This window comes from Cellulomonas uda (assembly GCF_006538705.1).
Lineage (GTDB): Bacteria > Actinomycetota > Actinomycetes > Actinomycetales > Cellulomonadaceae > Cellulomonas > Cellulomonas uda.
The window spans coordinates 1-53,255 of sequence record NZ_BJLP01000026.1 but is presented as its reverse complement, the minus strand read 5'-3'; the positions used below and the strand labels follow the sequence as shown (position 1 = coordinate 53,255).

General features: G+C 74.9%; 51 protein-coding genes and 4 tRNA genes. 36 read left to right on the top strand and 19 right to left on the bottom strand.

Annotated features, from left to right (window positions below):
• From CUD01_RS09035 to CUD01_RS09025, 3 genes are all read right to left on the bottom strand, one after another.
• Positions 1-768, bottom strand: a 768-nt coding sequence (locus CUD01_RS09035) for a glycosyltransferase family 1 protein (RefSeq protein ID WP_141320422.1), incomplete at its 3' end; no start/stop codon positions are given.
• On the bottom strand, positions 765-3,434 hold the full coding sequence (locus tag CUD01_RS09030) for a sodium-translocating pyrophosphatase (protein ID WP_280525813.1): 2,670 nt from the start codon (positions 3,432-3,434) through the stop codon (positions 765-767). The genes CUD01_RS09030 and CUD01_RS09035, both read right to left, overlap by 4 nt.
• A gap of 199 nt (positions 3,435-3,633) precedes the next feature.
• Positions 3,634-3,864 (bottom strand): hypothetical protein, encoded by a 231-nt coding sequence (locus tag CUD01_RS09025; protein WP_094179610.1) that lies wholly within the window; start codon positions 3,862-3,864, stop codon positions 3,634-3,636.
• Positions 3,865-3,953: 89 nt separating this feature from the next.
• Here CUD01_RS09025 and CUD01_RS09020 point away from each other — a divergent pair, with 89 nt between their 5' ends.
• Positions 3,954-4,832: a DUF72 domain-containing protein gene (locus CUD01_RS09020; RefSeq protein WP_218023849.1), complete on the top strand. Its 879-nt coding sequence runs from the start codon at positions 3,954-3,956 to the stop codon at positions 4,830-4,832.
• A gap of 24 nt (positions 4,833-4,856) precedes the next feature.
• On the opposite strand, the gene CUD01_RS09015 is transcribed toward CUD01_RS09020, so the two are convergent.
• Entirely contained in the window at positions 4,857-5,231 is a 375-nt protein-coding gene (locus CUD01_RS09015; RefSeq protein ID WP_174773859.1) for an RNA-binding S4 domain-containing protein, read from the bottom strand.
• 73 nt (positions 5,232-5,304) lie between these two features.
• Between CUD01_RS09015 and CUD01_RS09010 the strand changes: the two genes are divergently transcribed.
• Positions 5,305-5,757: a GyrI-like domain-containing protein gene (locus tag CUD01_RS09010; protein WP_141320420.1), complete on the top strand. Its 453-nt coding sequence runs from the start codon at positions 5,305-5,307 to the stop codon at positions 5,755-5,757.
• Positions 5,758-5,763: 6 nt separating this feature from the next.
• On the opposite strand, the gene CUD01_RS09005 is transcribed toward CUD01_RS09010, so the two are convergent.
• Together CUD01_RS09005 and CUD01_RS09000 are read right to left on the bottom strand one after the other, a co-directional pair.
• Entirely contained in the window at positions 5,764-6,072 is a 309-nt protein-coding gene (locus tag CUD01_RS09005) for a DUF2249 domain-containing protein (RefSeq protein WP_094179613.1), read from the bottom strand.
• Positions 6,073-6,181: 109 nt separating this feature from the next.
• Positions 6,182-6,955, bottom strand: coding sequence for a helix-turn-helix transcriptional regulator (locus tag CUD01_RS09000; protein WP_141320418.1), 774 nt, complete (start codon positions 6,953-6,955; stop codon positions 6,182-6,184).
• 87 nt (positions 6,956-7,042) lie between these two features.
• On the opposite strand from CUD01_RS09000, the gene CUD01_RS08995 reads away from it, so the two are divergent.
• Entirely contained in the window at positions 7,043-8,227 is a 1,185-nt protein-coding gene (locus CUD01_RS08995) for a DUF8744 domain-containing protein (RefSeq protein WP_244937726.1), read from the top strand.
• Positions 8,224-10,962 carry a multicopper oxidase domain-containing protein gene (locus tag CUD01_RS08990; protein WP_141320416.1) on the top strand — a complete coding sequence of 913 codons (2,739 nt, stop codon included), beginning with the start codon at positions 8,224-8,226 and terminating at the stop codon, positions 10,960-10,962. The genes CUD01_RS08995 and CUD01_RS08990 overlap by 4 nt, the downstream gene beginning before the upstream one ends.
• 67 nt (positions 10,963-11,029) lie before the next feature.
• Here the strand turns inward: CUD01_RS08990 and pgi are convergent, their stop codons facing one another.
• Complete coding sequence (gene pgi / locus CUD01_RS08985) at positions 11,030-12,709, bottom strand: glucose-6-phosphate isomerase (protein WP_141320414.1); 1,680 nt, start codon at positions 12,707-12,709, stop codon at positions 11,030-11,032.
• A gap of 106 nt (positions 12,710-12,815) precedes the next feature.
• Between pgi and CUD01_RS08980 the strand changes: the two genes are divergently transcribed.
• From CUD01_RS08980 to CUD01_RS16525, 9 genes are all read left to right on the top strand, one after another.
• Entirely contained in the window at positions 12,816-13,130 is a 315-nt protein-coding gene (locus CUD01_RS08980; RefSeq protein ID WP_141320412.1) for a hypothetical protein, read from the top strand.
• 142 nt (positions 13,131-13,272) lie between these two features.
• Positions 13,273-15,867, top strand: a complete 2,595-nt coding sequence (locus CUD01_RS17300) for an ROK family protein (RefSeq protein WP_307722674.1) — start codon at positions 13,273-13,275, stop codon at positions 15,865-15,867.
• 107 nt (positions 15,868-15,974) lie between these two features.
• Positions 15,975-16,955 (top strand): carbohydrate ABC transporter permease, encoded by a 981-nt coding sequence (locus tag CUD01_RS08965; protein WP_141320410.1) that lies wholly within the window; start codon positions 15,975-15,977, stop codon positions 16,953-16,955.
• The gene (locus tag CUD01_RS08960) at positions 16,952-17,875 is read left to right on the top strand and encodes a carbohydrate ABC transporter permease (RefSeq protein WP_141320408.1); all 924 of its coding nucleotides are present in this window, start codon (positions 16,952-16,954) and stop codon (positions 17,873-17,875) included. The genes CUD01_RS08965 and CUD01_RS08960 overlap by 4 nt, the downstream gene beginning before the upstream one ends.
• 3 nt (positions 17,876-17,878) lie before the next feature.
• Positions 17,879-18,919 carry an ROK family protein gene (locus tag CUD01_RS08955; RefSeq protein WP_094179621.1) on the top strand — a complete coding sequence of 347 codons (1,041 nt, stop codon included), beginning with the start codon at positions 17,879-17,881 and terminating at the stop codon, positions 18,917-18,919.
• Complete coding sequence (nagB, locus tag CUD01_RS08950; protein ID WP_141320406.1) at positions 18,919-19,701, top strand: glucosamine-6-phosphate deaminase; 783 nt, start codon at positions 18,919-18,921, stop codon at positions 19,699-19,701. The genes CUD01_RS08955 and nagB overlap by 1 nt, the downstream gene beginning before the upstream one ends.
• A 74-nt stretch (positions 19,702-19,775) precedes the next feature.
• Positions 19,776-20,150, top strand: a complete 375-nt coding sequence (locus tag CUD01_RS08945) for a DUF3039 domain-containing protein (RefSeq protein ID WP_094179623.1) — start codon at positions 19,776-19,778, stop codon at positions 20,148-20,150.
• A complete protein-coding gene (locus tag CUD01_RS08940; RefSeq protein WP_141320404.1) occupies positions 20,147-21,958 on the top strand; it encodes a DEAD/DEAH box helicase in 1,812 nt (603 codons plus the stop codon). Before CUD01_RS08945 ends, CUD01_RS08940 begins: the two co-directional genes overlap by 4 nt.
• Before the next feature lie 358 nt (positions 21,959-22,316).
• Positions 22,317-22,463 carry a hypothetical protein gene (locus CUD01_RS16525; protein ID WP_166772103.1) on the top strand — a complete coding sequence of 49 codons (147 nt, stop codon included), beginning with the start codon at positions 22,317-22,319 and terminating at the stop codon, positions 22,461-22,463.
• A 144-nt stretch (positions 22,464-22,607) separates the two neighbouring features.
• Here the strand turns inward: CUD01_RS16525 and CUD01_RS08935 are convergent, their stop codons facing one another.
• Positions 22,608-23,978, bottom strand: a complete 1,371-nt coding sequence (locus tag CUD01_RS08935) for a nicotinate phosphoribosyltransferase (RefSeq protein ID WP_141320402.1) — start codon at positions 23,976-23,978, stop codon at positions 22,608-22,610.
• Between the two features lie 51 nt (positions 23,979-24,029).
• Here CUD01_RS08935 and clpS point away from each other — a divergent pair, with 51 nt between their 5' ends.
• From clpS to CUD01_RS08900, 7 genes are all read left to right on the top strand, one after another.
• Entirely contained in the window at positions 24,030-24,323 is a 294-nt protein-coding gene (clpS, locus tag CUD01_RS08930; protein ID WP_094182069.1) for an ATP-dependent Clp protease adapter ClpS, read from the top strand.
• Complete coding sequence (locus tag CUD01_RS08925; protein ID WP_141320432.1) at positions 24,323-25,090, top strand: DUF2017 family protein; 768 nt, start codon at positions 24,323-24,325, stop codon at positions 25,088-25,090. Before clpS ends, CUD01_RS08925 begins: the two co-directional genes overlap by 1 nt.
• A 10-nt stretch (positions 25,091-25,100) precedes the next feature.
• A complete protein-coding gene (murI, locus tag CUD01_RS08920; protein WP_094179626.1) occupies positions 25,101-25,916 on the top strand; it encodes a glutamate racemase in 816 nt (271 codons plus the stop codon).
• 100 nt (positions 25,917-26,016) lie between these two features.
• On the top strand, positions 26,017-26,802 hold the full coding sequence (locus CUD01_RS08915; protein ID WP_141320400.1) for an MBL fold metallo-hydrolase: 786 nt from the start codon (positions 26,017-26,019) through the stop codon (positions 26,800-26,802).
• Between the two features lie 73 nt (positions 26,803-26,875).
• The gene (gene rph, locus CUD01_RS08910) at positions 26,876-27,664 is read left to right on the top strand and encodes a ribonuclease PH (protein WP_094179628.1); all 789 of its coding nucleotides are present in this window, start codon (positions 26,876-26,878) and stop codon (positions 27,662-27,664) included.
• Positions 27,661-28,308 carry an RdgB/HAM1 family non-canonical purine NTP pyrophosphatase gene (gene rdgB, locus CUD01_RS08905; protein ID WP_141320398.1) on the top strand — a complete coding sequence of 216 codons (648 nt, stop codon included), beginning with the start codon at positions 27,661-27,663 and terminating at the stop codon, positions 28,306-28,308. The genes rph and rdgB overlap by 4 nt, the downstream gene beginning before the upstream one ends.
• A complete protein-coding gene (locus CUD01_RS08900) occupies positions 28,308-30,059 on the top strand; it encodes an ABC-F family ATP-binding cassette domain-containing protein (RefSeq protein ID WP_141320396.1) in 1,752 nt (583 codons plus the stop codon). The genes rdgB and CUD01_RS08900 overlap by 1 nt, the downstream gene beginning before the upstream one ends.
• Positions 30,060-30,099: 40 nt before the next feature.
• Here CUD01_RS08900 and CUD01_RS08895 read toward each other — a convergent pair whose 3' ends face one another.
• Positions 30,100-30,654: an NUDIX hydrolase family protein gene (locus CUD01_RS08895; protein WP_141320394.1), complete on the bottom strand. Its 555-nt coding sequence runs from the start codon at positions 30,652-30,654 to the stop codon at positions 30,100-30,102.
• Between the two features lie 139 nt (positions 30,655-30,793).
• Between CUD01_RS08895 and trxA the strand changes: the two genes are divergently transcribed.
• A complete protein-coding gene (gene trxA / locus CUD01_RS08890) occupies positions 30,794-31,165 on the top strand; it encodes a thioredoxin (protein ID WP_141320392.1) in 372 nt (123 codons plus the stop codon).
• 101 nt (positions 31,166-31,266) lie between these two features.
• Here trxA and CUD01_RS08885 read toward each other — a convergent pair whose 3' ends face one another.
• From CUD01_RS08885 to CUD01_RS08870, 4 genes are all read right to left on the bottom strand, one after another.
• The gene (locus CUD01_RS08885) at positions 31,267-32,544 is read right to left on the bottom strand and encodes a cellulose binding domain-containing protein (RefSeq protein WP_094179633.1); all 1,278 of its coding nucleotides are present in this window, start codon (positions 32,542-32,544) and stop codon (positions 31,267-31,269) included.
• Between the two features lie 148 nt (positions 32,545-32,692).
• Positions 32,693-33,694, bottom strand: coding sequence for a substrate-binding domain-containing protein (locus CUD01_RS08880; protein ID WP_141320390.1), 1,002 nt, complete (start codon positions 33,692-33,694; stop codon positions 32,693-32,695).
• Positions 33,695-34,040: 346 nt separating this feature from the next.
• Positions 34,041-34,123 (bottom strand) — tRNA-Leu (locus tag CUD01_RS08875).
• 51 nt (positions 34,124-34,174) lie between these two features.
• A complete protein-coding gene (locus CUD01_RS08870) occupies positions 34,175-34,642 on the bottom strand; it encodes a peroxiredoxin (protein WP_094179635.1) in 468 nt (155 codons plus the stop codon).
• 206 nt (positions 34,643-34,848) lie between these two features.
• Between CUD01_RS08870 and CUD01_RS08865 the strand changes: the two genes are divergently transcribed.
• The 5 genes from CUD01_RS08865 to CUD01_RS08845 all read left to right on the top strand — a co-directional run bounded on the left by CUD01_RS08865 (position 34,849) and on the right by CUD01_RS08845 (position 36,914).
• Positions 34,849-35,145, top strand: a complete 297-nt coding sequence (locus CUD01_RS08865) for a co-chaperone GroES (RefSeq protein WP_141320430.1) — start codon at positions 34,849-34,851, stop codon at positions 35,143-35,145.
• 125 nt (positions 35,146-35,270) lie between these two features.
• A complete protein-coding gene (locus tag CUD01_RS08860) occupies positions 35,271-35,471 on the top strand; it encodes a hypothetical protein (protein ID WP_141320388.1) in 201 nt (66 codons plus the stop codon).
• A gap of 105 nt (positions 35,472-35,576) precedes the next feature.
• A tRNA-Lys gene (locus CUD01_RS08855) sits at positions 35,577-35,652 on the top strand.
• A 143-nt stretch (positions 35,653-35,795) separates the two neighbouring features.
• The gene (locus CUD01_RS08850; RefSeq protein ID WP_141320386.1) at positions 35,796-36,746 is read left to right on the top strand and encodes an ATP-grasp domain-containing protein; all 951 of its coding nucleotides are present in this window, start codon (positions 35,796-35,798) and stop codon (positions 36,744-36,746) included.
• Between the two features lie 92 nt (positions 36,747-36,838).
• Positions 36,839-36,914: transfer RNA gene (locus CUD01_RS08845), tRNA-His, on the top strand.
• Positions 36,915-36,977: 63 nt separating this feature from the next.
• On the opposite strand, the gene orn is transcribed toward CUD01_RS08845, so the two are convergent.
• The 3 genes from orn to CUD01_RS16520 all read right to left on the bottom strand — a co-directional run bounded on the left by orn (position 36,978) and on the right by CUD01_RS16520 (position 38,331).
• Positions 36,978-37,634, bottom strand: coding sequence for an oligoribonuclease (gene orn / locus CUD01_RS08840; protein ID WP_268531352.1), 657 nt, complete (start codon positions 37,632-37,634; stop codon positions 36,978-36,980).
• A 36-nt stretch (positions 37,635-37,670) separates the two neighbouring features.
• Positions 37,671-37,952: a hypothetical protein gene (locus CUD01_RS08835; RefSeq protein WP_141320384.1), complete on the bottom strand. Its 282-nt coding sequence runs from the start codon at positions 37,950-37,952 to the stop codon at positions 37,671-37,673.
• A gap of 205 nt (positions 37,953-38,157) precedes the next feature.
• Positions 38,158-38,331, bottom strand: a complete 174-nt coding sequence (locus CUD01_RS16520) for a hypothetical protein (protein ID WP_157732472.1) — start codon at positions 38,329-38,331, stop codon at positions 38,158-38,160.
• A 196-nt stretch (positions 38,332-38,527) separates the two neighbouring features.
• Between CUD01_RS16520 and CUD01_RS08830 the strand changes: the two genes are divergently transcribed.
• A tRNA-Arg gene (locus CUD01_RS08830) sits at positions 38,528-38,603 on the top strand.
• Positions 38,604-38,627: 24 nt separating this feature from the next.
• Here CUD01_RS08830 and CUD01_RS08825 read toward each other — a convergent pair.
• Positions 38,628-39,386 (bottom strand): endonuclease/exonuclease/phosphatase family protein, encoded by a 759-nt coding sequence (locus CUD01_RS08825; protein ID WP_094179642.1) that lies wholly within the window; start codon positions 39,384-39,386, stop codon positions 38,628-38,630.
• A 73-nt stretch (positions 39,387-39,459) separates the two neighbouring features.
• On the opposite strand from CUD01_RS08825, the gene CUD01_RS08820 reads away from it, so the two are divergent.
• From CUD01_RS08820 to CUD01_RS08780, 9 genes are all read left to right on the top strand, one after another.
• Positions 39,460-40,146 carry a hypothetical protein gene (locus CUD01_RS08820; protein ID WP_208405415.1) on the top strand — a complete coding sequence of 229 codons (687 nt, stop codon included), beginning with the start codon at positions 39,460-39,462 and terminating at the stop codon, positions 40,144-40,146.
• A gap of 139 nt (positions 40,147-40,285) precedes the next feature.
• Positions 40,286-42,127 carry a GTPase domain-containing protein gene (locus CUD01_RS08815; RefSeq protein ID WP_141320382.1) on the top strand — a complete coding sequence of 614 codons (1,842 nt, stop codon included), beginning with the start codon at positions 40,286-40,288 and terminating at the stop codon, positions 42,125-42,127.
• A complete protein-coding gene (locus tag CUD01_RS08810) occupies positions 42,124-43,731 on the top strand; it encodes a GTPase (protein WP_166772104.1) in 1,608 nt (535 codons plus the stop codon). The genes CUD01_RS08815 and CUD01_RS08810 overlap by 4 nt, the downstream gene beginning before the upstream one ends.
• Before the next feature lie 135 nt (positions 43,732-43,866).
• Complete coding sequence (locus CUD01_RS08805; protein WP_094179643.1) at positions 43,867-44,421, top strand: single-stranded DNA-binding protein; 555 nt, start codon at positions 43,867-43,869, stop codon at positions 44,419-44,421.
• A gap of 134 nt (positions 44,422-44,555) precedes the next feature.
• Positions 44,556-46,238 (top strand): energy-dependent translational throttle protein EttA, encoded by a 1,683-nt coding sequence (gene ettA / locus CUD01_RS08800; protein ID WP_141320380.1) that lies wholly within the window; start codon positions 44,556-44,558, stop codon positions 46,236-46,238.
• 77 nt (positions 46,239-46,315) lie between these two features.
• A complete protein-coding gene (locus CUD01_RS08795) occupies positions 46,316-48,223 on the top strand; it encodes a P-loop NTPase family protein (protein WP_166772105.1) in 1,908 nt (635 codons plus the stop codon).
• Positions 48,220-49,836 carry a GTPase gene (locus CUD01_RS08790; protein WP_141320378.1) on the top strand — a complete coding sequence of 539 codons (1,617 nt, stop codon included), beginning with the start codon at positions 48,220-48,222 and terminating at the stop codon, positions 49,834-49,836. The genes CUD01_RS08795 and CUD01_RS08790 overlap by 4 nt, the downstream gene beginning before the upstream one ends.
• A gap of 110 nt (positions 49,837-49,946) precedes the next feature.
• Entirely contained in the window at positions 49,947-50,444 is a 498-nt protein-coding gene (locus tag CUD01_RS08785) for an acyl-CoA thioesterase (protein WP_141320376.1), read from the top strand.
• A complete protein-coding gene (locus CUD01_RS08780) occupies positions 50,441-50,902 on the top strand; it encodes a hypothetical protein (protein ID WP_141320374.1) in 462 nt (153 codons plus the stop codon). The genes CUD01_RS08785 and CUD01_RS08780 overlap by 4 nt, the downstream gene beginning before the upstream one ends.
• Here the strand turns inward: CUD01_RS08780 and CUD01_RS08775 are convergent.
• The gene (locus tag CUD01_RS08775) at positions 50,850-52,508 is read right to left on the bottom strand and encodes an SDR family oxidoreductase (protein ID WP_141320372.1); all 1,659 of its coding nucleotides are present in this window, start codon (positions 52,506-52,508) and stop codon (positions 50,850-50,852) included. The genes CUD01_RS08780 and CUD01_RS08775 overlap by 53 nt on opposite strands.
• A 56-nt stretch (positions 52,509-52,564) precedes the next feature.
• On the bottom strand, positions 52,565-53,255 hold a 691-nt coding region (locus CUD01_RS08770), incomplete at its 5' end, for a site-specific integrase (RefSeq protein ID WP_141320370.1).

Here is a 53,255-nt window from a genome sequence, read left to right as displayed (position 1 = left end):
CGCGAGGAACGCGGTGGTGTGCGACAGGGCTTCCCAGTAGTCGTCGCGGCTCGCGGTGAGCGGGCCGAGCCACACCCAGTCGTGCCGGGACAGGCGCATGGCGTCCTCGGAGACCAGGTGCGACTCGACCAGGCGGGCCTCGACGCGCAGCGGGACGCGCTTGTGCACGCGTTCGACGACGTCGACGAACACCTGCGGCTGCTTGCGCTCCGACAGCCAGATCGCGGGGTAGAGGACCACGGGGACGTCGGGCTCGTGGCGGGGGTGCACGTGCTCGAGCCGGATGCCGAGGTTGACCCACCCGATGCGGGCCTGCTCGGCGAGCTGCTGGACGGTCCACTGCCCGACGATCTCGCGGACCTCGGTCGCGGTGCGCTCGGAGTTGGCGAACGTGGGGAACAGCGCGCACGACAGGCCGAGGCACGCGCGGTCGACGGGGTGCGTGAACTGCGACGTGGTCCACCACACGAAGTTCATGACGCGCGGCTCGGTGCCGGGCCGGGCGGTGCCGGAGCGGGCGAGCGTGCGCCAGACGGCGGCGGAGTCGACGACGTCCATGTTGATGACGACGGTGTCGCTCGCGTCGAGGAACTCGAGCGGCAGGACGTCGAACCCGTCGCAGCGGCGGGGGCCGTCGCCCACGAGGACGGAGCCGGGGAACACGCGCAGCAGGCGGCGCACGAGCGTCGCGCCGGCGTCGTGCCCGGCGACCTGGCCGTCGGGGTCGACGAGCACGTCCCGGTAGCGGACCGCGATGCGGGTGCTCATGACACGCTCGCCTCCTTCACGACGAGCTCGTCGTCGACGGGCCGCGCCGGCACGGGCAAGGCGGGCTCGGCGGACGCGGACTTCTCGGACGCGTGCTCGTCGGCCGGCGGCTCGTCGGCGGGTGCGAGGGGCGCACCCTCGTCGTCGTCCTCGAGCGACGTACGGATCCGCATGCCGTAGAACGAGCGGTGCACGAAGAACGCGGAGATGACGAAGAACACCGCGGCGAGGGACACGACGAGCGTGTGCAGGCCGTCGTCGGTCAACGAGACCGCGAGGTCGACGGCCAGGAGGCCGAACAGGGTCGTGAACTTGATGACGGGGTTGAGGGCGACCGACGAGGTGTCCTTGTACGGGTCGCCGACGGTGTCGCCGACGATCGTCGCGTCGTGCAGCGAGGTGCCCTTGGCGTGCAGGTCCGTCTCGACGATCTTCTTCGCGTTGTCCCACGCGCCGCCGGCGTTCGCCATGAAGATCGCCTGGTAGAGGCCGAACGTCGCGATGGACACCAGGTAGCCGATGAAGAAGTACGGCTCGACGAACGCGAACGCGAGCGTCGCGAAGAACACGCCGAGGAACATCGTGAGCATGCCCTGCTGCGCGTACTGCGTGCAGATCTCGACGACGCGGCGCGAGTCCTCCTCGGACGCCTTGGTGACGCCGTCGAGCTTGATGGTGGTCTTGATGAACTCGACCGCGCGGTGCGCACCCGTGGTGACGGCCTGGATCGAGGCGCCGGTGAACCAGAAGATCACGGCGCCACCGGTGATGAGGCCCAGCAGGAACGGCGGGTGCAGCAGCGAGAGGTTCTCGATGCCCTCGGTGAGACCGCCGGTCAGGCCCATGATGATCGAGAAGATCATGGTCGTCGCACCGACCACGGCGGTGCCGATGAGCACGGGCTTGGCGGTCGCCTTGAACGTGTTCCCGGCGCCGTCGTTCTCCTCGAGCATGAGCTTGCCGCGCTCCCACTGGGGCTGGAAGCCGTAGTCGCGCTCGAGCTCGGCGTCGATGTCCTCGATGTCCTCGATGACGGACAGCTCGTACACGCTCTGCGCGTTGTCCGTGACGGGCCCGTAGGAGTCCACGGCGATCGTGACGGGCCCCATGCCCAGGAACCCGAACGCGACGAGCCCGAACGAGAACACCGCGGGCGCGACCATGAGGTCGCCGAGGCCCTGTTCGCTGATGAGGTAGGACCCGCCCATGAGCCCGACGATCGCGATACCCAGCCAGTAGGCCGAGAAGTTGCCGGCGACGAGCCCGGACAGGATGTTGAGCGACGGCCCACCCTGGCGCGAGGACTTCACGACCTCGCGGACGTGCCGCGAGGAGGTCGACGTGAACGCCTTGACGAGCTCGGGGATGAGCGCGCCCGCGAGCGTGCCGCACGAGACGATCGTCGCGAGCTTCCACCACTGGTCCGCGGCCGCGGTGTCCGCGAGGACGAACCACGTCGTCAGGAACGTCGCGACGATGCACGCGGCGGACGTCAGCCACACGAGGTTCGACAGGGGGCGCTCGAAGTCCATCCGTTCCGCGTCGCGGTAGCGGCGCGCGGTCCACAGGTCGTTGAGCTGGTAGGACACGGCGGACGCGACGATCATCACGGCCCGCACGACGAAGATCCAGATGAGCAGGCTTGCCTGCACCGCCGGGTCGTGGACGCCGAGCAGCACGAACGTCACGAGCGCGACGCCGGTGACGCCGTACGTCTCGAAGCCGTCCGCGGACGGGCCGACGGAGTCGCCCGCGTTGTCGCCCGTGCAGTCGGCGATCACACCGGGGTTGCGGGCGTCGTCCTCCTTGATCTTGAAGACGATCTTCATGAGGTCCGAGCCGATGTCGGCGATCTTGGTGAAGATGCCGCCGGCGATGCGCAGCGCGCTCGCGCCCAGGGACTCGCCGATCGCGAACCCGATGAAGCACGCACCCGCGATCTCGCGCGGCAGGAACATGAGGATGACGAGCATCATCAGCAGCTCGAGGCTGATGAGCACCATGCCGATCGACATGCCCGCCTTGAGCGGCATGCGGTGCAGGGGGAGCGGCTTGCCGCGCAGGCTCGCGAACGCGACCCGGCTGTTGGCGAGCGTGTTGACGCGGATCCCGAACCACGCGACCGAGTACGAGCCGGCCATGCCGATCAGGCTGAACGCGATCACGACCGCGACGCGGCCCCACCCGAACCCGACGAGCACCTTGTAGTACACGACGATCACCGCGGCGATGAACGCCCACAGCACCACGAGGAACTTGCCCTGCTGCGCCAGGTACGCCTTGCAGGTCGAGTAGATGAGCTCGGAGACCTCACGCATCGAGGCGTGCACCTCGAGCTTGCGCATCTGCAGGTACGTCGCGACACCCATCGCCAGGCCCATGACGCACACGACGAGCCCGAGCCCGAGCAGCGCGCGCCCCGACAGCCCGCCGAGGACGGTGACCTGGCTCAGGTCGGGCAGGGCGAGGCTCGCCTCGCCGCCGTGCACGGAGCCCTCGCTCGTCGTGCTCTGCCCGCACCCCGCGAGCAGGGCCGTGAGGGCGAGCAGGCCGACGAGCAGGCGTGCTCGGCGACGACGCGACGGTGCCGACCCCTCGTGCGGCGACGCCCCGGGGGCGTGGGCGGCGGTGCTGCGTTCGGCTGCGGTGCGGGCGGCGGTGTCCACGATCTCCCCTGAGAGGTGAGGTGCTCTTGGGGTCGACGCTAGGAGCGCAGGTCAGGCCGGGCGTGAGTCGAAGGTCACACACGCCCCGGCGCGGTGGCCGTACACGGGTGACGCGCACGCGTCCCGGGACGACGAGAGCCGCCGCCCGGGAGACGGGCGGCGGCTCTCCGCGCTGGAGGACGCGTGGTGGGGCCGGAGGTCAGCGGTCCTCGAGGGCCGGGATGATCGTGGTCGGGATCGCGAACGCGAGGCTGATCGACGCGATGGCGCCGAAGAAGACCCACGGCTTCGCGGCGTCGACCACGTCGAACGACACCGCGAACAGGGCGATGCCGACGAAGAACAGCAGGAACGTGAAGAACACGGTGACGGCGCGCTCCGCGGAGCCGGAACGGTCGTCGTCGCGACGCTGCAGGACGGGTTCGCTCATGCGGGTCAGCCTACCCGGGACGTTGGTCCCAGGTGAGCGACCGCCCGGCCGGTCCTGCCGATCTCCCCGCGAGAGTGCAGGCTGGCCGCGTGACGGTGCGCATCGGGATCTCGGGCTGGCGGTACGCGCCGTGGCGCGGCGTGTTCTACCCGCGCGGACTGCCGCAGCGCGCCGAGCTCGAGTACGCGGCGCAGCGCATGACGAGCATCGAGGTCAACGGCTCGTTCTACGCGCTGCAACGCCCCGCCAGCTACCAGACGTGGGCCGCGCAGGTGCCGCAGGGCTTCGTGTTCTCGGTCAAGGGCCCTCGGTTCGTCACGCACCTCAAGAAGCTCGCCGACGTGCGCACGCCGGTGGCCAACTTCCTCGCCTCGGGCGTGCTCGCGCTCGGCCCGCAGCTCGGTCCCGTGCTGTGGCAGCTCCCGCCCACCCTCGGCTTCGACGTGGACCGTCTCGCGTCGTTCTTCGACCTCCTGCCACGCAGCACCGCGGCCGCGGCGGCGCTCGCGGAGCAGCACGACGAGCGGCTCGAGGGACGTGCGTGGACGACGACCGACGCCGACCGTCCGCTGCGCCACGTGCTCGAGGTGCGCCACGCGTCGTTCGAGGTCCCGGCGTTCGTCGCGCTCGCCCGCGCGCACGGGATCGGCCTGGTCGTCGCCGACACCGCGGGCCGCTGGCCCGTGATCGAGGACGTCACCTCCGACGTGGTCTACGTGCGCCTGCACGGTGACACCGAGCTGTACGCGAGCGGCTACGACGAGCCCGCGCTCGACCGCTGGGCGCAGCGGGTGCGCGCGTGGGCCGCGGGTGGTGAGCCCGACGACGCGCGTCGGCTCGCGCTGCCCGCAGCGCCCGCCCCGCAGGGTCGCGACGTGTTCGTCTACTTCGACAACGACACGAAGGTCCGCGCCCCGTTCGACGCGCAGGGGCTCATCGCACGCGTCGCCGACCTCGCGCCCGGCTGAGCCCTCCGTGGTCCGGCGAGGCCGTCAGCCGCGCCCACGCAGCCGGTCGAGCTGGCGGCGGTCGCGCTTGGTGGGACGGCCCGCGCCGCGGTCCCGCACCCCGGCGAGCGCGACCTGGGCCTTGGGCACCGGGGCGGGGGAGCGGTCCAGGTAGCACTCGACGGCGACCGCGGCGCCGACGCGCTTGACGACGGTGCGGCGCACCTCGACGATGCGCTCACGCTCACCGCCACGCACGTGCACCTCGTCCCCGGGTACGACGATCGTCGCGGGCTTGGCGCGCTCGCCGTTGACGCGCACGTGGCCGGCGCGGCACGCCGCACCCGCCGCGGACCTCGTCGGGAACAGGCGCACGGCCCAGCACCACGCGTCGACGCGCGCCCGTACCACCTCGGCCATGCCCCCAGGTTGGCACACGCACTGGCGCACCCGGGCGCGGCGCGAGAGGGTGCGAGACGACGAGGAGGTCGACATGGACATCGAGCAGGTCGAGCTGCCGACGACGACGGTGGCGGTGGTGCACGAGCGCGTGCCGATGGACGCGCTGAGCGCGTTCTACGACCGCGCCTACCGCCAGGTGCAGGAGACGCTCGGAGCCGCGGGCGTGCCGCCGACCGGCCCCGCGATCGGGTGGTACGGCGAGATGCCGAGCGACACCGCCGACGTCGCGGCAGGGTTCGCGGTGCCGCCCGACGCGGTCGTCGACGGGTTGGAGCTCCTGACCCTCGCCGGCGGGTCCGCGGTGGTCGGCGTCCACCGCGGACCGTACGACCGCCTGCCGGACGCGTGGAGCACCGTGGTCGCGTGGTGCCGTGAGCAGGGCGTCCAGGGCCGCGGCGACTTCTGGGAGGAGTACGTCACGGACCCGGACCCGGGCGGTGACCCGGAGCAGAACGTCACCCGGCTGGTCCTGCCCCTGCTGTGAGGCAGGTCAGGCGCGGCGGGTGATCTTGACCGTCCACGCCTCGGGGCCGTCGACGAGCACCTCGGTGTCGATCGGGGCGCGCTCGGCGAGCTGAGCGAGCAGCGGGCGCGGCAGGTGGGGCGCGACGAGCACGAGCGACTGGCCGGGGGCGATCGCCTCGAACGCGCCGAAGACCGTCGCGTGCCGGATGGCGTGGGGGATGGCGCGCACGTCCAGGACGGGGTCGGCCTCGTCGTGGCCGCCGCAGCCGCAGGAGTGCTGCTGCTCAGCGGGCTCGGGCGCGGTGCTGAGGATGTCGACGTCCTGCGTGGTCATGACGGTCTCCCGAGGTCGTGTGCTGGGGCTCGTCGCACGGGTCGTGCGCGCGTCGAGGCCAGATTGTCACGGCGCCCGCCGTGGATAAAGGACCTATGGCCCTGGTGGGTCAGGCGTCCGCGAGGGGCGCGGTCGAGCGCCGCAGCTCGAGGACGCAGTGCTCGCGCCCGACGAACGGACGCAGCCGGTCCGCGGTGAGCGGCCCTCCGACGGTCTCGAGCACACCGCTCGCGAGCCCCAGGTGCACGCTGCACACCACGTCGGGCCGCTCGCGCGCGAGCTCGAGGAACGGACAGCGCCACAGGTGGATGCGCAGCGCGTCGTCGTCGCGCTCCGGGTCGAAGCCGAGCCGGTCCAGGTGCCCCTCGAGCGCGTCGAGCTGGCGGCGCTCGACGGCGCGCGACGCGTCGCCCGCGTCCGGCCCGCCGGGCGTCACCGCCGCCGGATCGGGCAACGGCTCGACCGTCGGCTCGAGCACCCCGCCCGGCGCCGTGAGCGCGTAGCCCGCGGACCGTGCCGCCTCTCGTGTCGGGCCGAGGTCGCGCCCGAAGCCGCTGATCAGCACCCTGGTCAGGGCGACGTGCGCGATCGACTCCTCGAGCCGGCCCATCGCGATGGGGTCGCGGCGCGCGTCGTCGGGCGACGCGACGCGGTAGAGCATGCGCGGGCGGCCCCGCACGGTGCGCGCCTCGGGCGTCCGGACCGCGTACCCGTCGGCGACGAGCCGGGCGAGGTGCTCACGCGTCGTGTTCTCGTGCAGGCCCGTGGCGGCGGCGAGCTCGCCGACCGTGTGCGAGCCGCCGCGCTGCAGGATCCGCAGCAGGTCGACGCGGCTCGCCGCGGCGAGCGTGCGCTCCGCGGGGGTGCGTCGGGGTGCCGGCATGTCGTCAGTATCGGGCCTGCGTACCGGGGCTCCGGGCGGGACCTCGGTCCCGCGCGCCCGCCTGCGCGGGTTAACTACGGTCCAGACGTGGAAAACACGTCACGACGCGCGGTGCCGACCGTGCGCCTGGTCCTGCTGCTGCCCGCAGGGGTCGCGATGCTCGCGGGCCTCGACGCCGCGCTCACGCTGCTCGGGCTGACCGCACCCGTCCCGTCCGAGCGGCTCGCGGACGTGCACGGACCGCTCATGGTCCTGGGCTTCGTCGGCACCCTCGTCGCGCTCGAACGGGCCGTGGCGCTCGCCCCCGCGACGGCGGGTGAACGTGCGCGGCCGTGGGCGTGGGCCGCGCCCGCCCTGCTCGGCGCGGGCGCGCTCCTGCTCGTCGCACCCCTCCCGCTCGCGGCCGGCCGGGTGTGCCTGGTGGCCGGCTCGGCCGTGCTCGTGGCGCTCTACCGCGCGGCCTGGCGCCGGCGCGCGGACGACGCGATCGCCGTGCAGGGGCTCGGGGCGCTCGCCACGGTCGGTGCCGCGACGCTGTGGGCAGCAGACGTCCCCGTGCCGCACCTCGCGCCCTGGCTCGTGACGTTCCTCGTGCTCACCGTCGTCGGCGAACGGCTCGAGCTCATGCGGATCGCACCCGTCCCCGCTGCGGCGGGGCGGGGTGTCGTCGCCGGTGCGTGTGCGCTCGTCGCAGGTGCGGCCCTGGCCCTCGTGTGGCCCGCGGTGGGCAGCGCGGTGCTCGGCGCGGCGCTCGTCGGCCTCGTCGTCCTGCTCGCCCGGTTCGACGTCGCCCGCCGCACCGTGCGCGGCACCGGGCTCCCGCGGTTCATGGCCGTCGCCATGCTCGGCTCGTTCACCTGGCTCGCCGTCGCCGGGGGGCTGTGGATGGTCGGTGGGCCGACGACGAGCGGACCGCGGTACGACGCGCTGCTGCACGCCGTGTTCCTGGGCTTCGTGATGTCGATGGTGATGGCGCACGCCCCCGTGATCCTGCCCGCGGTGCTGCGCCGGCCGCTGCCGTACCGGCCCGTCATGTACGTACCGCTCACCCTGCTGCACGTGACCCTGCTGCTGCGTGTCCTCGGCGACGCACGCGACGCGGCGGTCGTCGTGCAGGTGGCGGGCGTCGGCAACGTCGTCGCGGTGCTCACGTTCGTCGTCGTCGCCGTCACGAGCGTGCTCCTCGGTCCGCCCGCCCGGCCCGGCGCACGCGCCGACCGCACGCCGGCTCGCAGCGACGCCGCGGCCGGCGCGCTCGAGGTCGTCGCGTGACGCGCGCGTCGTGGCACGTGCGGGCCAACGCCCTCGTGCTCGCCTGGCTCGCGGCCGCCGCGGTGCTCACCCTCGTGCACCGCTGGGTGCCGGCCGCGCAGTGGCTCATGGTGCACCTGCTCCTGCTCGGTGCGGTGAGCACCGCGATCCTGCTGTGGAGCCAGCACTTCGCGGACACGCTGCTGCGCTCGCCCGCACCCGGCGGCCGCCGCGGGCTCACCGCGCGCCTCGCGGCCCACACCGCGGGCGCGCTGCTGGTGGTCGCGGGCCTCGCCCTGCCCCGGTTCGCGCTCGTCGTCGCGGGCGGGGTGCTCGTCGCAGGTGCCGGCGGCGCACAGGTCGTCGTCCTCGTGCGCCAGATGCGCGGCGCCCTGCCCACGCGGTTCCGACCGCTCGTGCGGTGGTACGTGGCGGCAGGCACTGCGCTCCCCGTCGGTGTCGCCGGGGGCGTCGTCCTCGCGCGCGGCGCGCTCGGCGACGCGGCGCACGGGCGCCTGTACGTCGCGCACGTGGTCCTCACGCTCGTCGGCTGGGTCGCCACCACCGTGCTCGGCACGCTCATGGTGCTGTGGCCGACCGTCCAGCACGCGCGCATCGAGCCGGTCGACGAGCGCGACGGGTCCCGGGCGCTCCCCGTGGTCGCCGGCGGGCTCGCGCTGGTCCTGCTCGCGACCGCGACCGGGGTGCGCTGGCTGGTGCCCGTGGGGTGCGTCGTCGTCGCCGGGGGCGCAGGCCTCGTCGCGCGCGTGATGTGGCGTCAGCGCCGCGCGGCCGCGCCTGTCGTCGCGGCGAACGCCGCACGGCCGCACGCAGGCCGGACCGCGCCGGTCTACGTCCCGCCCGTGCTCGCGCCCGCCTCGCTCGCCGCGTCCGTGCTGTGGCTCGTCGGGTCGCTGGTCGCGTTCGGCGCGGTCGTCGTCGCCGCGCCCGGGTGGGACGCCGCCGCGGACCGCGTGCGCGGGCTGGTCGCACCGTTCGCCGTCGGGTTCGCGGCGCAGGTCCTCGTCGGTGCGCTGTCCCACCTGCTGCCCGTGGTGCTGGGCGGCGGCCCCGCGACCGCACGGGCCACGGCGGCCCAGCTCGAGCGCGGCGCGGTCGTCCGGCTCGTGCTCGTCAACGGCGGGCTCCTGCTGTTCTGCGCGCCGGTGCCCAGCGCGGTGCGCGTCGTCGTCTCCATGGTGGTGCTCGGCGCCCTCGCGTCCTTCCTGGTGCTCGCGGTCCGGGCCGTCGCGCTCGCGCGTCGCGGGGCGCCCGCTCCTGCGCACCCGGACACGCCGACCGACGCACCCTCGACGGTCCGTCGGTCGGGCGCCGTCGCGGTGGGCGTGGGTGCGCTCGCGCTCGCGCTCGTCGTCGGCGTCGCGATGGACCCGCCGGCCGCGGGGATCCCGACCGCCGGTGCCGCGGACGGTGGCGGCTCCGGCCGGGTCGAGGCGAGCGGTCGCACGACGACCGTGCGCGTCGAGGCGCGCGACATGCGGTTCGTCCCGTCCCGTGTCGAGGTCCCCGCCGGCGACCGGCTCGTGCTCGAGGTCACCAACGTCGACGACGACGTGCACGACCTCGTCGTCGCGAACGGTGCGACGAGCGGGCGGCTCGCGCCCGGCGAGAGCGCACGTGTCGACGTCGGCGTCGTCGGCGCCGCGCTCGACGCCTGGTGCTCGGTGGCGGGGCACCGGCTCATGGGGATGACGCTCGACATCGTCGTGACGGGGGACGCGCAGGTCGCGGCACCCGACGACACCGCGGACGACGCGGTCGGCCCGTCGGAGCACGCAGGGCACGACGGTCACAGCGCCGACGGCGGCGTCGGTGACGGCGACGCCCCCGCGCCGTCCGCCGCGGACCTGCTCGACCTCATGGCGCGGCCGGACGACGCGTTCGTCGCGCGGGACGCCGCGCTCGACCCCCTCGGCCCCGACGAGGGGCCTGTCACGAGGCACGTGACGCTCCCGGTGCAGGAGGTGGTCCGCGAGGTCGCGCCGGGCGTGCGGCAGCGCCTGTGGACGTTCGGCGGCACCGCCCCCGGACCCGTGCTGCACGGACGCGTGGGGGACAGGTTCGTCGTGACGCTCGTCAACGACGGCTCGATCGGTCACTCGATCGACTTCCACGCGGGTGCCCTCGCGCCCGACGACGTCATGCGCACCATCCAGCCCGGCGAGACGCTCACGTACTCGTTCACCGCGACGCGGTCGGGCATGTGGATGTACCACTGCTCGACGATGCCCATGTCGGTGCACATCGCGAACGGCATGTCCGGTGCGGTCGTCATCGAGCCGGACGGGCTCGCCCCGGTCGACGCGCAGTACGCGCTCGTGCAGTCCGAGCTGTACCTGGGGCCGCAGGACGGCGAGGTGGACGCCGCGCGTGTGGCCTCGCGGTCGCCCGACCTGGTGGTGCTCAACGGGTACGCGAACCAGTACCGGGACCGGCCGCTGACGGCCGCCGCGGGCGAGCGGGTGCGGCTGTGGGTGCTCGACGCGGGCCCGAACCGGCCGAGCGCGTTCCACGTCGTCGGCGGGCAGTTCGACACCGTCTACCGCGAGGGCGAGTACACGCTGCGGGACGGCGGTTCGACGGGGACGGGCGGTGCGCAGGTGCTCGCGCTGCAACCGGCCGAAGGCGGTTTCGTCGAGCTGACGTTCCCCGAGCCGGGGACCTACCCGTTCGTCTCGCACGTCATGTCGGACGCCGAGAAGGGTGCGTCGGGCCGGGTCGTCGTCACGCCCTGAGACCAGCAACGGGTGGAGAAGCGCTCGTCAGGCGAGCGCTTCTCCACCCGTTGCGGTGGGTGCGGCGTCAGGCGCGCAGCGACAGGTACGTCTCGATCAGGTGCTTGGTCGACGGGTCCTGCGCGTCGAGCGCCGCGGAATCGCCCTCGACGGCCGGCGCGATCTCGAGCGCGAGCTTCTTGCCGAGCTCGACGCCCCACTGGTCGAACGAGTCGATGCCCCAGACCACGCCCTGCACGAACGTGATGTGCTCGTACAGCGCGATGAGCTGGCCCAGCACCGACGGCGTGAGGGCCGCGGCGAGGATGGACGTCGTCGGGCGGTTGCCCGAGAAGACGCGCGCGGGGACGATCGCCTCGTCCGTGCCCTCGGCGCGCACCTCGTCGGCGGTCTTGCCGAACGCGAGCGCCTTGGTCTGCGCGAAGAAGTTCGCCAGGAACAGGCCGTGCACGTCCGTGCCGCCGTCCTGCAGCGGGTGGGCCGGGTTGGCGACGGCGATGAAGTCCGCCGGGATCAGGCGCGTGCCCTGGTGGATGAGCTGGTAGAACGCGTGCTGCCCGTTGGTGCCCGGCTCGCCCCAGAACACCTCGCCCGTGTCGGTGGTGACGGGCGAGCCGTCCCAGCGCACGGACTTGCCGTTGGACTCCATCGTCAGCTGCTGCAGGTACGCCGGGAACCGGTGCAGGTACTGCGCGTAGGGCAGCACGGCGTGCGTGTGCGCGCCCAGGAAGTTGACGTACCAGACGTTGAGCAGCCCCATGAGGACGGGCACGTTCTGCGCGAACGGCGTCGTCGCGACGTGCTCGTCGACCGCGTGGAAGCCCGCGAGGAAGTCACGGAACGCGTCGGGGCCGATCGCGATGGCGACCGACGTCCCGATCGCCGAGTCCACCGAGTAGCGGCCGCCGACCCAGTCCCAGAAGCCGAACGCGTTCGCCGGGTCGATGCCGAACGCCGCGACCTTGTCGAGCGCGGTCGACACCGCGACGAAGTGCTGCGCGACCGCGGCGGTGCGCGCCTCGTCGGTGTCCGCGATCGCGCCCGTGGCGGCGAGCTGCTGCCACAGCCACTCGCGCGCGAGGCGCGCGTTGGTCAGGGTCTCGAGCGTGCCGAACGTCTTGGACGCGACGATGAACAGCGTCGTGGTGGGGTCGAGGCCCTTGACCTTCTCCGCGAGGTCGGTCGGGTCGATGTTCGAGACGAACCGCACCTCGAGGCCGTCCTGGACGTACGGCTTGAGCGCCTCGTAGACCATCACGGGCCCGAGGTCGGAGCCGCCGATGCCGATGTTGACGACCGTGCGCACGCGCTCACCGGTCACGCCGGTCCACTCGCCCGAGCGCACCGTGTCGGCGAACGCGTAGACCTTCTCGAGCTCGGCCTGCACGTCGGTGTCGACGTCCTGCCCGTCGACGACGAGCGCGGGGGAGGACCCGGCCGGACGGCGCAGCGCGGTGTGCAGCACCGCGCGGTCCTCGGTGACGTTGATGTGCTCGCCCCGCAGCATCGCCTGCAGGCGGTCCGCGACGCCGGTCTGCTCCGCGAGCTGCACCAGCAGCGCGAGCGTCTCGTCGGTCACGAGGTTCTTCGACAGGTCGACGTGCAGGTCCGCGAGGCGGAACGTCAGGCGCTGCGCACGCTGCGGGTCGGCGGCGAACCAGCCGCGCAGGTCCGGCGTGAGCGTCGACTCGTGCTCCGACAGGTCCTGCCAGGCGGGCGTCGTCGTGGGGTCGATCGGGGTGGTCACGGTGGGTCCCTCCGGGAAGTGACGAGGGCTCCCAACCTAGTGCGCACGCGGACGTCGCCGCACGGGACGTCCGTGGGACCCGGGCGGGCGACGTAGGGTCCCTGGCGTGCCTCGACGTGTCCCTGTCGCCCTGCTCGCCGCGCTGTCGCTCGTCGTGTCGTTCGCCGTCGCGCAGCTCACCGGGGTCCGCCTGCTCGGGGGAGCGGTGCTCGTGGTCGGCGCGGCGTGGTGCGTGGTGCGGGCGTGGCGGCCCGCGGGGCCGGTGCGCTGCGCCGCGCTCGTGCTCCTGGGCGCCGGCTGTTTCGTCGCGTCCCACGTGCTGGCCCGCACCTCGCTCGGTGCGTGGGCCTCGGTCGCGCTGGTCGCCGCCGTGCTGGGCGTCGCCACGTGGTTCCTGGTGGACCGGCGCCCGCGCGCCTGACCTCGGACGGGCGCGTCCGGACGCCACGGGCCGAGCGAACGGCCGGGCGCGTGAGTCGGGCGCGTGTCGGGACGGTCACGATGTGATCACGGTCACCGGACGCTCTTGACCCGTGATTAATAAAGAAGGTCTACCAACAAACATGCCAGCGACCACCACGCAGCCGGGAACCCGCGGACGAGCCCTGCGGCCCACCGCGAAGGTCCTGCCCGGGCACGCCCGCGTGCACAACCGGTCGCTCGTGCTCGCGCACCTGTTCCACACCGGCCCGTCGTCGCGCGCCGACATCGCGCGCAGCAGCGGGCTCACGCGCGTCACGGTCTCGACGCTCGTCGCCGACCTCATCGAGGAGGGGCTGGTCGAGGAGCTCGGCGTGCGGTCCGAGGGCAAGGTCGGCAAGCCCGCGACGCTCGTCGGGATGCGTACCGAGGCGTTCCAGGTGGTCGCGGTCGACCTGACCGACGACGCCACGATCCTCGGCGCCGTCCTCACGCTCACGGGCGAGGTCGTCTCGCGGCACGAGGCTCCCCTCGACGGGCGCTCGGGGGAGGCGGCCGTCGTCGCGCTCGAGGGGGTGTGCCGCGCGCTGCTGGCCGCCGCGGACCGTCCGGTGATCGGCGTCGGCATCGCCTCGCCCGGCGTCATCCGCACCGACGGGCTCGTCGTGCAGGCGCCCAACCGCGGCTGGTACGACCTGGAGCTCGCCACGCTGCTGCACACGCGGCTCGGGGTCCCCGTGCACGTCGCGAACGACGCCAACGCCCGCGCGCTCGGCGAGTTCACCTACGGCAGCGCGTCCGGCTCCGGCTCGATGGTCGTGACCGTCGGGCAGGGCGTCGGCGCCGGGCTCGTCGTCGACGGCGCGCTCGTGCTCGGCCGCAACAACGCCGCGGGCGAGATCGGCCACGTGACCGTCGTCGACGCGACGACCCCCGGCGAGACACCCGCCGCGTGCGCGTGCGGACGCGCCGGCTGCCTCGAGACCGTGCTGAGCGTGCCGGCCCTGCGCCGCCGCGTCGCAGGCCTCGACCCCCAGGAGTCCGACGCCGCGCTGGCGTCGGTCGGACGGATGCTGGGCATCGCCCTGGCACCCGTCGTCAGCGCGCTCGACCTCGCGGAGGTCCTGCTCTCCGGCCCCACGGAGCTGCTGGACGGTCCCCTGCGCGAGGCGGCGCTCACGGCCATCCGGACCAGGACCATGCCCGTCATCGGGCGCGGGCTCGCGGTGCGGATGGGTTCGCTCGACGAGGACGGCGCGCTGGCCGGTGCGGCGGTGCTCGTCCTCGGGGCAGCTCGGGGTCACGTGACGACCCCGAGCCGCCCCCTTGCAGTGTCACGGCACCATCCCGGCGAACGCCGCCCCGGCGCTCGCCTCGCACTCGGGAGGAACCCCAACGTGAAGATGCTACGGTTCGCGGCCCTCGGCGTGGCGGCGACGCTCGCGCTGACCGCCTGCAGCTCCGGCTCGGACGAGCCTGCGGACGGCACGACGACCGCCGGCGGCGACGGCACGCAGGCCGCCGAGGCGGCCGACATCACCCTGTGGCTCGCCGGCGGCGACACCAACAAGGACCTGCGCACGTACCTCGTGGACACGTTCGCCGAGCAGAACCCCGGCTCGACGCTGACCATCGAGGAGGTCGCCTGGCCCGACCTGGTCACCAAGCTCACCACCGCGCTGCCCGACGCGGCGAACACGCCCGACGTCGTCGAGATCGGCAACACGCAGTCGCCGACGTTCACCACGGTCGGTGCGTTCCGCGACCTCACGCCGCTGTACGACGAGCTCGGCGGCGACAAGCTGCTCCAGTCGTTCGTCGACGTGGGGTCCGTCGACGGCAAGAACTTCGCGCTGCCGTACTACTTCGGCTCGCGCTACATGTTCTACCGCAAGGACATCTGGACGGCGGCGGGTGTCGAGGTGCCTCAGACGCTCGCCGAGTTCACCGAGGCCGTCGCCAAGCTCAAGACCGACACGCAGTCGGGCTTCGCGATGGGCGGCCAGGACTGGCGCAACGGCATCTCGTGGGTGTTCGCCAACGGCGGCGAGCTCGCGACCGTCGACGGCACGACGTGGACCTCGACGCTGTCCGACCCGAGCACCATCAAGGGCCTCGAGCAGTGGCAGGAGGTGTACCAGAAGGCGTCGAACCTGCCCTCGACCGAGCGCGACGTCGCGTACTGGGACTTCCTCAACGACGGCACCGACGGCACCGGTCCGGACGCCGCGACGATCATGGCGCCGGGCTGGGCGCGCTGGTCGATCGGCGACATCACCAAGAACGACGCGGGCGAGGAGGTGCGCGACGGCATGGCGGACGACACGAAGTTCGACATCTTCGCGCTCCCGGGCGTCGAGGGCGGCATCGCGCCGGTGTTCGCGGGCGGCTCCAACATCGCCGTCTCGGCCAAGTCGCAGCACCCCGAGCTCGCCGAGAACCTCCTGCGGATCATCTTCTCGGAGGAGTACCAGACGATGCTCGGCGGCGCGGGCCTCGGCCCGGGCAACTCGGACTACGTGTCCTCGCTCGGCGACGACAAGTTCGCCCAGACGATGATCGAGACGGCCGCGGCCTCGAAGCTCACGCCGGCCGCGCCGGGCTGGGCCGCGATCGAGGGCGCGTTCGTCTACGAAGAGCTGTTCCAGAAGATCGCCGACGGCGGTGACGTGACCGCGCTGGCGAAGGAGTACGACGCCAAGCTCACGCCGATGCTCAACGGCGGCGCCGCGGGCTGACCCGCCGCGCCCGAGAACCGGCCGTCCGCGGGGGAGCCCCCTGCACCCCCGCGGACGGCCCCCGGGCCGTGGCGCTCCGCGCACGGCCACGGACCCCAGGAGACCCCATGTCCCACGACGCCGCCCTCGGCGTGCCCGCGCACACCGACGGCGCCCCCACCCCACCGGCGGCCCGCCCGGCGACCGCACCCCGCGTGCGCCGGCGCCGCGCACCCGCCGCCCCCTACCTCCTGCTCGTCCCCGCGGTCGTCGCGCTGCTCGCAGGCCTCGCGTACCCCGTCGGCCGGCAGGTCGTCATGTCGCTGCAGAGGTACGGGCTCGAGCAGCAGTTCGGCCAGCCGCCGCAGTTCGTCGGGCTCGACAACTTCGCGCGCGTCTTCACCGACGACAGCCTGTGGGCGGTCGTCACGCGCTCGATCGTGTTCTGCCTCGTCAACGCGCTGCTCACGGTCGCGATCGGGTTGGCGTTCGCCCTGCTCATGCGCGCCGTGCACACCGCCGTGCGCCTCACGCTCCAGGTCTGCCTGCTCCTCGCGTGGGCCATGCCCATGGTCGCCGGCGTGACCGTGTTCAAGTGGCTGTTCGACTACCGCACGGGCGTCGTCAACTGGCTGCTCGTGCAGCTGGGCCTGGACGGGTTCCGCGACTTCTCGTGGCTGTCTCAGCCGTTCACGTTCTTCCTCGTCGCGACTCTCGTCATCGTCTGGATGTCGGTCCCGTTCGTGGCGCTGTCGATCTACGCGGGCCTGACCGCGGTGCCCGAGGAGGTCCTCGAGGCCGCGCGCATCGACGGGGCGTCGGGACGTCAGCAGCTGTGGCACATCCTGCTGCCGATGGTGAAGCCCGTGCTCTCGATCGTCCTGCTGCTGCAGGTCATCTGGGACCTGCGGGTGTTCGCGCAGATCCGCCTGCTGCAGGACGCCGGCGCCCCCGTCTCCGAGACCAACCTGCTCGGCAACTTCATCTACGAGCTCGGCATGAGCCGGCAGGACTTCGGCGGCGCGGCCGCGGTCTCGATCTTCGTCCTGCTCCTCACCGTCGCGCTGAGCTGGCCGTACGTCCGCAGTCTCCTGAAGGAGGACGCATGAGCGCCATCGCGCCCGCGCAGCCGTCGCGTCCCGCGACCGTCACCCGGTCCGACGCGGCCCGCCCGCAGCACGCGCCCGGCCGCACCCGCCGTCGCGTGCGCGGCATCGCGCTCGGGGCGGTCGGCCTGGTGTGCGCGCTCGTCTGGGTGTTCCCCGTGTACTGGATGGTGCTCTCGGCGTTCACGCCCGCCGCGTACCTGCGCTCGTCGACGCCCGAGTTCCTGCCGTTGCACGCGACCGGGGTCAACTTCTCCCGCGTGCTCGAGGGTGGCGGGTTCACGAGCGCGCTGCGCTTGAGCCTCGCGGTCACCTCGCTCACCGTCCTGGCGGTCCTGGTGTTCGCGTTCTTCGGTGCGCTCGCCATCAGCCGGTGGCGGTTCCGCGGGCGCCGGTCGTTCGTGCTCGCGGTGCTGTTCATCCAGATGCTGCCCGCCGAGGGGCTGTTCATCGCGCAGTACAAGATGCTCTCGGGCGTGCACCTGCTCGACTCCGTCATCGGCGTCACCGTGCTCTACACCGCGGCGGTCATCCCGTTCACCATCTGGATGCTGCGCGGGTTCGTCGCGGGCGTGCCCGCCGAGCTCGAGGAGGCCGCGATGGTCGACGGCCTGTCCCGCACGCAGGCGTTCCTGCGCATCACCTTCCCGCTGCTCGCACCGGGCCTCGTCGCGTCGGGCGTGTACGCGTTCCTGCAGGCGTGGAACGAGTTCACGATCGCGCTCGTCGCGCTGCCGTCGCAGTCCAGCCAGACGCTGCCGCTGTGGCTGCGCGAGTTCCTGTCGGCGTCCGCGAACCGCGGCGTCGACTGGGGCCAGGTGATGGCCGCCTCGACGCTCATCGCGATCCCCGTGATCGTGTTCTTCCTGGTCGTGCAGGGCCGGATGACGTCCGGCCTGGTCTCCGGCGCGGTCAAGGGCTGAGCGATGACGGACCTCACGACGACCGGGCCCCCGAGCCCGGCGACGGGCCACGCGCTCGCCCCTCCCGCACCACGCCCCGGCGTCGGCGCGGGCCCGTCCGTGGGCGTCGACGTCGGCGGGACGACCACGGTCGCGGTCGTGCTGGACGACGAGGGTCGCGTGGGCGAGCGCGACGTCTCGCCGACGCCGAGCGGCGCCACCGCGGTCGCGCAGCACGCCGCGGGGGCCGTCCGGCGCGCCGCGGCGCGTGCGGGCGTGGCGCTCGAGGACCTCACGGGCGTCGGCGTGGGCGTGCCCGGCGTGGTGGACCCCGGCGAGGGCACGGTCGCGAACGCGGTGAACCTCGGGATCGACCGGCCCGCGCCGCTCGCCGCCCTCGTCGCCGCCGCGCTCGCGGACGGCCGCGACGCGGCGCGCACCCCGCGTGTCGTCCTCGAGAACGACCTCAACGCGGCCGTCCTGGGCGCCGCGCACGTGCTGCGCGAGCGGTCGGGCGAGACGGTCGACGACCTCGCGTTCATCGCCCTCGGGACCGGGCTCGCGGCGGGCATCATGCTCGACGGCCGGCTGCGCCGCGGCCCGCACCGCGCCGCGGGCGAGATCGGCCACCTGCGCTACGTGCCCGACGGGCTGCCGTGCAAGTGCGGCCAGTCGGGCTGCCTCGAGCGGTACGCGTCCGGCTCGGCGCTCGACGCCGCGTGGGGACCCGCACGCTCGGGCCGGCCCGCGCCCGTGGAGGTCTTCGAGGCCGCGGCGGCGGGGGAGCCGCTGGCCGTGCGGGTGCGCGACGAGTTCGTCGCCGCGGTCGCCGGCGCGGTCCGCGTGCTCGTGCTCACGTGCGACGTCGGCCGGGTGGTCATCGGCGGCGGGGTCGCGCAGCTCGGTGAGCCGCTGCTGCACGCGCTCGTCGTCGAGCTCGAGCGGCAGGCCGCGTCGTCGCCGTTCCTGGCGGCGGCCGACCTGCCCGGCCGGGTCCAGCTCGCGCCCGCGGGACTGCCCGTGGGCGCCGTCGGGGCGGCGCTCGTCGCCCGAGGAGGTCGTTGATGGAGGTCGTGATCGCACCCGCGCCCGCGCTCGCGCGGCTCGCGGCGGACGCGGTCGAGCGGCTCGTTCGTGCCCGTCCCACCGCGGTGCTGGGGCTCGCGACGGGGTCCAGCCCGCTCGCGGTGTACGACGAGCTCGCGCGCCGCCACCGCGAGGACGGGCTGTCGTTCGCGCGCGTGCGCGCGTTCATGCTCGACGAGTACGTCGGGCTCCCGGCGGACCACCCGCAGCGGTACCGCAACGTCATCGAGGCCGAGATCGCCTCGCGGGTCGACCTCGCACCGGGCGCCGTCCTGGGGCCGGACGGGCTGGCGCAGGACCTCGCGGCCGCGTGCGCCGGCTACGAGCGCGCGATCGCGGACGCCGGCGGGGTGGACCTGCAGCTGCTGGGCATCGGGACGGACGGGCACGTCGCGTTCAACGAGCCGGGCTCGTCGCTCGCGTCGCGCACACGCATCAAGACGCTCACGCGCCAGACGCGTGAGGACAACGCGCGGTTCTTCGACGACGACGTGACGGCGGTGCCCACGCACTGCCTCACCCAGGGGCTCGCGACGATCATGGCGGCGCGCCACCTGGTGCTGCTCGCGCAGGGCCGTAGCAAGGCCGAGGCGGTCCACCAGCTCGTCGAGGGGCCGGTGTCCGCGCTGTGGCCGGCCACCGTGCTGCAGCACCACCCGCACGTCACGGTGCTCGTGGACGACGCGGCGGCGAGCCGTCTGCAGCTGGCCGACTACTACCGCGAGACGTACGCGGCCAAGCCCGCGTGGCAGACGCTCTGACGTCGGCCGGGCGCGTCCCGCTGCGCGAGACCGACCCCCGTGGGGTGTCGGCCGTGCGACGTAGACTGCCCGACATGAGTGAACCGCAGTTCCCGCCCGCCGGCCCCGACGACCCGTTCGGCCCGGACCAGGCGACGGGGACCAGCGTCCTCGAGCGCACGGAGTCGACCGAGCAGGTCGAGCCGGGCGACCACGAGCGGTTCGCGCACTACGTGCGCAAGGAGAAGATCACGGAGTCCGCGGTGACCGGGAAGCCGGTCGTCGCGCTGTGCGGCAAGGTGTGGGTCCCGGGCCGGGACCCGAACAAGTTCCCCGTGTGCCCCACGTGCAAGCAGATCTACGAGGGTCTGCGGCCGCCGCAGGACGGCGACGGGCAGTCCGGCGGTGACGGCGGCTCCGGAGGCTCGGGCGGCGGGCGCCGCTGGGGCTTCGGGCGCGGCGGGCGTTGAGCGCCGCCTTCGAACCGTCCACCACGCACGCGTCGACGTCGGCGGCATCGCACCTGCCGCCGGCCTTCCCGTCGCGTGCGCCCTGGGGGACGGCGGGCAAGCTGCGGGCCTGGCAGGCCGAGGCGCTCGAGCTCTACCGGGCACGGGAGCCGCGGGACTTCCTCGCGGTCGCGACGCCCGGCGCGGGCAAGACGACGTTCGCGCTGCGCATCGCGACCGAGCTGCTCGAGCGGCGCGTGGTGCGCCGCGTCACGGTCGTGGCGCCCACCGACCATCTCAAGCGGCAGTGGGCGGACGCGGCCGCGCGCGTCGGGATCCGGCTCGACCCGAGCTTCTCGAACGCGCAGGGGCGGCACGGGCACGGGTTCGACGGCGTGGCGGTGACGTACGCCCAGGTCGCGAACAAGCCGGCGCTGCACGCGGCCCGCACCACTGCGGCGCGCACGCTCGTGATCCTCGACGAGGTGCACCACGGCGGGGACGCGCTGTCCTGGGGCGACGGCGTGCGCGAGGCGTTCGATGGCGCCGAGCGGCGCCTGGCGCTGACGGGCACGCCGTTCCGCTCGGACACCGCCGCGATCCCGTTCGTCACGTACGAGCGTGACGCGCACGGCATCCGCCGCTCGGTCGCGGACTACTCCTACGGCTACGGCGACGCGCTGCGCGACCACGTGGTGCGCCCGGTGATCTTCCTGTCCTACTCGGGCGCCATGCGCTGGCGCACGAAGACGGGCGACGAGGTCAGCGCCCGGCTCGGCGAGGCCATGACCAAGGACATGACCGCGCAGGCGTGGCGCACGGCGCTGGACCCGGGCGGCGAGTGGATCCCGGCCGTCATCCAGGCCGCCGACCGCCGGCTCACGGAGGTGCGGCGCAGCGTGCCGGACGCGGGCGCGATGATCATCGCGACCGACCAGACCGACGCGCGCGCGTACGCGGGCCACATCGCGCGGATCACGGGCACCTCGCCCACGGTCGTGCTGTCCGACGACGACGGCGCGAGCGACAAGATCGACGAGTTCTCCGCCGGCGACTCGCGTTGGCTCGTGGCGGTGCGCATGGTCTCCGAGGGCGTGGACGTGCCCCGGCTGGCGGTGGGCGTGTACGCGACCAGCACGTCGACGCCGCTGTTCTTCGCGCAGGCCGTCGGGCGGTTCGTCCGGGCGCGCCGGCGGGGTGAGACGGCGTCGGTGTTCCTGCCGTCCGTCCCGCAGCTGCTCGAGCTCGCGAACACCCTCGAGGCCGAGCGCGACCACGCGCTCGACCGGCCGAGGACCGCGGAGGAGGACGGCGCGGGCTTCAACCCCGAGGACGCGCTGCTCGCCGCGGCGAACCGTGAGCAGAACGGGCCGGACGCGGTCGGCTCGGACGGCCTGCAGGGCACGTTCGAGGCGCTCGAGGCGCAGGCGTCGTTCGACCGCGTGCTGTTCGACGGCGGCGAGTTCGGCACGGGCGCGGAGGTGGGCTCCGACGAGGAGCTGGACTTCCTCGGCCTGCCGGGGCTGCTCGACGCCGACCAGGTGTCCGCGCTGCTGCGACAGCGCCAGGCCGACCAGCTCAAGGGCCGGCGGTCCGTCCGGACCGCGGCACCGGACCTCGAGGCGATGGACCACCGCCGGCAGGCGGAGCTGCGCAAGGAGCTCGCGCAGCTCGTGGGCGGGTGGGCGCGGCGCAGCGGGCAGCCGCACGGGTCGGTGCACGCGGAGCTGCGGCGGCGGTGCGGGGGGCCGGAGGTCGCTCTCGCGGACCCGGCGCAGCTCGAGGCGCGCATCGCGATGGTGCGCGGCTGGTTCGTCGGCAAGCGCTAGCTCGTCGGCAAGCGCTAGCTCGTCGGCACGTGGTCAGCGGCGCCCTAATCGCTTGACCTTTCTCCTCCGGAAGGGCCGGCGCAACCCCCGTCTCAGGATATGGACGGCCTGCGCGCTGGACGTTGCGTGAGAACCTGCAGGTCAGCGCCGTGGACGCGCGTCCACATAGCAGCGGCCGATCCGCTCGCAAGTGGTGCGTTCGACGTGCCGATCGCCGCGGGGCGCGGGAACGTTGTCGTGCTCGAAGAACGCAAGGCTCCACGGAGAAATCCCACGGAACCGTACGAGCGGGCGCCGCGGACCGGCCCCGCTCCCTCCCGCCGGCAGTCCCCCTGCCGGCCGACGAAAGGGGTACGCGATGCCCTCGTGGCTCATCCTCGTCATCATCGGTGTCGTCCTGCTGGTCCTCGGCTTCGGAGGCGTCGGCCAGTTCCTCATCTGGATCGGTCTCGCCGTCCTGGTCGTGAGCCTCGTCCTGGCCCTCGCGGGCCGTCGTCGCGTGTAGCGACGACCTCGGTGGGCGCCTGACGCGCCCGCGACACGACAGACGGACGCCGGCCCCCGCGACGGGGGGCCGGCGTCCGTCGTGCGTGTCCGTCGTGCATGTCCGTCGTGCGTGGGGCGGGCCCGCGTCCTGGGGCGCAGGACGTCAGTCGAGCGTGAGCGCGACCGTCGGTACCGCGGCCTCGTCGGCGGACAGGCGCCGCGCCCCCCGGGGCAGCTCGGCCCGGGACTCCTGGTGCCGCTCGGCGGCGGTCGTGACGCCTCGCGGACCCGTCCAGCGGGGGTCGACCTCGCCCTCCACGACGAGCGGCACGTGCAGCGGGCGCAGCACGTCGGGGCCGCGGTCGTCCGCGAACGACGCGAGCGCCGTGTCGGGCGACGCGGAGACGGCCCGCACCCGCTCGTCGGGCCCCGCGACGAGGACCTCCTCGACGGCCCGCCCGTCGACCGTGCGGCGTGCCGCGGCCTTGCGACCACCGACGCTGGTCTTGGCGGTGGAGGCCTTCGCGACGGGCTGCATGACCCCGTCCCGGTCCTCGCGGGCGACGAGCTTGTAGACCATCCCGCACGTGGGCGCGCCCGAGCCGGTGACGACCGACGTGCCGACGCCGTAGGAGTCGACGGGGGCGACCGCGAGCGCGGCGATGGCGTGCTCGTCCAGGTCGGACGTCACGGTGATCCGCACGGACCGCGCGCCGGCGGCGTCGAGCTGCGCGCGGACCTCGTGCGCGAGGACGGCCAGGTCGCCCGAGTCGAGCCGCACCGCGCCGAGGCCCGGCCCGGCGGCCTCGAGCGCCGCGGCGACACCGCTGCGGACGTCGTACGTGTCGACCAGGAGCGTGGTGCCCGCGCCGAGCGCGTCGACCTGCGACGCGAACGCGGCGGCCTCGTCGTCGTGCAGCAGCGTGAACGCGTGGGCGGCCGTGCCGATCGTCGGGATGCCGTAGCGGCGGCCCGCCTCGAGGTTCGAGGTCCCCGCGAACCCGGCGACCGCCGCGGCGCGCGCGGCGGCGACGCCCGCCCACTCGTGCGCGCGCCGCGAGCCCATCTCGAGGCACGGGCGGTCGAGCGCCGCGCTGGTCATGCGGGACGCCGCGGACGCCACCGCGGAGTCGTAGTTCAGGACGGAGAGCACGAACGTCTCGAGCAGCACCGCCTCCGCGAACGTGCCCTCGACGACGAGCACGGGGGACTGCGGGAAGAACACCTCGCCCTCGGCGTAGCCGACGACGGAGCCCGTGAACCGGTACCCCGCCAGGAACTCGAGCGTCGCGTCGTCGACGACGCGCTCGTCCGCGAGCCAGTCGAGCTCGGCCGTCCCGAACCGGAACCGGTCGAGCTCCTCGAGCACGCGGCCCGTGCCGGCCACCACCCCGTACCGCCGCCCGGGCGGCAGGCGACGCGTGAACACCTCGAAGACGCACCGCCGCTGTGCCGTGCCGTCACGCAGCGCCGCCTGCAGCATGGTCAGCTCGTACCGGTCTGTCAGGAGCGCGGACGTGGCGTGCGTCGTCATGGCCACACGCTAGGGGTGAAGCACGTGTGCGCGCTGCCTAGAGTGGTCCCCGTGAGCTCGGCACCGCATCTCGACGAGGTCGTCGCCTCCGACGCGCAGACGTCGGTCGACGACCCGTGGGTGACGATCGTCTGGAACGACCCGGTCAACCTCATGACCTACGTGACGTACGTGTTCGAGTCGTACTTCGGGCACCCGCGCACGGTCGCCGAGCAGCTGATGCGGCGAGTGCACACCGAGGGCCGGGCGGTCGTCTCGCGCGGCACGCTCGAGGCGATGGAGGTCGACGTGCAGGCGATGCACGGGTTCGGGCTGTGGGCGACCCTGCAGCGCAGCGGGCACTGATGCGCGGGTTCGTCGCACGCCAGCAGGAGTACGTGGCGCGGCTCGACGCCGACGAGCGTGCGGTCCTCGCGGGCATCGCGTCCGAGGTCGCGGTGCTGCTCGGCGCCGAGAAGTTCCGCACGGCGGGCCGGTTGCGTACGGACGTGGGCGCGCCGTCCCACGCCGACGCCTCCGACGAGCTCGACGACGACGAGCTCGTCGAGGAGCCACCGCTGCACGCGCTCGGCTGGCCCTGGCAGCGACCGGTCGAGGCACCGACGGACCCCGCGGTGCGCCGGCTGCTGCCCGACGCGAGCGACGACCCGGAGCAGGCCGCGGAGTTCCGCCGCCTGACGGACGCCGACCTGCGGGCGCGCAAGATCGCCGGGCTGCGCACGTGGTGGCACGCGCTGCGCACACCGGGCGGGCGGCAGGGGGACGCGGTCGCCATCACGGCCGCGGAGGCCCCGGCCGTGGCGGCGGCGATGACGGACGTGCGGATCGTGCTGGCCGACCGCCTCGGGATCCGGACCGACGAGGACGGTGAGCGCGTCTACGCCGAGCTGCACGCGGCGTCCGGCCACGACGCGGGCGGCGGACGGGACGGCGGCGGCGGCGACGGTGGAGAGGCCGCGGCCGTGCGCCGCGCGTTCATCGGCGTGTACGCGATGCTCTCGGAGCTGCAGGAGACGCTCGTCACCGCGATGCTCGTCCGGGTCCGCTCGCGTGACGCGACACACGGCGGCCCCGGCCCCGGCCCGGAGGGACGCGGCGGATCCGCGGGCTAGGCTCGTCCGCGTGAACGACGCGCCCATCGGGATCTTCGACTCCGGCGTCGGGGGCCTGACGGTCGCGAGAGCGATCCTCGACCAGCTCCCGCACGAGTCGACGCTCTACATCGGCGACACCCTCAACACGCCGTACGGCACCAAGCCCCTGGCCGCCGTGCGCGCGTTCGCGCTGCAGGTGATGGACGACCTGGTCGATGCCGGCGTGAAGCTGCTGGTCATCGCGTGCAACACGGCGTCGGCGGCGATGCTGCGCGACGCGCGCGAGCGGTACACGCTGCGCCGCGGCATCCCCGTGGTCGAGGTGATCCTGCCCGCGGCGCGACGCGCGGTCGCCGCGACGCGCACGGGGCGGATCGGCGTGATCGCCACGCGGGCGACCGTGGAGTCGCTCGCGTACGACGACGCGTTCGCGGTCGCCCCCGGCCTGAGCCTCGTGACGCAGGCGTGCCCGCGGTTCGTGCCGCTCGTCGAGGCGGGCGTGACGTCCGGCCCCGAGGTGCTCGCGGTCGCGCACGAGTACCTCGACCCGGTACGCGAGGCGGGGGTCGACACGCTCGTGCTGGGCTGCACGCACTACCCGCTGCTGACGGGCGCGATCTCGTACGTCATGGGCGAGGAGGTCACGCTCGTCTCGAGCGCCGAGGAGACCGCGAAGGACGTCTACCGCACGCTCGTCGCGCACGGTCTCGAGCGCTCTGTCGACGCCGGCCCGCCGCAGCACCGCTTCCTCGCGACGGGTGACCCGGAGTCGTTCCGGACGCTCGCCCGCCGGTTCCTGGGGCCCGAGGTCGACGCCGTCGAGCCCGCCGGGGCCCTGCGGTGACGGCACCTGTGACGGCAGCCGTGACGCCAACCGTGACGGCCCCGCCGGACGGTCCCACCAGCCCCGAGACCCGTCGTCGTCGCGCCGCGGAGGCCCCGAGATGAGACTCGTCGTGATCGGCTGCGCCGGCTCGTACCCGTCGGCGGAGGCGGCCGCCTCGTCGTACCTCGTGCAGGCCGACGACGCCGACGGGCGCACGTGGAACGTGCTGCTCGACATCGGCAACGGTGCGCTGAGCCCGCTGCAGCGCTACGGCGACCCGACGGCGCTCGACGCGGTCGCGGTCTCGCACCTGCACTCGGACCACGTCGCGGACCTCGTCGTGCTCAACGTGCTGCGCCGCTACCGGCCCGACGGTCCGCTGCCCGCGGTCGACGTGTGGGGCCCCGAGGGGACCCAGCAGCGGCTCGCGGACATGGCCGGCAAGGACCCGGCGACCGAGCTGGACGGGCAGTTCCGGTTCCGCACGTGGGACCCGGCCGCGCCGGTGCGCATCGGGCCGCTGACCCTCACGCCGGTGCCGGTCGAGCACCCCGTGCCGGCGTTCGGGCTGCTCGTGGCGGGGCCCTCCGACGAGGACCCGTCGCGCGACGTGACGCTCGGGTACACGGGCGACACGGACGAGTGTCCCGGCCTCGACACGCTCGCACGGACGGACCTGCTGCTGTGCGAGGCCGGGTTCCGGGACGGGCTGGACGACCACGTGCGGGGCATCCACCTGACCGGTGCACGGGCGGGCGCCGCGGCGGCGCGCGGGGGCAGCGGCCGCCTGGTGCTGACGCACCTGACCGCGTGGGAGGACCCGCGCGACGTGGTCGCCCACGCGTCCCGCGCGTACGCGGGCCGGATCGACGTCGCTCGTCCCGGTGCGGTGTTCACGCTCTGAGCGCACCCCCGCGCGGCGTCACGCGGCCCGGACCGCCGACGGGGCCGCGCGCCCGGGTCGTTAGGCTCGTGGCATGTCTTCCACCCCTGTGACCTCCGCGCGCCCGGACGGGCGTGCCGCCGACGAGCTGCGGCCCGTCACCATCACGCGCCGGTTCCTGACCGCCGGCGAGGGCTCGGTCCTCGTCGAGTTCGGTGGCACGAAGGTGCTGTGCGTCGCGTCCTTCACGGAGGGTGTCCCGCGCTGGCGCAAGGGCTCGGGGGAGGGCTGGGTCACGGCCGAGTACTCGATGCTGCCGCGCGCCACGGACAGCCGCTCGGACCGCGAGTCGGTGCGCGGCAAGGTCGGCGGCCGCACGCACGAGATCTCGCGGCTGATCGGCCGCTCGCTGCGCGCCGTCGTGGACGTCGCGGCCCTGGGCGAGAACACCGTCGTCCTCGACTGCGACGTGCTGCAGGCCGACGGCGGCACGCGCACCGCGTCGATCACCGGCGCCTACGTGGCGCTCGCCGACGCGGTGGCCTGGGCGGTCGACCAGCGGATCGTCGCACCGGGTCGCCAGGTCCTGCGCGACTCGGTGTCGGCCGTGAGCGTCGGGATCGTCGACGGCGTGCCGGTGCTCGACCTGCCGTACGTGGAGGACGTGCGCGCCGAGACCGACATGAACGTCGTCGTGACCGGCTCGGGGGCGTTCGTCGAGGTGCAGGGCACCGCCGAGCACGCGCCGTTCGTGCGCAGCGAGCTGGACGCGCTGCTCGACCTCGCGCTCGCGGGCACCGCACGCCTCGCCGCGCTGCAGGCCGCCGCGCTCGCGGCGCCGCCCTCGGACGGCTCGGCGACGCGCGTCGAGGGCGTCGCGTGAGCGTCCCGGCCGGCGCGCGCCTGGTGCTCGCCACGCACAACGCGCACAAGGTCGGCGAGCTGCGCGCGATCCTCGCCCCCGTGCTCCCCGGCCTGGCGGCCGACGCGGTGGTGGGCGCCCGTGACGTCGGCGCGCCCGAGCCCGTCGAGGACGGCGTGACGTTCGAGCAGAACGCGCTGCTCAAGGCCCGCGCGCTCGCGGCGTTCACGGGTCTGCCCGCGGTCGCGGACGACTCCGGCCTGGCCGTGGACGTGCTCGGCGGCGCACCCGGCATCTTCTCGGCGCGCTGGGCGGGGCGGCACGGCGACGACGCGGCGAACCTCGAGCTGCTGCTCGCGCAGCTCGCCGACATCCGCGACCCCCACCGCGGTGCGCGCTTCGTGTGCGCGGCGGCGCTCGTGACGCCCGACGGGTTCGAGCACGTCGAGACGGGCGCGCTCGTCGGGACGCTCGCGCTCGCGCCGCGGGGTGCCGGAGGCTTCGGGTACGACCCGGCGCTCGTGCCGCTCGGCGAGTCGCGCACGTGCGCCGAGCTCTCCGCGCAGGAGAAGAACGCGATCAGCCACCGGGGGCAGGCGTTCCGCGCGCTCGCGCCGGTCGTCGCGCGCGTCCTGTCCGGTCCCGACGAGGGCACCGGCGGCTGATGCCCGCCCCCGACGCCCTGCCGGGTGCGGTCCAGCTCGTCGCGGACGCCGTGACGTTCGGCTACCCGGGCCGGCCCGTGCTCGACCGGCTCGACCTGACCGTCTCGGCGGGTGAGCGGGTGGGCCTGGTCGGGGAGAACGGCGCGGGCAAGACGACGCTGCTGCGCGTGCTCGCGGGCGACCTCGCACCCTCGTCGGGCACGGTGCGGCGCTCGGGTTCGCTCGCGGTCGTCGACCAGGAGCTCGTCGTGCGCCCCGACGACACCGTCGGCACGCTCGTGCGCGGCACGGGCGCCGGCGTGCGTGCGGTCGCCGCGGAGCTCGAGTCGGTCATCGCCGCGTTCGACCACGAGACCGGCGACCTGGCCGCGCTCACCGCGGCGATGACGCGGTACGAGCAGCTCGCGGCGTGGGACGTCGACCGTCGCGTCGACGAGGCGCTCACGCGGTTCGGCGCCCCGCGCCAGCCGGACCGGCGCCTGGCCGAGCTGAGCGTCGGCGAGCGGTACCGCGTGCGCCTCGCGTGCCGCGTGGGCGAACGCTCGGACGTGCTGCTGCTCGACGAGCCGACCAACCACCTCGACGCGGCGGGCATCGACTACCTCACCGGGCTGCTGCGCGAGTGGCCCGGGGCCGTCGTGATCGTCACGCACGACCGGCAGCTGCTCGACGACGTCATGACCGCGATCCTCGACCTCGACCCCGCGATGGACGGCCGCCCCGCCCTGTACGGGGCGACCCGCTACGCCGACTACCGGTTCACGAAGGACCAGATGCTGCGCCGGTGGCGCGCCCGCTACCGGGCCGAGCGCAAGCGCGCGCTGCAGCTCGCGCAGCGCCTCGACGCGTCGTACGAGGGTCTGTCCGACGAGTGGCGCCCGCCCAAGGGCTCCGACAAGCACCGCCGCGGCACGCGCGCCCGCATCCACGTCAAGGCCGCCGACCGGCTCGTCCAGCGGCTCGAGGCGCAGGCCGTCGCGGTGCCCGTGCCCCCGCCGACCCTGCAGTTCCCGGACCTGCCGAGCCTGCCGCGGCGCGCCTCGACGGGCGCGGACCCGGACCGCCCGCTCGACCCGGACGCGGACCGCCGGGCCGCGCACGCCGGCCCGCTGCTCGAGCTGCGTGCCCCGCGCGTGCTCGGCCCGCACGGGGTGCGGCTCGACCTGCCGGGGCGGCGCCTCGAGGTCGCCGCCGCGTCACGGCTGCTCGTCGTCGGACCGAACGGGTCCGGCAAGTCGACGCTGCTCGCCGCGCTCGTCGGCGCGTTGCCGCTCGACCGCGGGACGCGCACCGTCGCGCCCGGTGTGCGGCTCGGCGTGCTGGGGCAGGAGGGTCCCACGGAGCACGCCGACGTGACGGCCGGCCCGGCCGGGCTCGTCGCGGACGCGCCCCGCGGACCGTCGGCGTTCGACGCGTACGCGCGCCACGCGCTCGACCTGCTGGGGCAGGGGCTGCTCGACCCCGAGCAGCTCGTCCCCGTCGCCGCGCTCGGCCTGCTCACCGAGGAGGACCTCGAGCGTCCGGTGCGCGAGCTGTCCGTCGGGCAGCGCCGCCGGTTCGACCTCGCGTGCGCGCTGCTCGCGGCGCCGCACGTGCTGGTGCTCGACGAGCCGACCAACCACCTGTCGGTCGGCCTCGTCGACGAGCTCACGGCCGCCCTGCGCTCGACGTCCGCCGCGGTCGTCGTCGCGACCCACGACCGGCGCATGCGCGCCGACCTGGCGGACTGGCCGGTGCTCGACCTGACCTGACGACGGACGCCGCGGCTCGGGGGCCCAGGGGCCCGGGGGCTCAGGGCAGGCGGCCCACGTGCGCCATCGCCTGGCGCAGCAGCACGCCCTGCCCGCCGGTCATCTCGACCTGCACCTGCTCGCCGCACGCCTCCTCCGGCGTCAGCCAGGCGAGGTCGATCGCGTCCTGCTGCGGGCGGCAGTCGCCCAGCACGGGCACGACGTACGCGAGCGACACCGCGTGCTGGCGGGGGTCGTGGTACGACGTGACGCCCGGCGTGGGGAAGTACTCCGCGACCGTGAACGGCTGCGGCGAGGCGGGGATCTGCGGCAGCGCGACCGGCCCGAGGTCCTTCTCGATGTGCCGGACCAGGGCGTCCCGCACCCGCTCGTGGTACATCACGCGGCCCGAGACGAGCGCGCGCGACATCACGCCCTCGCGCGTCACGCGCAGCAGCAGCCCGACCGCGACGACGTCGCCGGAGTCGTCCACGCGCACCGGGACCGCGTCGACGTAGACGAGCGGCATGAGGCCACGCACGCGCGCGATCTCCTCGGGCGGGAGCCAGCCCGACGGGCGCTCGGGGGAGGGCGGGAACTCGGCCGTCTCGGTCACCGTGCCGTTCTACCGTGCTCGCCCGCGAACGGGTCACAGGCGCGCGCAGGGAGCCCGAATCGCCCCGGGCACGGGAATACCCCGAGCGTGCGACGCCTTCTAGCGGGCGGAACCCCCGAGACCCTGAAGGAGGGCCGCCATGGCCACCACGACGCTCACCGCCGACACCCTCGGCCAGACCATCGCCGACAACGACATCGTCCTCGTGGACTTCTGGGCGGAGTGGTGCGGGCCGTGCAAGCGGTTCGGTCCCGTCTTCGAGGCGTCGTCGCAGCAGCACCAGGACGTGGTGTTCGGCAAGGTCGACACCGAGGCCGAGCAGCAGCTCGCCGCCGAGCTCCAGATCTTCTCGATCCCGACGCTCATGGCCTTCCGCGAGGGCATCCTCGTCTTCAACCAGGCCGGTGCGCTGCCCGGGCCCGCGCTCGAGCAGGTCGTCCAGGCGGTCAAGGACCTCGACATGGACGAGGTCCGCGCGAAGATCGCCGCGGCCTCGGACGGTCAGGCCTGACCCTGCAGGCGGCCCTCGCCCGCTGACACGACGGCGCCCACCCCCGGCGGGGTGGGCGCCGTCGTCGTCTCACGGCCCCGCAGCGGGCGGGGGCCGGTCCGTCAGCAGCCCACGCGGCTGTCGGCGACGACGACGTCGTCGAACCACAGCGTGTCGGCGCCGTCGCCGTAGGACTCCCAGCCGAGCCGCAGGTCGGTGAGCCGGGGCGACCAGGCCTTGTTCAGCCACTGGCCGTCGATGTCGTGCGTCGGCGTGCCGTCGACGATCAGGCCCGGCACGGCCCAGCCGTCGAGGTACGTCGTCAGACGCCCCGCGGCGCCCTCGACGAGCACCTCGGCGCAGTGCCACGACCCGCCCGCGGGCAGCTGCGCGGTCCGGGTCAGACCGGCGGGGCTCTGCTCGGGCAGCGTCGCGTCGTCCGACGAGCGGTTCCACTGCATCAGCGCGTTCTGGCCTCCCATGCGCAGGTCACGGTTGCCGTCGTTCGCGTCCCGCATCGCCAGGTACGTCGTGTGCGAGACGGGCAGGGCGGTGGTGTGGCGGACCCAGAACCGCACGTACACCGTGCGCGGCAGCGGGGCGCTCGGCTGCGCCTGGACGAACACGTGGTTGCAGTAGCCGGCCCCGCCGTCGACGCGCAGCGACCGGCTGCCGGAGTGCGCGACCGTCGAGTCGACGACGGCCCGCCCGCTGCCCGAGCAGTCGGGGTACGTCACGGCCCAGGTGCCGGACGGTGTGGCGCTCGTCTGGGTCTCCAGCCCGTCGCAGAACACCGCGGTGCCGCACGTCGCCGGCGTCGTCGTGGGGTCGTCCGTGGGGTCCTGCGTCGGCTCGTCGGTCGGGTCCTGCGTCGGCTCGGTGGTGGGCTCGTCGGTCGGGTCCTGCGTGGGGTCGTCCGTCGGGTCCTGCGTCGGCTCGTCGGTCGGGTCGACGGTCGGGTCCGGCGTCGGCGTCGTGCCCCCGTTGCACGCGACACCGTCGAGCGCGAAGTCGGTCGGCGCCGCGTTCTCGCCCGTCCACGTGCCCTGGAACCCGAACGACGTCGTGGCGCCGGCGGCGAGCTCGCCGTTCCACGGCGCGTTCGTCACGGTCACCGCCGAGCCCGACTGCGTGACGGTCGAGCTCCACGCCTGGGTGACGCGCTGGCCCGACGGCCAGGTCCAGGTGAGCGTCCAGCCGTGCGTGGCCGCGCCGGGCGTCACCCGGACGTCGGCGGTGAAACCGCCCGGCCAGGAGCTGGTGCTCCAGGCCACCTGGCAGCCTGCCGCCTGGGCGGCGCTCCCGGTCGCGACCGCCGCGACCGTCGCGCCCAGCGCGGCCGCGACCGCGGTCGTCGCCGCCAGCGCCGCGCGCCAGAACCTCGTCGTGCTGGGATGCATCGCGTACGTCCTCTCGTGGGGCCCACCCGCGCGGGACCCGCGCGGGTGGGCCGTCTGCCCCTTGTGGGCAGCCTCGCCACCGGGTAGAGGACGGCGTAACCCTCCCAATCGCTTCACACGGGCCGGGGGAGCCGACCCGCGGCCGGCGTCAGTACGGGCGGGCGTCGACGTCGGCCTGCGTCGCGGAGGAGTCGAACGCGCGGTCCATGACGATGAACCGGCGCGGCAGGTCGACGCCCTGGTGCGCCTTCGTCACGGCGTCGAGGACCTGCTCGCCGAACGCGGGGTTGCACTCCACGACGTAGCCGATCTCCCCGTCGACGAGGGCCTGCAGGCTCGCGCGGCTCCCCCCGATCGCGACGACGACGACGTCCTCGCCCGGGACCTTGTCGGCGCCCGTGACCGCCTCGACCGCGCCCAGCGCCATGTCGTCGCCGTGCGCGAGGACGACGTCGAGCTCGGGGTGGGCCTCGAGCAAGGCGGCCGTCGCGGCCCGCCCGCCGGCGCGCGTCCCGTCGCCCGCCGCCTTGCCCACGACGTTCTTGGCCCCGACGGCGGACGCGAAGCCGGTCGCGCGGTCGCGCTGCGACCGCGAGTCGGCCGCGCCCACGACCTGGACCACCTGCGCGTCGGGGTGGTGCGCCACGACCCACTCGCCCGCGGCGACGCCTTCGCCCTCGAAGTCGTGGCCGATCCACGTGAGGTAGGGCTCGACGACGAGGCTGTCGAGCGCGCCGTCGACGAGCACCAGCGGGATGCCCGCGTCCTTGACCTCCTGGAGCACCTCGTCCCAGCCCGTCTCGACCGCCGGCGAGAAGACGATCACGTCGACCCCTTGCTCGACGAACCCGCGCAGGGCCGCGACCTGCTCGGCCTGCGTGCGCTGCGTGTCCGCGACGACGAGCTCGACGCCGTTCTCGGACGTGAGGTTCGCCCGCAGCGACGCGGTGCTCGCGTCGCGCCAACCCTCGTCGGCGCCCGGTCGTTGCGCGAACCCGACCGTGACGAGCCCGCCGGCACCGCTGCCCGCGGCGGTCGCCGCGTCGGAGGTGTCGGCGCTCGCGGTGGCGCTGCACGCCGCGAGGGCGGCCGCGAGGAACCCCGTCATCAGGGTTGCTGCGGCACGGGCGCGCGGGGACGTTCTGGACATGCGATCTCCTCATCGGTGCCGAGTCACGACGGACTCGCGTGGGGCCGACCGGCAGTCAGGGGACGACGCACGTCTGCGTCGCGAGGCCGGTGTGTGAGCGCGCTCCCACGGAGAGGATATGAAGCACTTCGGGCGACACGGACCGGTTTGGCCGACGAGGTTTCAGGTGAAACGTGCCAATGTGCCGATTTGTTGGTTCGGCTGGGCAATTGTCTGGGTGTGTCCACGCGACCGGTCCGCATGGCGAGACGCGGACCGGCGTGGGACCGGCCGTGAGGCCGGTCGGGTGCTCGACACCTGAGGAGGCGGAGCCCCGGCCCGCCACGAGCGGGGGGGCACCGCGCGGTGCGGAAGACGGGAGTCGAACCCGCACGCCCGCGAGGGCACCAGGACCTAAACCTGGCGTGGCTGCCGTTTCACCACTTCCGCCGGGGCGCCGATCCTCCCACACCCCATCATGACCGGTCGGGCCATGACCGGTCAGGCGATGCCGAGGTCCCGGCGCAGCTTCGCGACGTGGCCCGTCGCGCGCACGTTGTACTGCGCGAGCTCGACCACGCCGTCCGCGTCGAGCACGACCGTCGACCGGATGACGCCGGTGACCGTCTTGCCGTACAGCTGCTTCTCGCCGTACGCACCCCACGCCTGCAGGGTCTCGCGCGACTCGTCGGACACCAGCGGGAAGGTCAGGTGCTCCTCGGCGGCGAACGCCGCGAGCTTCGCCACCGGATCGGGTGACACGCCGACGACCGTCAGGCCCGCTCCCTGGAGTGCCGCGAGCGAGTCGCGGAAGTCGCACGCCTGCTTCGTGCAGCCCGGCGTCCCCGCGGCCGGGTAGAAGTACACGACCACCCGGCGCCCGCGCAGGTCCGAGAGCGTCAGCGAGCCGCCGTCCGCCGTGGGCAGCGTGAAGTCGGGTGCGACGTCGCCGACGGCGAGGCGGGGCATGAGGTCTCCTTGCGGGCTGACGGTCATTGCGGGCTGACGGTCCTTGCGGGCTGACGGCGGGTGGGGCGGCGGCCGCCCGGTCACCGGCTGGCGTCAGCCTACGGCGCGCGGGGTAGCGTCGGCGCGTGAGCACGACGCCCGAGCCCCAGCCAGCGACGACCACGAGCCCCACCCCGAGCCCCGGTGCCGGACCGCTGCCGATCCGCATGCTCAACGACCGGCTCCTCGTCGAGCTCGACGACGACGCGGCGGAGCGGCGCTCGGCCGCCGGCATCGTCATCCCCGCCACGGCGGCGGTCGGCAAGCGGCTCGCGTGGGCGCGCGTGCGTGCCGTGGGTCAGCACGTGCGGCAGGTCGAGGTCCAGGACCGCGTGCTGTTCGACCCGGAGGACCGCGCCGAGGTCGAGCTGGAGGGGGTGACGTACGTGCTCCTGCGCGAGAAGGACGTGCACGCGGTCGCCGCCCCGCGCGCGACCGGGGAGGGCACCGGCCTGTACCTGTGAGCCGCACGATCTGTGTGGATTCCGTGGAGGAGCGGCCCTCGACGGGCGACTGCCAGGTTCGGGTGGTGTGCTGACGCCCGGCGGCCAGGGGGCGCGGACGGTCGCCGGTCCCCGAGGAGGAGTCCATGAGCGACCTCGCCGCGCGGCCGCCCGTGCCGTCAGGACGCCCGCCGACGGTGCCGGACGTCGACGTGAGCCCCGAGCGCATCCGTGCGCTCCTCGAGTCGCGCGTCCCGCTCGCGCTCGTCGCGGACCTCACCGCGCCCGGCCCGACCGCGGCCCGGCTCGTGCGTGAGGAGTCCGTGCCGCAGTGGCCGCGCTCTTGACCCTCGCCCGTGACCCTCGCCCGTGACCCTCGCCCGTGACCCTCGTCACGACGCAGGGCACCGGTTCGCTCGCAGGGCCGCAGGGCTGCTAACGTTCTTTCCCGCGCGGCACTAGCTCAACTGGCAGAGCAGCTGACTCTTAATCAGCGGGTTCAGGGTTCGAGTCCCTGGTGCCGTACCACCTCACGAGGCCCCCGGTCGATGCCGGGGGCCTCGTGCCGTTCCCGGACGCGCGCGTCGTCGTGACCGCCGTCAGCCGTGACCACCCGTCTGCCGTGACCACCGTCACCTGGCCGGTACCGCGGGCGCCGGTACGCTGCGAACGTGACGACGACCCCCGGGACGCCCCCCGGCACGCAGGCGCGGCTGGCTCTCGTGACGTGCGCGGAGCTGCCCGACCTCGACCCCGACGACGCCCCGCTGCGCCCCGCGCTCGAGGCGCGGGGGATCGCCACGGACGTCGTCGTCTGGGACGACCCGACCGTGGACTGGGGCACGTACCCGCACGTCCTCATCCGCTCGACGTGGGACTACACGCACCGCCCGGCGCAGTTCGCCGACTGGACCCGCCGCGTCGAGCGGTCGAGCGTGCTCCTCAACCCGTCGCCCGTGGTGACGTGGAACATCGACAAGACCTACCTGCGCGACCTCGAGTCCGCCGGCGTCCCGACGGTCCCTACGATCTGGCTGGACCCGGCGCGCAACTTCAACTCCCGCGCGATCCACACGCGCTTCCCCGCCTTCGGCGACTTCGTCGTCAAGCCCACCGTCAGCGCGGGCTCGCGCGACACGGGTCGGTACCGCGCGGACGAGACGCCCCAGCGGTCGCAGGCGATCATGCACGCCCGGAACCTGCTGGGCGTGGGGCGCTGGGTCATGATCCAGCGCTACCTGCGGCAGGTCGACACGGTCGGGGAGACCGCGCTCGTCTTCGTCGAGGGCGAGTACTCGCACGCCGTGCACAAGGGCGCGCTGCTGTCGGGCCCGTACAAGGAGGGCTCCGACGAAGGGATCCTGTACCGCGACGAGAAGATGAGCCCCGCCGACCCGTCCGACGCGGAGCTCGAGCTCGCCCGCAAGGTGGTCGCAGAGCTCCCGGGGATCCTCGGCCTCGACGGCCCGCTGCTGTACGCGCGCGTCGACCTGATCCCCGACGACGAGGGTGACCCGGTCCTGCTCGAGCTCGAGCTCGCCGAGCCCAGCCTGTTCTTCGCGCACGCGCCGGGCTCGGTCGAGCGGTTCGCCGACGCGGTGGCGGCCCGGGTCCGCGGCTGACCGCTCGCCGGCGACCGGGCACCGGTCCGTGTGCGAAGTACTGCTCGCGAGCCGGTACACTTCTCGACGGCCCGGTTCCGACCGGGACAGTGGTGGCTATAGCTCAGGTGGTAGAGCACCTGGTTGTGGTCCAGGGGGTCGCGGGTTCAAGTCCCGTTAGCCACCCCAGTACGACGAAGGGCGCCGATCTCGTGTCGGCGCCCTTCGTCGTCGTGCGGGTGTCCCCGCAGGTCAGCGCGTCTCGGGACGCTTGGCCACCGAGCTCGCGGCGATCTGCGCGGAGATGCGGCGTGCGGTCGTCGAGTCCGGGCCCGGGGCGGCGGGGAACAGCGCCGCGCGGTAGTAGCGCAGCTCGTCGATGCTCTCCAGGATGTCCGCGAGCGCGCGGTGGCCGCCGTTCTTGGCGGGCGAGGCGAAGTACACGCGCGGGTACCAGCGGCGCGCGAGCTCCTTGATCGACGAGACGTCGATCACGCGGTAGTGCAGGTGCGCGACGAGCTCGGGCATGTCGCGGTCGAGGAACGTCTTGTCGGTGCCGACCGAGTTGCCCGCCAGCGGTGCCTTGCCGGGCTCCGGCACCCACGTCCGGACGTACTCGAGCACCTGACGCTGCGCGTCGGCGAGCGTGGTGCCGGTCGCGAGCGCGTCGAGCAGGCCGGACGTCGTGTGCATGGTCCGCACGAAGTCGCCCATCTGCTCGAGCGCCTCCGGCGGGGGCGCGACGAGCACGTCGACGCCGTCGCCCAGCACGTTGAGCTCGGAGTCGGTGACGACCGCGGCGACCTCGACGAGCGCGTCGGCCGTCAGGTCGAGCCCTGTCATCTCGCAGTCGATCCACACGATGCGGTCGCTGCTCTCGTGGCCGTTGGGCTGGCTCGTCGTCGTCACTCGGGTCAGCCTAGGACGACGAGCGGGCCCGCGAGGTCACGTCCCGCCGTGCGAACCGGTGTGGTGGCCCGGGTGCGGGCCGGTGTGCGGGGCCTCGTCGTCGCCCTGCGGCACGGTGGACGCGACCCACGCGGCCGCCGGCACCAGGACGAGGACCGCGAGCCCGACCGTCACGGCCGTCCCGACCGACGTGCCCGCCCACCGCAGGACCACGGCGACGACGCCCGCTGCGCCGATCCCGACCAGGACGCGCTCGAGCCACGCGGCGAGCCGCGTACGCAGGTCGACGCGAGGCTCGCGTCCGGCATGCCGACCCATCAGGCGGCGCCCCCGCGCGGGCGCACGTCACGACGCCGCCCCGCGGGGACGCGCGCGTGACCTGCGTTCATGGCGACATGGTGGCACGCCCGCACCGCGCGCAGCGGGAGCCACGGGGGTGACCCGCGGACGCGAGAACGGCGGCCCCCCGAGTGGGGGACCGCCGTTCTCCTGGGTCGCGCGTGTCCGGCGCACCGGACGACTGCTACGCCCGTGCGTACAGCATCAGCAGCGCGAGGTCCGGACGGCGTTCCGGTGGATGGCTCGCGGCGTGCTCACGAGATCTGGCCCGCTCGGCGCGCGAGAGCTCGTCCTGGACGGCGCGCTCCCGCTCGACGTAGTCGGCACGGGCGAGGTCGGTGGTCATGAGGGCATGCATGAGGAACTCCTCGGGTGGGTGGGTGAAGGTGCGGCGATCCGCGACGGCACGAGCCGGGCGGGTCCGACCCGTCTCGACCACCGTGCAGGACAACCAGACCACCTCGCAGATACCCCCGTCACGGGATTTATCGCCGCCGGGCACGGGCGAGACGACCGGGGCCCGCGGGCCGGGGACCGGTACCCTGCGGCTGCCGGCCCCCGTAGCTCAGTGGACAGAGCAGCCGCCTTCTAAGCGGTCGGTCGCAGGTTCGAGTCCTGCCGGGGGCGCCAGCGGACGCGGACGGGCGCGGGGTCTCAGAACGCCGCGTCGACGACGAGCGCGCGGTGGTCCGACAGGCCGAGGTCCAGCGCGCTCGCGCGGCGCGCGCGGACGTCGGCGGTGCCCAGCACGTGGTCGAGCTGCTGGTCCGGCGCGTGCACCGGGAACGTCGCGGCCCGCGCGAGCGGGTGCAGACCGGTGACGCGCGCCGGCCGGTCGCCCGCGAGGTTGAGGTCGCCCATGACGACGCGCGGGCCCGGCATGGCGTGCGTGGCGCGCACCAGGTGCCGCAGCTGGCGCACGTTCCAGCCGGGGATGAACGTGAGGTGCGTCCCGACGACCGTGCACGGCCCCTCGGGGGCGTGCACGACCGCGGCGATCGCCGCGCGCGGCTCGTCACGCACGAGCGTGGGCCACCGGCGCCCCGGGAACAGCACGGGCGCCCGCCGGCGCAGCGCGGGCAGCGCGACGACGCGCCACTCCAGCACCGGCAGCCGGGACAGCAGTGCGATGCCGTACGCCGCGCCGGTGGGCTGGGCGTCGCCGGTGCCCGCGACCCACAGGTCCGGCTCGCCGTGCAGCGTCGCGGCGAACCGGTGGTGGGGCGCCCCCATGGCGTCCGCCGCGACGGCGGTCAGGTCCGCGCCGTGCGAGCGGGCCTGGTCGCGGTCGACCTCCTGCAGCGCGAGCACGTCGGCGTCCAGCCGGCGCACGCCCGCGGCCAGGCGGTCCAGGTCCACCCGGCCGTCGGTCGTCGAGCGGCCGTGCAGGATGTTGAACGTCGCGAGCCGCACGCGGCGATTGTGACCCGGCCGCGCGGCGGGCGCTCGGGCTGCGGGACGCCGCGGCGCGGTGTACACACGCACCATGTCCGCCCCGACCCCGCCCGCCGCCGCCGTCGCCCGCGCCGGTGCCGCACCCGCGCCCCTGCCCGAGCCCGCGGGTGCCGACACCCCCGACGCGCGGCTCGCGCTGCAGGACGCGGTGCGCCGCACGGCGGTCGCGCTGATCGACGCGCAGGTGCCGTTCGCGCTCGTCGGCGGGTACGCCGCGTGGGCGCTCGGGGCGCCCGAGCCGAGCCACGACGCGGACTTCGCGGTCGCCGAGCAGGATGCCGACCGCGCCCGCCAGGCCCTCGCGGCGGCCGGCCTCGACGTGCAGGAGCCCGCGGAGAACTGGCTGTTCAAGGCGTACCACCACGGCCAGCTCGTCGACGTGATCTTCCGCATGGTCGGTGAGCCCGTGACGCACGAGCAGCTCGCGCAGGCGCAGGAGCTCGAGGTGCTCGCGGTGCGCATGCCCGTGATCGGGGCGACGGAGATCGTCTCCGCGAAGCTGCGGGTGCTGGGGGAGCACTACTGCGACTTCACGTGGCTGCTGCCGATGGTGCGGGCGCTGCGCGAGCAGGTCGACTGGCCGCGCGTGCGCGCGGACGTGGCCGAGCAGCCGTACGCGCGGGCGTTCCTGTTCCTCGCGGACGAGCTCGGGCTCACGTCCGACGCCGAGCAGCGGTTCGCGGCCACGCCGGGGCGTGGGGCGCCGGACGAGACCTGACGCACCGGGCCGTGAGCCGGCGCGGGGACCACCCGGACGGTCGGCGCACGACCGGGGGACACCGCGCGCGGGCACCTGCGGGCGCTCACCCCCGCGTGGCGCGTTTGTGCAGGTCATCAGACGACGCGAGAATGGCGCCGTGAGCGCCAAGCCCGGCACCACCACGGCGCAGACCGCCGGGTACGCCCCCGCCGACGAGCACCCCGGTGCGCCCGCGGCCGGCGCCGACCCGACGGCGGCCGCCGGACCGACCGCGCCCGAGGCGGGTCGCGGCTCGCCAGCCGACGCCCCGGCGGGGGACGCGGCGGCGGCCGACGAGCACGCGCGGCACGCCGGGCGGCACACCGCGGACGACCCGCGCGAGATCCTCGCCCGCCCGCTCGCGGCGGGGTCGCTGCTCGACGCGGTGCGTGACCTGCGGCGGGACGTCGAGCGCACGACCTTCCCGCTCGACCTGCCCGGTACCGCGGCGGCGCGCGCGTCCCGGGCGCGCCTGGTCGACCAGCTCACCGAGCACCTGGTCCCGCGCCTCACCGAGCTCTCCGCGCCCGCGGTCGTCGTCGTCGCGGGCTCCACGGGGGCCGGCAAGTCGACCCTCGTGAACTCGCTCGTCGGGCACGAGGTGACGACCGCCGGCGTGCTGCGGCCGACCACGCGCGAGCCCGTGCTCGTGCACCACCCGGGCGACTCGGACCTGCTCGAGGCGCACCCGCTGGTGGGCACGGCCCGTGCCGTGGCGCACGACGCCGTGCCGCGCGGCATCGCGCTGCTCGACGCGCCGGACCTGGACTCCGTCCTCGACGCGAACCGTGCGGCCGCCCACCGGCTGCTCGAGGCCGCCGACCTGTGGCTGTTCGTGACCACCGCCGCGCGGTACGGCGACGCGCTCCCGTGGCGCGTGCTCCAGGACGCGGTGGAGCGCGGCGCGTCGATCGCGATGGTGCTCAACCGTGTGCCGACCGAGTCCCTGCCCGCGGTGCGCGGCGACCTGCTCGCGCGGCTGCGCGAGCACGGGCTCGCGGGGTCGCCGCTGTTCGTCGTGCCGGACCAGGGCCCGCACGAGGGTCCGCTCGAGCCGCGCGTCGTCGCGCCGGTGCAGCGCTGGCTGCTCATGCTCGCCGGGCCGGACCGCGCGCGCACCGTGATCGGGCGGACCCTGCGGGGCTCGCTCGCGGCGCTGCGGCTGTGGGTCGACGAGCTCGCCGAGGCCGTCCAGGCGCAGGCCGACGCGGCCGCGCAGGTGGGCGCGCTGCTCGACGAGGCGAGCGAGGCGCCGCTGGCGCGGGCGAGCGCCGCGGTGGCCGGCGGTGACGTCGCACGCGGCGCCGTCGGGGTGCGGTGGGCCGAGCTCACGTCGCCGCGCGGGGCGATCGGCTCGGTCGTGCGCGGTGGCAAGGTGCGCGGGTCCGGGCGCGGGCGCGCCGACCGCGAGTCGGCCGTGGCCGCGCTGCGGGCCGAGGTGACGAACGCGGCGACGACCGTGCTGACGGCGGCCGCGACCGACGCGGACGTCGACCTGCGCGACGCGCTCGCGGCCGGTCCGGCCGGGGCCGTCGCGGTGCTGGACCGCTGGGCGCCGCGCGCGACGGGCCCCGACGGTGCGTCCGAGCAGGCCGCGCGCGCGTGGGTGGGGCAGGGCGTGCGCGCGGTGCGCGGCGCGCTCGCCGACCCCTCGCTCGACAGGGCGGCCGCCAGACGGCGGGACAAGGGCGTGCGGGTGCTCGGCGAGGAGGTCGTCGCGACCGTCGCGCTGGCCGCCGCGGGCGGCGTCGACGACGCGCTGGACACGCTGACGACGCTCGTCGGGCCGGCCGCGCAGGACGTCGTCGCCGAGCTGCGCGACGACCTCGAACGGCGCGCTCGGGCGCGCGTCTCGCTCGTGCGGGACGAGGCCGCGACCCCGCTCGCCGACCCCGACCTCGCCTCCGACGCCGCGTCGCGCCTGCGCCTGCGGCTCGCCGTCATCAAGGGGCTGACATGAGCGTGCCGACGAGCGCCGGGGCCGACACCGTGTCGACGGGCGGGCCGGCTGGTGGGTCGACGGGTGGGTCGACAGACGGGTCGACGGGTGGGCCGACGGGTGAGCCGACCGGCACGCCCGTCCCTGACGCCGCGGTGAGCGTCACGGTCGGCGAGGAGACGGTCGCGCTGTCCGCGCGGGTCGCGGCGCTCGAGTCCGCGCTCGACGAGGCGGGCGAGCGCCTCGACCCGGACGCGTCGGCCGACGCCCGTGCGGCCGTCACCCGGCTGCGGGAGCGGCTCGCGCTGGGCGTGGACCACACGGTCGTCGCGCTCGCGGGCGGCACCGGGTCCGGCAAGTCGAGCCTGTTCAACCGGGTCAGCGGGCTGCGGTTCGCCGAGGTGGGCGTGCGCCGCCCGACGAGCTCGCAGGTCACCGCGTGCGTGTGGGGTCCCGGGGGCGCCCCGGTGCTCGACTGGCTAGGCGTGCAGCCCGAGCTACGGATCCAGCGCGAGAGCGTCCTCGACGGCGAGAGCGAGGCGCCCCTGCGCGGCCTGGTGCTGCTGGACCTGCCCGACCACGACTCGGTCGAGCCCGCGCACCGGGAGGTCGTCGACCGCCTGCTGCCGCAGGCCGACCTGCTCGTCTGGGTGGTCGACCCGCAGAAGTACGCCGACGAGGCGCTGCACGCGGGCTACCTGCGGTCGCTCGCGGGCCAGGACACCTCGATGCTCGTCGTGCTCAACCAGGTCGACACGGTGCGGGAGGGCGAGCGTGCGGCGCTCGTCGCCGACGTGACGCGCCTGCTCGCCGAGGACGGGCTGCCGGACGTCCCCGTGGTGGCGGCGTCGGCCGCGACCGACGAGGGCGTCCCGGACCTGCGGGCAGGGCTCGCGCGGGTCGTCGCGGGCCGCTCGCTCGCCGCGCGGCGGGCCGAGCAGGAGGTCACGGCGGCCGCTCGTCGGCTCGCCGAGGGTGTCGCCGGCCACGAGCCGGCGCCCGCGGCGCTCGCGACCGGCCCGATCGTCGCGGCGCTCGCGGAGGCCTCGGGCATGGACGCGGTGACGGACGCGGTCGCCGCGGCCGTGCGCGGACGCGGCGTGCGTGTCCCGCAGATCGTGCCCGTGCACCCGGACGCGGTGCGGCTCGCGCGGGGCTCGTGGCTCGCGGGCGCGACCGCCGACCTCCCGGAGCGCTGGGCGGCGTCCGTGCGCGAGCGCGTCGCGTCCGCGGACGCGCTCGGGCGGCACGTGGGCTACGCGCTCGGCGACGTGACGGTCGCGGTGCGGCGGTCACGCGCCGCGGCGGTGCTGGTCGCGCTCGCGGCGGTGCTCGGGCTCGCGGGACTCGTCGTCGGCGGACTCGGTGCCGGCGAGATCGTCGGCGGGGCGGGGGTCACGGGCACGCTGCGGCTCGGGGGCGTGCTCCTGGCGCTGGCGCTCGCGTGCCTGCTGGTGGGGCGCGCCGTGCGGGCGCGCGCGGCCCGGCGGGCGGCCGCCCGGGTGCGCGACGAGGGACGCGCCGCGATCGAGGAGGTCGCCCGGCAGGACCTGGTCGAGCCGACCGCGGCGGTCGTGGCGGAGCACCGGCGCGTGCGCGGGCTGCTCGACACCGCGCGCGGCTGACGCCACCCGACCCCAGCCCCCTGTCCCGCGCGGTCGGTCCCCAGCCCGGCCGGTCCGCGCCCCCCGACGGCGTCGTCGCGGCCACGCTGCCCGCACACGCCCCGGTCGAGACGGGGCCGGTCGGCAGGAGGCAGCATGAGCAACGGGACCCTCGACATCACCGTCACGGGGTGGGTCGGCAGCGAGATCACGACGCTGCCCGCGCAGGACGGGCGCGCGGCGTACACGACCTTCCGGGTCGGGAGCACGCGGCGGTGGTGGAACCGCGTGACGGGGCAGTGGCAGGACTCGCAGACCGAGTGGTTCCAGGTGAAGGCCTGGCGCGCGCTCGCGGTCAACGCGGGGCTCTCGCTGCGCAAGGGCGTGCCCGTCGTCGTGCAGGGGCGCCTGTCGACGCGCGAGTGGCAGGACCAGGGTGGCGCGACGCGCACGTCGCTCGTGCTGGAGGCGACGGCCATCGGGCTCGACCTCACGTACGGAACCGTGGCGTTCGAGCGCACGCTCTCGGGCGCCGCCGCGCTCGCGGCGGACGAGGTGCGCAGCGACCGCCCGGTGGACGTCACGCGCCTCGTCGAGCTCGACGAGGCGTCCGCGCACGACGCGCCGGACGAGCAGGCGCCCGACGAGGGCCTCGTGGACGAGGGCCACGTGCTCACGGAGGAGGCCACGCTCGCCGGTGCCACCCGGTGAGCGTCTAGGCTGGTGCATCGCGATCCCGACGACGACCGGCCGCTGCACGCGCGCGGCCGGCGTCGGCGGGTGGTCGCCGGTCGCGTCCCGCGACCCCCAGCATCCCCGAGCACGTGAGGCGGAGAACCGAGCCCGTGGCTGAGTTCATCTACACCATGTACAAGGCGCGCAAGGCGCACGGAGACAAGGTCATCCTCGACGACGTCTCGCTGAACTTCCTGCCCGGCGCCAAGATCGGCGTCGTCGGGCCGAACGGCGCCGGCAAGTCGACGATCCTGAAGATCATGGCCGGCCTGGACCAGCCGTCGAACGGCGAGGCGCGCCTGAGCCCCGGGTTCACGGTCGGCATCCTGCAGCAGGAGCCGCCGCTCAACGACGACAAGACCGTCCTCGGCAACGTCGAGGAGGGTGTGGGCGAGATCAAGGCGAAGCTCGACCGGTACAACGAGATCTCGGCGCTCATGGCCGAGCCCGACGCGGACTTCGACGCGCTGCTCGCCGAGATGGGCCAGCTGCAGGAGGCCATCGACGCGGCCGACGCGTGGGACCTGGACGCGCAGCTCGAGCAGGCGATGGACGCGCTGCGCTGCCCGCCGCCGGACGCGGACGTCAAGGTGCTCTCCGGTGGTGAGCGCCGCCGCGTCGCGCTGTGCAAGCTCCTGCTCGAGAAGCCGGACCTGCTGCTGCTCGACGAGCCCACCAACCACCTGGACGCCGAGTCGGTGCAGTGGCTCGAGCAGCACCTCAAGGCGTACCAGGGCGCCATCCTGGCCGTCACGCACGACCGGTACTTCCTCGACAACATCGCCGAGTGGATCTGCGAGGTCGACCGCGGCCGCCTCTACCCGTACGAGGGCAACTACTCCACGTACCTGGAGAAGAAGCAGGAGCGCCTCCAGGTCCAGGGCAAGAAGGACGCGAAGCTCGCCAAGCGACTCAAGGACGAGCTCGACTGGGTCCGGCAGAACGCCAAGGGCCGCCAGACCAAGTCGAAGGCGCGCCTGGCCCGCTACGAGGAGATGGCCGCCGAGGCCGAGCGCACGCGCAAGCTCGACTTCGAGGAGATCCAGATCCCGCCGGGCCCGCGTCTGGGCAACCTCGTCCTCGAGGCGAAGGACCTGTGCAAGGGCTTCGACGGCCGACAGCTGATCGACGGGCTGAGCTTCACGCTGCCGCGCAACGGCATCGTCGGCGTGATCGGCCCGAACGGCGTCGGCAAGACGACGCTGTTCAAGACGATCGTCGGCCTCGAGCCGCTCGACGGCGGCGAGCTGAAGATCGGCGAGACCGTGTCGATCTCGTACGTCGACCAGTCGCGCGGCGGCATCGACCCGAAGAAGACGCTGTGGGAGGTCGTCTCGGACGGCCTCGACTTCCTCAAGGTCGGCAACGTCGAGATCCCCTCGCGCGCGTACGTCGCGTCGTTCGGGTTCAAGGGCCCGGACCAGCAGAAGCCGGCGGGCGTGCTGTCGGGCGGTGAGCGCAACCGCCTCAACCTGGCGCTCACCCTCAAGCAGGGCGGCAACCTGCTCCTGCTCGACGAGCCGACCAACGACCTCGACGTCGAGACGCTGGGCTCGCTCGAGAACGCGCTGCTCGACTTCCCCGGCTGCGCCGTCGTGGTCTCGCACGACCGGTGGTTCCTCGACCGGGTCGCGACGCACATCCTGGCGTACGAGGGCACCGAGGAGAACCCCGCGAACTGGTACTGGTTCGAGGGAAACTTCGCCTCCTACGAGGAGAACAAGGTGGCGCGTCTGGGTGCGGACGCCGCGCGCCCGCACCGCGTCACCTACCGCAAGCTGCGCCGCGACTGAGCGACGCCCGCCGCGCCACGCGTGCCCCGGTCCGCCTCGTCGGGCCGGGGCGCGCGTGCTCGGGCAGACTGTCGAGCGTGACGGGACCCGAGGTCGCAGGCACGACGGGCGGGCGTGAGGGCCCGCTCGTCGAGGCGCTCGAGCGCCTGCGCAGCCGCCTGGTGGCGCTCGAGCTCCCGCTCGAGACGCCCCGCGTCGCCGAGGCCCGCGGCGACCGTGCGGCGGCGCTCGACCAGCTCGACGACTACCTGCTGCCGCGCCTGCGGGCGCACAGCGCGCCCCTGCTCGTCGTGGTCGGCGGCTCGACCGGGGCGGGCAAGTCGACGCTCGTGAACTCGTTGCTCGGCGTGCAGGTCTCCGCCCCCGGCGTGCTGCGGCCGACCACCCGCGCACCCGTGCTCGTGCACCACCCGCTCGACGAGCGGTGGTTCTCCACGGACCGCGTGCTGCCCGGGCTCGCGCGCGTGGTCTCGGACGCCGGTGCCGCCGGCGAGGGGCGGGCGCTGCGGCTCGTCGCGTCCGAGGTGCTCCCGCCCGGGCTCGCCCTGCTCGACGCACCGGACGTCGACTCGGTCGACGACACGAACCGCCGGCTCGCGGGCCAGCTGCTCGACGCGGCGGACCTGTGGCTGTTCGTCACCACCGCGGCGCGGTACGCGGACGCGGTGCCGTGGGAGCTGCTGCACCGCGCTGCGCGGCGGCACACGCAGGTCGCGCTCGTCGTCGACCGGGTGGACGCCGGGGCGCAGGCCGTGGCGGCGGACCTGCGCCGGCTCATGGACGGCAACGGCCTCGAGGACGCGCCGCTGCTCGTCGTGCCGGAGACCCCGCTGGTCGACGGGCTGCTCCCCGAGCACGCGGTGGGTCCGGTCGCCGCGTGGCTGACCGCTCTCGGCGCCGACGCGCCGACGCGCGAGGCGGTCGCGCTCGCGACGCGCGACGGCGTGGTGGACGACCTGGTGCGGCGGGCAGGGGGCATCGCCGATGCCGGGGACGCGCAGGTGGCCGCCGACACGCGCCTGCGCGCGGCGGTCGCGCTCGCCTACGACGAGGCGGCACGCACGGTGTCCGAGGCGACGTCGCAGGGCGCGATGCTCCGTGGGGAGGTCCTCGCGCGATGGCAGGACCTGGTGGGCACGGGGGACCTGCTCCGCTCGGTCGAGGCGGGCGTGGGGCGCGTCCGGGACGCGGTCGGGCGGTTCCTGCGCGGACGGCCCGCGCCCGCGCCGCAGGTCGAGCAGGCGATCGCGACGAGCCTGCAGGTCGTGCTGCTCGACGCTGCGGACACCGCGGCCGCCCGCAGCCACGCGGCGTGGCGTGCGGACGCGGCCGGTGCGGCGCTCGTCGGCCTCGAGCTGTCGCGCGGGTCGGCCGGGCTGCGCGCCGCGGTCGACGCCGAGGTGCGCGGCTGGCAGGCCGACGTCCTGGAGCTGGTGCGTGAGCAGGGCGCGGCCCGGCGCGGCACCGCACGCGGGCTGTCGTTCGGGGTCAACGCGCTCGGGGTGAGCCTCATGGTGCTCGCGTTCGCCTCCACGGGCGGGATCACCGGCGTGGAGGTCGGCATCGCGGGGGGCACGGCGCTCGTCGCGCAGAAGGTGCTCGAGGCCGTGTTCGGGGACGACGCGGTGCGGCGTCTGGCGGCGCAGGCGCGTGAGCTCCTCGACGCGCGAACCGCGCGGCTCCTCGACGCGGAGTCGGCCCGCTTCACGGCCCAGCTCGACGCGCTCGGTGCCGCCCACGCCGCGGGCGGCGCGCTGCGGGCGGCCGCGGACGACGTGGCGCGTGCGGCCCGCGACGAGCGGCGCGACCGCCCGACGCTCGCCGCCACGCCCGCGCCCGCGGGCAGCGGCCGGCGCCTGCGCGGTGCCGACGCGGCGGCCGACGAGCCGACCCGCGGCGACCCGGTCGCGCAGCCCCCGCGTCGAGGGCTGTGGCAGCGGCTGCTCGGGCGGCGCGCGGCCGGGACCGACGAGGAACGCACATGAGCCTCACGCTCGAGCAGCGCGCCGACGCGCTCGCCGCGGCGCTCGACGCGGGCGACGGCCGGCTCGCACCCGACCTCGTCGAGGACACCCGCGCGCTCGTCGCGCGCGTGCGCGAGCGTGCGGGGCTGTCCGCCGAGCACACGGTGGTCGCGCTCGCCGGGGCGACGGGCTCGGGCAAGTCCTCGCTGCTCAACGCGCTCGCGGCCGCCGACCTCGCCGCGACGGGCGTCCAGCGGCCGACGACGTCCCACCCGCTCGCCCTCGTGGTCCCGGCCGGGGACGGCGGCCGGGACCCGTCCGCGCTGCTCGACTGGCTCGAGGTCGACCGGCGCCACGTGCTGCCCGCGGCGACGACCGCGCTGCCGCCCGGCCTGGTGCTGCTCGACCTGCCCGACCACGACTCCGTCGTCGTCGAGCACCGCGTGCGCGCGGAGCGGCTCGTCGCACGCGCCGACCTGCTCGTGTGGGTGGTCGACCCGCAGAAGTACGCGGACGCCGCGCTGCACGAGGGGTTCCTGCGCACGCTCGTCGGGCACGACGAGGTCGTCGTGCTGGCGCTCAACCAGGTCGACCGCCTGACCCACGGCGACGCGGCGGCGGTGCTCGCGGACCTGCGGCGGCTCGCCACCGCCGACGGGATCGGCGCGGCGCGTGCCCTGGGCCTCTCGGCCGCGACGGGTGCGGGTGTCGACGCGCTGCGCGCCCTCGTCGCGGACGCCGTGCGGCGGCGCGAGGCGAGCACGCGGCGGTTCGGTGCGGACCTGCGGAACGCCGCGGCCGTGGTGCTCGACGCGTGCGGCCCCCCGGTGCGCGGCCGCACCCCCGACCCCCGCGCTCTCGTGGACGCGCTCGCGGACGCCGCCGGCGTCCCGACCGTCGTCGACGCGGTGCGGCGCGCGACCGTGCGCGCCGCGACCGCGCGGACCGGCTGGCCGCCCGTGCGCTGGGTCGCGGGCCTGCGCCCCGACCCGCTGCGGCGCCTCGGGCTCGCGCCCCGGCCCGCGCCGCAGGCCGAGCTCGCGCGCACGTCGCTGCCGCCTCTGGGCGCCGCGCAGCGCGCGCGGGCGGCGACCGCCGTGCGTGACCACGCGGACGCCGCTCTCGCGGGTGCGCCCGACGCGTGGGTGCTCGCGGCGCGCGCGCGGCTCGACCCCGCCGCCCTGACCGACGCGCGGACCGGCGCGCTGCCCGACGCGCTCGACCACGCGATCGCGCGCACACCGCTGGTCCCGCAGCGCCCGGCGTGGTGGTGGCGGGTCGTCGCAGGGCTGCAGTGGCTGCTGCTCACGGCCGCTGTCGTCGGCGGGCTGTGGCTCGCCGGGCTCGCGCCGATGGGCTACCTGCGGCTCCCCGAGCCGGACGTGCCGCAGTGGGGGCCGGTCCCCGTGCCGACCGCGCTCCTCGTCGGCGGTGTGCTGGCCGGGGTGCTCGTCGCGCTGCTCGCCGGCGTCGCGGCGCGGCTGGGTGCGCGGCGTCGGGCACGCGCGGCCGGCAGGCGGTTGCGCGCGGCCGTCGCGCAGGTCGCGGACGCGCTCGTCGTGGACCCGCTCGCGCAGGAGACGGCCGCGCTCGAGCGCTGCCGGTCGCAGGCGGCGCGCGCCGCGGCGCGCTGAGACGCCCCCCGGCGGCGCACCACGGGACGGACGTCGCGCTCGGCGGACCGGCGGACGGGGGAGGATGCGACGGGCGGGGAGAGGTGTCCGCGCGACGAGGAGGGACACGCATGGCGAGGCTCGAGGTGCCGGTGCAGCTGCGCTGGTCGGACATGGACGCGTACGCGCACGTCAACAACGTGGAGATGCTGCGCCTGCTCGAGGAGGCCCGCATCGAGGTGTTCTGGCAGCACCCCGTGGGCCCCGACGGCGTGCGGCCCGAGACGCGCTCCACCGCCGTGCTCGACGCCGGACCGGGCACGCGCGTGTCGACGTTCATCGCGCACCAGGAGATCCAGTACGTCAGGCCGCTCGGGTACCGGCGCTCCCCGGTGGTCGTCGAGCTGTGGATCGGCCACCTCGGCGGTGCGAGCCTCGACGTCTGCTACCAGGTGCGTGACCTGCCCGCGGCCGACCCGGCGTCGGTCGTGTACGCCCGGGCCGTCACGACGATCGTGCTGGTCGACTCCACGACGGGTGCGCCCACCCGCATCGGTCCCGACGAGCGCGCGGCGTGGCAGCCGTACCTCGAGGAGCCGGTCGCGATCCGCCGACGGGGCGCGCGGTGAGCGCGTCGGACGCCGAGGTCCCGGTGCCCGGGCAGGTGCTCGCGCACGCGGGGGTGTTCGCGCTGCGCGTGCCCGCGGGCTGGGCGGCCACCGGCCTGGAGGGCCACCGGTACCGCGTGCGCGGCGAGGGAGTGACGCTCGACGTCTCGGTGCACCGCGGGCCGCGCCCGGCGCCCGACGCGCGCGCGACCGTGCTGGCCCACGCGCGGGCGCAGGGCGCACCGGACGACGTGGCGGCACTCCCGCTGCACGGCGACGACGAGCCGACCGCCGAGCGCGCCGGCGTGCGGTGGTCGCACGACGAGGGCTGGCACCTCGCCGCCGCCCTGTGCCGCGGCCACGACGTCGTCCTGGTGACCGCGCTCGCGGCGGACGACGACCAGCGCGCCGCGGTCGAGCGCGTGCTCACGACCTTGGCGCCGGACGACCCGCCCCGCCGGTGGTGGCGTCGCCGCTGACCGGCGCACGCATCGAGCGCTGCGCGCTGCTCGCCGCGGCCGCGATGTTGCGCTGCATTCCCCCGAACACGACGCCGTGGAACGGCGCGACCGACCACCAGTAGAGCTGGCCCGCCAGACCGCTGGGGTGGAACAGCGCGCGCTGGGAGAACACCACCGGCGCGGTCGTCCAGGCGTCCGGGTCGCCCGCCTTCTCACCCACGGGCTCGACCCGCAGCTCCAGCCACGCGAGCCCCGGAACGCGCATCTCCGCGCGCAGGCGCAGCAGGCGACCGGGCTCGATCGCCTCGACGCGCCACCAGTCGACCGCGTCGTCGACGAGCAGGCGCCCCGGGTCGCGCCGACCGCGACGCAGCCCCGGGCCGCCCGCGAGCCGGTCCAGCAGCCCGCGCACGTGCCACGCGAACGGCCACGAGTACCAGCCGCGCTCGCCGCCCACGGCCTCGATGACGCGCCACAGCGCCGCGGGGGAGGCGTCGACCTGCACGCGTCGCTCGTCGACGTACAGCGAGCCGCCCGCCCAGTCGGGGTCGCTCGGCAGGGGGTCGGACGGCGCGCCGGGCACGGACGCCGACGACCAGCGGGTCGACACCGACGCCTCCTGCACGCGTCGCAGCGCGAGCCGGACCGCTCGTCGGAACCCCACGAGACCCTCGGGCGGGTCGGGCACGTACCGGGCGATGTCGTGCTCGCGGCACACGACCTCGTGCACGAGCGACCCGACGAGGGGCCGCGCGAGCCCACCGGGCACGGGTGTCACGAGCGACACCCACAGGCTCGACAGGCGGGGCGTGAGCAGCGGGACGCCGACGATGACCCGTCGCCGCAGCCCGGCCTCCTGCGCGTAGCCCTGCATCATGTCGCGGTAGGTCAGGACGTCCGGGCCGCCGATGTCGAACCCGCGGTTCACGTCGGGCGGCATCGCGGCCGCGCCGACGAGGTAGCGCAGCACGTCGCGCACCGCGATCGGCTGGATGCGGTTCTCGACCCAGCGCGGCACGGTCATCGCGGGCAGCCGCTCGGTGAGGTAGCGCATCATCTCGAACGACGCGGAGCCGGACCCGAGGATCACGGCGGCGCGCAGGACGGTGGTCGGCACGCCGCTGCGCAGCAGGATCTCGCCGACCTCGGCACGCGACGCGAGGTGCTCCGAGAGGACCTCGTCGTCGGGTGTGAGGCCGCCCAGGTACACGATGCGCCCGACGCGCTCCGCGGCGGCCGCGTCCGCGAACGCCTGCGCGGTGCGCCGGTCGCGCTCCGCGAACTCGCGCCCCGTGCCGAGCGAGTGGATGAGGTAGTACGCGACGTGCGCCCCGCGCAGCGCGGGCCCGATCTCGTCGGGTTCGGCCGCGTCCGCCTGCACGACCTCGACGTCGTCGAACCACGGACGCCCCCGCAGCCGGTCGGGCGTGCGGGCCACGGCGCGCACGCGGTAGCCGGCGGTCAGCAGCTCGGGCACCAGCCGCCCGCCGACGTAGCCCGTCACGCCCGTGACGACCGCGAGCGGCGCGTCGGGGCGCGGCCGGCCGTCGTCGTCGAGGCCCGGCACGAGCCCCGGGAGGCTGTGCGCGACGGGCTCGGGTGCCAGGTCGTCGTCGGTCGTCACCGTGGCAGTCTGCGGCACGGGCCCGGTGGCCGCACGGCGGGAGGTGCGCGGCACGCTCAGCCCAGCAGGCGGAGAGTCTCGCGCTCCGCGACGGCCTGCGAGCGCGTCGGGCGGATGGTCTCCCCGCGCTCCCAGAGGTCGACGACGCGCGGGTCGATGTAGGACGCCCGGCACACCGCCGGCGTGTTGCCGAGCTCCTCGGCGACGTCGCGCACGACCTGCGTGACCACGCGCCGCCGCGCACGGTCGGACGCGGGTGCGGGGCCGGCCGCCGCGAGACCGCGCGCCGCGAGCACGGTCGCGTGCCACGTGCGGAAGTCCTTGGGCGTCGCGTCGGCGCCGAGGCGCCGCTTGACGTACGCCGAGACGTCGGCGCTGGTCACGTCGCGCCAGACGCCCGCGGCCTCGTCGCGCCACGCGAGCAGCTCGGGGGAGTCGTCGCGACGACGGACGAGCGTGCGCACGAGCGCGGCGACGTCGTCGTCCTCGACGACCGTGTCCCGCACCTGGCCGGACTTGGCGGGGAAGTGCAGGTGGACGCGGCCCGGGTCGGAGTCCGTCTGCGGCGGCAGCACGCGCACGTGGTCCTTGCGCAGCGTCGCGAGGCCGTACGACCCGTGCCGCGCGGCGTAGCCCTCCCCGCCCACCCGCAGGTACGCGAGGTCGAGCAGGCGGAACGCGAGCGCGAGCGCCTTGTCGCGCGGGAAGCCCTCGAGCCGCAGGTCGCGGCGCACGTGGCGGCGAGCC

Bases quoted from the DNA above. Each gene is read 5' to 3' on its own strand.
- CUD01_RS08835 (WP_141320384.1), bottom strand. From the start codon at position 37,952: ATGGGTCGGCATGCCGGACGCGAGCCTCGCGTCGACCTGCGTACGCGG.
- CUD01_RS16525 (WP_166772103.1), top strand. From the start codon at position 22,317: ATGCCCTCGTGGCTCATCCTCGTCATCATCGGTGTCGTCCTGCTGGTC.
- CUD01_RS08785 (WP_141320376.1), top strand. From the start codon at position 49,947: ATGGCGAGGCTCGAGGTGCCGGTGCAGCTGCGCTGGTCGGACATGGAC.
- CUD01_RS09025 (WP_094179610.1), bottom strand. From the start codon at position 3,864: ATGAGCGAACCCGTCCTGCAGCGTCGCGACGACGACCGTTCCGGCTCC.
- CUD01_RS09010 (WP_141320420.1), top strand. From the start codon at position 5,305: ATGGACATCGAGCAGGTCGAGCTGCCGACGACGACGGTGGCGGTGGTG.
- CUD01_RS08900 (WP_141320396.1), top strand. From the start codon at position 28,308: ATGCCCGCCCCCGACGCCCTGCCGGGTGCGGTCCAGCTCGTCGCGGAC.
- CUD01_RS08935 (WP_141320402.1), bottom strand. From the start codon at position 23,978: ATGACGACGCACGCCACGTCCGCGCTCCTGACAGACCGGTACGAGCTG.
- CUD01_RS08865 (WP_141320430.1), top strand. From the start codon at position 34,849: ATGCTCAACGACCGGCTCCTCGTCGAGCTCGACGACGACGCGGCGGAG.
- CUD01_RS08925 (WP_141320432.1), top strand. From the start codon at position 24,323: ATGCGCGGGTTCGTCGCACGCCAGCAGGAGTACGTGGCGCGGCTCGAC.
- CUD01_RS08965 (WP_141320410.1), top strand. From the start codon at position 15,975: ATGTCCCACGACGCCGCCCTCGGCGTGCCCGCGCACACCGACGGCGCC.
- CUD01_RS08955 (WP_094179621.1), top strand. From the start codon at position 17,879: ATGACGGACCTCACGACGACCGGGCCCCCGAGCCCGGCGACGGGCCAC.
- CUD01_RS08810 (WP_166772104.1), top strand. From the start codon at position 42,124: ATGAGCGTGCCGACGAGCGCCGGGGCCGACACCGTGTCGACGGGCGGG.
- CUD01_RS08960 (WP_141320408.1), top strand. From the start codon at position 16,952: ATGAGCGCCATCGCGCCCGCGCAGCCGTCGCGTCCCGCGACCGTCACC.
- rph (WP_094179628.1), top strand. From the start codon at position 26,876: ATGTCTTCCACCCCTGTGACCTCCGCGCGCCCGGACGGGCGTGCCGCC.
- CUD01_RS17300 (WP_307722674.1), top strand. From the start codon at position 13,273: ATGCCAGCGACCACCACGCAGCCGGGAACCCGCGGACGAGCCCTGCGG.
- CUD01_RS08870 (WP_094179635.1), bottom strand. From the start codon at position 34,642: ATGCCCCGCCTCGCCGTCGGCGACGTCGCACCCGACTTCACGCTGCCC.
- trxA (WP_141320392.1), top strand. From the start codon at position 30,794: ATGGCCACCACGACGCTCACCGCCGACACCCTCGGCCAGACCATCGCC.
- CUD01_RS08915 (WP_141320400.1), top strand. From the start codon at position 26,017: ATGAGACTCGTCGTGATCGGCTGCGCCGGCTCGTACCCGTCGGCGGAG.
- CUD01_RS08820 (WP_208405415.1), top strand. From the start codon at position 39,460: ATGTCCGCCCCGACCCCGCCCGCCGCCGCCGTCGCCCGCGCCGGTGCC.
- CUD01_RS09015 (WP_174773859.1), bottom strand. From the start codon at position 5,231: ATGGCCGAGGTGGTACGGGCGCGCGTCGACGCGTGGTGCTGGGCCGTG.
- CUD01_RS08790 (WP_141320378.1), top strand. From the start codon at position 48,220: ATGAGCCTCACGCTCGAGCAGCGCGCCGACGCGCTCGCCGCGGCGCTC.
- CUD01_RS08945 (WP_094179623.1), top strand. From the start codon at position 19,776: ATGAGTGAACCGCAGTTCCCGCCCGCCGGCCCCGACGACCCGTTCGGC.
- CUD01_RS08885 (WP_094179633.1), bottom strand. From the start codon at position 32,544: ATGCATCCCAGCACGACGAGGTTCTGGCGCGCGGCGCTGGCGGCGACG.
- CUD01_RS08805 (WP_094179643.1), top strand. From the start codon at position 43,867: ATGAGCAACGGGACCCTCGACATCACCGTCACGGGGTGGGTCGGCAGC.
- CUD01_RS16520 (WP_157732472.1), bottom strand. From the start codon at position 38,331: ATGCATGCCCTCATGACCACCGACCTCGCCCGTGCCGACTACGTCGAG.
- CUD01_RS08880 (WP_141320390.1), bottom strand. From the start codon at position 33,694: ATGTCCAGAACGTCCCCGCGCGCCCGTGCCGCAGCAACCCTGATGACG.
- CUD01_RS09000 (WP_141320418.1), bottom strand. From the start codon at position 6,955: ATGCCGGCACCCCGACGCACCCCCGCGGAGCGCACGCTCGCCGCGGCG.
- nagB (WP_141320406.1), top strand. From the start codon at position 18,919: ATGGAGGTCGTGATCGCACCCGCGCCCGCGCTCGCGCGGCTCGCGGCG.
- CUD01_RS08860 (WP_141320388.1), top strand. From the start codon at position 35,271: ATGAGCGACCTCGCCGCGCGGCCGCCCGTGCCGTCAGGACGCCCGCCG.
- CUD01_RS09005 (WP_094179613.1), bottom strand. From the start codon at position 6,072: ATGACCACGCAGGACGTCGACATCCTCAGCACCGCGCCCGAGCCCGCT.